The following is a 40,476-nucleotide window of genomic DNA, read 5'->3' as shown; positions in this document are numbered from 1 at the left end:
GGGCTTCGGGCCGGGCGTCGAGGGGGCGGCGGACGTCGGGGCCGCCGAGAGCGGGACGGCCGTCGGGGTGGAGGCCTCGTCGGGGGTGGAGAGGTCCGGGCGGCCGTCCTTGGCCGGCGTCGTGCCGTCGGAGCGGGAGAAGGTGAAACCGGCGATCAGCGCAGCCGCCGAGACCGCGCCCAGAGCGCCCGCCGCCGCCGCAACGCGCCGGGTGCGCGCACTGTCCGCCTTGCGCCGGGCGCGCCGGCGGTCCGCGCGGCCCCCGGTCGGGGCGGGCGGGGCGACACGGGGCAGCTCCGTCGTCGCGTCGTAGGCGCCGTCGGCCCAGCCGTGCGCCTCCGCCGGGTCGGCGTACTGCTCGTACGAGGGGCGGTCGGGCGCCGCGTGCGGCGGGTGCACGACCGGGCCCAGCGGGGGCGTACCGCTCTCTTTTGGCCAGGACATGACGGCGCATTGTAGGGACGGGAGGGGCCTGTGGGACAGTGACCGGCGATAACGGCCCAAATCACCCTCTCACGTGGTGAGAAACACGGCCCATGAGGCATTACCGGGTCGTAAGCTCCTCGGCATGCAGCTGATCCAGTCGACCAAGCTCGCCAACGTCTGTTACGAGATCCGGGGCCCGGTTCTCGAGGAGGCCATGCGGCTTGAGGCGGCGGGTCACCGCATCCTCAAGCTGAACACCGGCAACCCGGCCGCGTTCGGCTTCGAGTGTCCGCCGGAGATCCTGGAGGACGTCCTTCGCAACGTCTCCACGGCACACGGCTACGGCGACGCGAAGGGCCTGCTGGCCGCGCGGCGGGCGGTCGTCATGCACAACCAGACCATCGGCATCGAGACCGACGTCGAGCACGTCTTCATCGGCAACGGCGTGTCCGAGCTGATCGTGATGGCGATGCAGGGCCTGCTGGACGACGGCGACGAGGTGCTCGTACCGGCGCCGGACTATCCGCTGTGGACGGCGGCGGTGTCCCTGTCGGGCGGTACGGCCGTGCACTACCGCTGCGACGAGCAGTCCGACTGGATGCCCGATCTCGCGGACGTGGAGCGGAAGGTCACCGACCGCACCAAGGCGATCGTGATCATCAACCCGAACAACCCGACGGGCGCGGTGTACGACGAGGCCGTGCTGCGCGGGCTGACGGACATCGCCCGGCGACACAACCTGCTGGTCTGCTCGGACGAGATCTACGACAAGATCCTCTACGACGACGCCGTGCACATCCCGACCGCGAGCATCGCCCCCGATCTGCTCACGCTCACCTTCAACGGCATGTCGAAGGCGTACCGGGTGGCCGGTTACCGCGTCGGCTGGATGTCGATCTCCGGGCCGAGGGCGCACGCCGAGTCGTACATCGAGGGTCTGACGATCCTGGCGAACATGCGGCTGTGCGCCAACATGCCCGGTCAGCACGGTGTGGTCGCAGCGCTCAGCGGGCGGCAGTCGATCAACGACCTGGTGCTGCCGGGCGGCCGGCTGAAGGAGCAGATGGACACGGCGTACGAACTGCTGACGCAGATCCCCGGCGTGAGCTGCGTGAAGCCGAAGGGCGCGCTGTATCTGTTCCCTCGGCTGGACCCCGAGGTGTTCAAGGTCAAGGACGACCGGCGGCTCGTCCTGGATCTGCTGCGCCGCGAGAAGATCATGGTCGTGCAGGGGACGGGCTTCAACTGGCCCGAGCCCGATCACTTCCGGGTGGTGACCCTGCCGACGGTGGCGGATCTGCGGGACGCGGTGGGCCGTATCGCACGGTTCCTCGACGGTTACAGTCAGCCGTGAGGTCAACTTTAGACGGGTTCTAAGCTAAGATGGCTTCTGTCGCAGCACAGGAGGCCATCCATGTACGAACCGATACGCACCCGGTCGGTGCACAGCACGATGGCCGGCTCGTCCTCGGACTTCCCCCACCGATCCCGTGAGGAGGAGCTGGACATCCAGCTCGCGGGCCATCTCGCGGCGCTCCTCGCCGTCACCGACGAGCTGCGCGGCCTGGCCCCGTCGGCCGAGCTGGACGAGGGGGCCGAGCGACTGGCGCAGCAGGTGGCCCGGCTGCGGGGCGGTCTGCCCCCGGTCCGCTCCACCGCCTCCACCGCCTCCACCGGCACCGCCCGGCCCGCCGACCCCGCCGTGCTGCACCGGCGTGCGCACGCCCTCGCCGGCCGGGCCCTGGTGGTGGCCGCGTCCCGCGCCGACACCGCGGCGGCGATCCTCGCCGCGCAGCAGATGGACGTCCACACCGCGGCACTGGAGCCGCGCGAGCTGGCGTCCCGCTGAGCCCCGCACCGGGGCCCCCTGACGGCCCCGGTCCGCGTGCACCCGCAGCGACGCGCGGACCGGGCGCCACACATCCCGCCTGCGGGCCGGGGGCCGGACGGCACTCCAGGCGCCGCACCGGCCCTGCCGCCCCCGCCTCCGCCTGGCGTCACGGCGTCACGGCGTCAGCACCACCCTGCCGAACACCTCCCCCGCGTCCATCGCGCGGTGGGCCTCGGCCGCCCGCTCCAGCGGCAGCACCGCGTGGACGACCGTGCGCAGCTCGCCGCGCGCCGCCTGCGCGAACTGTTCCTCCCGTACGGCCCTGCGGTCGGCCTCGGGCACGGTGTCGGAGCTGAACGTCGCGAACGACACCGACTTGCGGAAGCCGCGCATCAGCCGCGCCCCGAAGTCCGCGGGCGGCTCACCGCCGACCACGCCGACGGCCACGTACCGCCCGTTCGCGTTCAACGCGTCCAGGAAGTCCGGGAGCTGCGTTCCCCCCACCACGTCGATCACCACGTCGAAGCCCTCCGGGGCGTCCGGGCCGCCGTTGCCCGCCCGGTCCAGCACATGGGTCGCCCCCAGCTCCCGCAGCCGCGCGCCCCGCTCGGCGGACGAGGTGGTCACCACCACCGCGCCCGCGCCGCCGCGCGCCGCGAGCTGCACGGCCGTGATGCCGATGCTGCCCGCCGCGCCCCGCACGAGCACCGTCTCCCCCGGCGCGAACCGGGCCTTCTCCAGGGCGAAACGGGCCACCACCCCCGAGCCGCCCAAGGTCACCGCGTCGGCGCCGGACAGACCGTCGGGCAGCGCCACGACGTCCTCGACGCGGGCCACGGCCTGCTCGGCGTACCCGCCGGAGAGACCGGTGAACGCCCACACGCGCCGCCCGGTCCAGGAGGCGTCCACGCCCTCCCCCACCGCGGTCACCGTGCCCGCGACCTCGCTGCCGAGGAGGTGCCCCTCCCGGAAGCCGTACGCGGCGAGCGCGCCCCGGCGGATCACCGCGTCCACGCCGCCCACGCCGATCGCCTCCGTCGCGATCAGCACCTGGCCCGGCCCCGGGAGGGGCGCGGGCATCTCGACCGTCCTCAGGCCCTCGGGGCCCCCGAACGACCTGATCACCACGGCTTTCATCACTCTGCTCCTAAGGTCGGTGGTAGCACCGCCGTCGGAACGTAACGGACACCACCGTCCGCCTGAGCGAAGTGAGAGACGATGCCCAGCGAACTGTCTCGCCCCGCGACCGACGACACCACCCGCCCCGCGCGCTCCGACGCCCGCGACAACCGGGCGCGCATCCTGGACGCGGCCCGCGCGGTGTTCGGCGAGGAAGGGCTGGGTGCGCCCGTGCGGGAGGTCGCCCGGCGGGCGGGGGTGGGGCCGGCCACGCTGTACCGGCACTTCCCTGCCAAGCGGGAGCTGCTCACGGCGACCTTCGCCGAGCAGCGGCGCGCCTGCCGTACCGCCGTACGGGACGCGCTCGCCGATCCGGACCCGTGGCGCGGCTTCACGAGGCTGATCGAGCGGATCTGCGAACTGCACGCGCACAGCACGGGGTTCGCCGACGCCTTCATGACGGCGTACCCGCAGACCATGGACTTCACCGCCGACCGGGAGCGGACCCTGCGGGCGGTGGCCGAGCTGGCCCGCCGGGCGCGGGAGGCGGGGCGGCTGCGCCCCGACTTCGTCGTGGACGACCTGGTGCTGATGCTGACGGCCCACCGCGGCCTGCGGAACACGCCGCGGGCCGCGAGGGTCGCGGCGTCGCGCCGGTTCGCCGCGTATGTGATCGACGCGTTCCGCGCCACGCCGGACGCCCCGCCGCCGCTGCCCCCGGCGCCCCGGCTGCGGCCTCTGCCGAGGCCGGGCGCGCCCTGAGTCACGCCCGCCCGACCGACCGTTGCGGCCGGCGCTCAGCCCGCCTCCCGCTCCACCGGGAGCCACAGTTCCGCGTCCGCGTGCGTGCCGTCCGCCGACAGGCGCGTGCGGAGGATCTCCGGGCCGGGACGGCTGCGGTACGGCGTGGACGGGAACCACTGCGTGAACACGTCCCGCCACAGCTCCTGCACGGCCTGCGGGGACGGCCCCGAGGTGGTGAACACCGCCCAGGTCCCGGCCGCCACACGGAGCGTGTCCGTGCCGTCGGGTGCGGGGGCCGAGGTGACCACCGCGTGGTAGTAGTCGAGATCCGTGCCCTCCGCCCTGCCGGGGTCCAGGTCGTCGCAGACGGCGACGAGGCCCTGCGGCTCCTGGTCCGACAGTTCCGCCAGCCGCTCCACGGCCTGCCTGTCGAGGCCGCGTACGAAGCCGATGATCGCCTCGTTGGGCCCCGAGTGCACCAGGGGGACCCTGGCCCTGAAGCCGACGACGGTGAAGTCCGGCCTGTCGACGACGCGGTACCGCATGCTGCTGCTCCCTTCGACGGTGAGGCGGAAGGTGAGCCGCGGCTGGGAGACGAGCACGGCGCCGGTGCGCCGGGCCTCCCCCGGCCCGATCCCGTGCACGGCGCGGAACGCCCGCGCGAAAGCCTCGCCCGAGCCGTAGCCGTACCGCACCGCGATCTCCAGCAGCGTCGCCCGCCCGTCGAGCACCTCCGCGCCGGCGACGGTGAGCCGGCGGCGGCGGATGTACTCCGACAGCGGCATGCCCGCGAGCGCGGAGAACATCCGGCGCAGGTGGTACTCCGACGTGACGGCGATCCGGGCCAGGGCCGCCGCGTCGATGTCCTGGTCGAGCCGCTGCTCGACATGGTCCAGGACCTGATTGAGACGCTCCAGCACTCCCGGTTCCCTTCTCTTCCTCGTGATGTGCCGATCACGCTAGGCAGCGCGCGCGGTACCGGCCCGACATTCTGTGCCCGGTCCGGTCGGGGTTGTGCACCCGGCCGGGCAGTCCCTGGGAGGCGCCGCGCGCGCGGGACCGGGCGGTGATGGCGCCCTCGCATCTGGTGCGCCGTGGCCGGTTCCGGCAGATGGCCGCCGGTGAGCGGGCCCGCAGGGCGGAGAACGCGACCGGTGAGCGGGGTGGAGGCACCCTCGGCGACCATCTGTCGCGGGTGGTGCCGTCGGAGCCGGCGGTGCTGGGGGTGCCGGAGCTGCGGTGTTCGCGACCGGGTATGCAGCCGGGGAGCTGATGCCGTACGCCACGCGGGGCGAGCGGAGCACCGGGCGGGCGCGGTGATCGCGTGCGTGGGCACCTCGCACGCGATGTACGCGGAGGGTCCCGGCGGGGTGACCCGCGAGGCGTGGCCGAAGGCGTGCGCGCCGGCGCTGCCGGACCAGGCGCGGCAGGCGGGCCGGGACTTCGTCGGCGTGCGGTTCTCGGCGGCGGGCAAGATCCGGGTCTTCCGCTTCCCGGGGGACCTGCCTGCCCCCGTCGCCGAGGTGCCGGATTTCGCGGAGACGTTCGCTCGGTGGCGGCACCGACTTCCAGCGCCGCTGGGCACGGCGGCGCAGCTGCTGGAGGAGGAGTACGACGGAGCGGGCCGCGCCCGCGGCACACGGCGCCGGAGAGCCGAGCGCCCCGCCGGGCGGGCGGGCCGGCCGGCGGGGCGCTCGTCGGCACGTTCGTGAGAGCCCGCGGGCGGGCCGTGCCGAAGGGGGCGGGGGTGGGTCCGCGTGCCGTGTGGTCTCCGTCGGGGCGGACGGAGGTGCGGCGGCGGACCCGGTGACCCCGCACGCCGTTGTGCGGGGCCCCGCCGGTCGGTTCCGCGGCCGGCCTGTGACGATCGCTGGTCAGGGCATCGGGCCGGCCGCGGAGCTGGTGGGGGCTGGCGTTCAGCCCGGGAGGGTCAGCCCAGGCGCTCGACGAGCGCGCGGTACTGGTCCCACAGCTCCTTCGGGGTGTGGTCGCCGAAGGTGTTGAGGTGCTCGGGGACCAGGGCGGCCTCCTCGCGCCAGACGTCCTTGTCGACGGTGAGGAGGAAGTCCAGGTCGCTGTCGGAGAGGTCGAGGCCGTCCGTGTCGAGGGCGTCCTTCGTCGGCAAAATGCCGATCGGGGTCTCGACGCCGTCGGCCTTGCCCTCCAGGCGCTCCACGATCCACTTCAGTACGCGGGAGTTCTCGCCGAAGCCGGGCCAGACGAACTTGCCCTCGTCGTTCTTGCGGAACCAGTTGACGTAGTAGATCTTCGGCAGCTTCTCCGGGTCGGCGGACTGGCCGATCTTGATCCAGTGGGCCATGTAGTCGCCCATGTTGTAGCCGCAGAACGGCAGCATGGCGAACGGGTCGCGGCGCAGCTCACCGACCTTGCCCTCGGCGGCGGCGGTCTTCTCGGAGGCCACGTTGGCGCCGAGGAAGACGCCGTGGTTCCAGTCGAAGGACTCGGTGACGAGGGGTACGGCGCTGGCGCGGCGCCCGCCGAAGAGGATCGCGGAGATCGGCACGCCCTTGGGGTCCTCCCACTCGGGCGCGATGATCGGGCACTGCGAGGCGGGGGTGGTGAAGCGGGCGTTGGGGTGGGCGGCGGGCTCGGCGGAGTCCGGCGTCCAGTCGCGGCCCTTCCAGTCGGTGAGGTGGGCGGGGGTCTCCTTGGTCATGCCCTCCCACCACACGTCGCCGTCGTCGGTGAGGGCGACGTTGGTGAAGACGGAGTTGCCCCACAGGGTCTTCATGGCGTTGGCGTTGGTGTGCTCGCCGGTGCCGGGGGCGACGCCGAAGAAGCCGGCCTCGGGGTTGATGGCGTAGAGGCGGCCGTCCTCGCCGAAGCGCATCCAGGCGATGTCGTCGCCGATGGTCTCGACCGTCCAGCCGGAGATCGTGGGCTCCAGCATGGCGAGGTTGGTCTTGCCGCAGGCGCTCGGGAAGGCGGCGGCGACGTACTTGGACTCGCCCTGCGGCGGGGTCAGCTTCAGGATCAGCATGTGCTCGGCGAGCCAGCCCTCGTCGCGGGCCATGACGGAGGCGATGCGCAGGGCGTAGCACTTCTTGCCGAGCAGGGCGTTGCCGCCGTAGCCGGAGCCGTAGGACCAGATCTCGCGGGTCTCCGGGAAGTGGGAGATGTACTTGGTCTGGCTGCACGGCCAGGGCACGTCCTGCTCGCCGGGCTCCAGCGGAGCGCCGACGGAGTGGACGGCCTTGACGAAGAAGCCGTCGTCGCCCAGCTCGTCGAGGACGGCCTGGCCCATGCGGGTCATGGTGCGCATGGACACGGCGACGTAGGCGGAGTCGGTGATCTCGACGCCGATCGCGGACAGCTCGGAGCCGAGGGGGCCCATGCAGAAGGGCACGACGTACATGGTGCGGCCCCGCATGGAGCCGCGGAAGAGGCCCTTGTCGCCGGTGAAGATCTCCCGCATCTCGGCGGGGGCCTTCCAGTTGTTGGTCGGGCCGGCGTCCTCTTCCTTCTCGGAGCAGATGAAGGTCCGGTCCTCGACCCGGGCGACGTCGGTCGGGTCGGAGGCCGCGTAGTAGGAGTTGGGGCGCTTGATCGGGTCGAGCTTCTTGAAGGTGCCCTTGGCGACGAGCTCCTCGCAGAGTCGCTGGTACTCGGCCTCGGATCCGTCACACCAGACCACGTCGTCCGGCTGCGTCAGTTCGGCGATCTCGTTGACCCACGAGATCAGTTCCTGATGGCGGGTGGGGACGGGAGCCGCGTTGTCGCGCGCCACGATTGCTCCTAAATGAGGGGTTTTTTGTTGGAGGCCCCGTGGGGGCTGCGACCCGGATGCAGGCCTTCGAGGGTACCCAGGCGCTCATCCGGTGCCGACCGCACTCATTTGATCATCCGACGTGAGTGCGCAGATGTCCAGAGGGCGTCACAGGTGAGCATCGCCACGTTCGGCGTACCGCGGCATGGGCATGAGAGGATGACCACTCCCGGCCCCCGACCGGCCGGACTGATCCGTAACTTACGGGTCCGTAGGTACGATGCGGCGTATGACTGCGTCCGCTCACGACGCGCCCACGGAGACGACGGCCGCCGGCCACGGCTCCGCGGCGCCCTCCCTGCCCCAGCAGATCGCGCACACCCTCAGCCAGCCGATCAAGCCCAAGCTGCGCGGCTGGCTGCACCTCGGGATGTTCCCCGCAGCCCTCGTCGCGGGCCTCGTCCTGACGGCACTCGCGGACTCCACCCGCGGCCGTATCGCCTGCGCGATCTACGCGCTGACCGCCTGCCTGCTGTTCGGCGTGAGCGCGCTGTACCACCGGGGCTCGTGGAGCCCGCGCATGGACGGCGTCCTGCGCCGGCTCGACCACGCCAACATCTTCCTGATCATCGCCGGAACCTACACACCGCTCACCCTGCTCCTGCTGCCCGGCGCGAAGGGCCAGTGGCTGCTGTGGGGCATCTGGGCGGCAGCCGCCGCCGGGATCGTCTTCCGCGTCTTCTGGGTCGGAGCCCCGCGCTGGCTGTACACGCCCTGCTACATCGCGATGGGCTGGGCCGCCGTGTTCTACCTGCCCGACTTCATGCGCACCGGCGGCATCGCCGTCCTCGTCCTCGTCGTCGTCGGCGGTCTCCTCTACAGCGCGGGCGGCGTGATCTACGGCATCAAGCGGCCCAACCCCTCACCGCGCTGGTTCGGCTTCCACGAGGTGTTCCACTCCTTCACGCTCGCCGCGTTCGTCGTCCACTACGTGGGCATCTCCCTCGTCGCCTACCAGCACGCCTGACGCCGAAAATCCCTGCGGGGGGCGGGGTACGGCGTGACATCCTGGCCGGGTGAACGGCTCCGAGATCCACGTCGACTTCGCCCCCGAGCTGCATCTGTTCGTCCCGCAGCCCCACCGCGCGGGCGCCGCGCCCGCGCTCGTCGACGGCGTGTCCACCCTCGGCCATGTCGTGGAGTCCCTCGGCGTGCCGCTGACCGAGGTCGGCGCGCTTCTCGTGGACGGCCGCGAGGTGCCCGTGTCGTACGTGCCCGGGGCCGGGGACCGGGTGACGGTACGGCCCGTGGAACGCCCCCAGCGGGTGCCGGGCGCACCCCTGCGCTTCCTCCTCGACGTGCACCTGGGCACCCTCGCCCGCCGACTGCGGCTGCTCGGCGTGGACACCGCCTACGAGTCCACCGACATCGGCGACCCGGCGCTCGCCGCCCGCTCCGCCGCCGAGCGGCGCGTCCTGCTCAGCCGTGACCGGGGGCTGCTGCGCCGCCGCGAGCTGTGGGCCGGCGCGTACATCTACAGCACCCGCCCCGACGAGCAGCTCCGGGACGTCCTCGACCGGTTCCGGCCCGAGCCGGCCCCCTGGACGCGGTGCACAGCCTGCAACGGGCTGCTCCGCCCGGCCACCAAGGACGAGGTCGCCGACCAGCTGGAACACGGCACGCAGCGGTCGTACGACGTGTTCGCTCAGTGCCGGGAATGCGGGCGCGCCTACTGGAAGGGCGCGCACCACGAGCAGCTGGAGGCCGTCGTGGAGCGCGCCCTGGCGGAGCTGAGCCGAGGCTGAGGCTCGGGGAGGGGCCGGACGCCGGTCGCACCGGGCGGCCGGTGCCGGTCCGGGCCGGGCACCCGCACCCGGGCGGCCGGTGCCTGCCGGCTCCCCGGCGCCGCGGGCCCGCTCCCGTGCCGCTGCCGGTCGGTCCCGCGCGCCCGGTCCCGACCGGCGTTCGTGCGCTCCCGGCGCCCGGTCCCCCGCCCGTCAGCCCCGTCCGACGTCGCCCTTCCCGCACGCGATGCCGTCCCGGTCGCGGTCCAGCCGCAGCGGGTCGTCACGGCCGTTGACCTTGAGCGTGCCGTAGTCGTTCTGCTTCAGCCACGTGCAGCGGGCGTCGGTGGTGGCCTTCACCTGCGGCGGGAAGACCGTCGGCACGCACACGTTGGCGGAGCCGTAGTGCCGGTCGCAGCCGGAGATCGTCGGGGCGACCGGCTGGGAGGTGCGCCGCGCGGACGGGCCGGTGACCTTGCCGGACGGGGAGTCGGCGAAGGAGTGGATGTGCGCGGAGGCGTCCTTCGCGCCGAGCGCGGACGGGCCCTGGAGGTGCACCCACTTGGCGACGGAGGGCACCCCGTTGGCGTCGACGACGAACAGCATGTACCAGCCGGGCGGGGCCAGGTTCGGGTTGTCCGTCACGTTCAGGTCGACGTTGTCGCCGTCCACGCTCAGCGGCAGGTCCACGAACCGCTGGTTGGGGTCGGAGGAGTGGGTGACCGCGGCCGGGCGGATCAGCTCCGCCTTGGCGATGGGCCGGTCGACGGTGATGCGCTGCGTGTCGCCGTACGTCCACTCGCTGTCGATGAGCGAGGTGATCGTCGGGCGGGGGCCCTTCAGCAGATACGGCGGGGTGTAGATCGACACGTTGTGGTTCCAGGAGCCGTTGCCCGGGTTGTCGCCGGTGGCCATCACCCGGCCGTCGGGCAGCAGGAACGCCGACGAGTGGTAGCCGCGGGCCTCGGGGTCGGCGGCCACCGGGTCGAACGTGCCGGTCCGCGGGTCGTACAGCGACGACTCGTACACCGGGTCCGCCCGGTTGTGCAGCGCGCCACCCGTCTCCAGGACCTTGCCGTCGGGCAGCAGCACCGCGGACACGTACATCTTGCCCTGGCCGCCGGTCTCCGGCTGCGGGCCGTTGCCGAGGTCCACGGTGCCCTGCGGCAGCAGCGGGCCGGGCGTGTAGGCCGGGTCGGGCTGCTTCAGGTCGATGACGTCGGTGAGGCGGTTGGCGTCCGGGTTGCTGTCGATGTTGCCGCCGCCGATGGTGAGGACCTTCTGGTCCTGCGCCGGGGGCAGCAGCACGCTCGCGGACTGGTCCCGCTCGTCCTTGTTCTGCAGGCCGGGCACCTGGGTGATGGTGTTGGCGTCGTAGTCGTAGATCGCGGCGCCGGTGCCGGGGATGTTGTTGCCGAAGACATGGCTGCCGGAGTAGAAGAGCCGCCCGTCCTGCATGAGGATCATCGACGGGTACAGACCCCAGTACGACCAGGTCTGGTTGACCTTCCACAGCGGCTGCCACTGCTGCTCGGCGTCCGACCACAGCTCGGTGGTGACCGACCCGGTGGAGTCCTCCCGGAGCCCGCCGAAGGAGATCACGTCACCGTTGCCGAGGATGGTCGCCGACGGGTACCAGTGGCCGTCGTTCAGGTCGTTCGTCTTGGTGTACGTCTCGGTCCCGGGGTCGAAGATGTACGAGTCCTTGTACCCCTGGTAGCCGATGGTGCCGTCCGCCGACGGATAGCCCTTGTTGCCGCTCATCACCAGCACCCGGCCGTCCTGCAACTGGACGTGCCCGGCGCAGAACATGTCCTTCGGGGTGGGGATGACCTTGTAGCTGCCGTCGGCGGGGTCGTACACGGCGGAGGTGAAGGTGCCCGCCTCGAACATCTCCTCGCTGTTGCCGGAGCCCGCGATCAGCAGCACCTTGCCGTTGTTCAGGACGACGGAGTGCATCGAGCGGACGGGGTTCTGCGTGGGCAGCACGTCCCAGCGGCCGTCGGCGCACTCCTCGGCGGTGCCGGTGCAGGTGGGCGGCGGCAGGGTGACGGGGACCTGCTCCATCGTGTAGTCGTCGGTGGTCGCCGAGCCGGTGCCGTAGACGGAGACACCCCAGGTGATGCGGTCGGTGCCCGCGGGGACCTCGGGGGTGCGGACCGTGGCCTGCGTCCAGCCGGCGGCCATGTCCAGCGTCTTCAGGTCGGTCCAGTACTGCCACCCGGCGGTCGTGTCGTGCCGGAACAGGGTGATCGCGGCGTCCGGGGTGGTCGACTTGTACCAGAGCGACAGGTCGTACTGCCGGCCGGTGGAGACGGGCGGCGCGCACTCGGCGGACTCGGTGATCAGCGCCTTGCGGTCGCCGTCGACGCGGCGGGTCAGCTCGACCTTCATCGCCTTCGCGCCGGAGTGCGCGTCTGAGGTGGTGGTGAAGGTGAAGTCGTTGTCGCCCCAGCCGGACTTCTCCCAGCAGTACGGCATGTCGCCGTCGCCGGCGGTCTCGAAGCCGGGGTTCTTCACCAGGTTGGCGGCGGACGCCGGCTGCGGCGCGGACAGCAGGAGCCCGGCGGTCAGCGCCAGCGTGCCGGCCAGCGCGGTACGTCGTCTCAGGCGGTGCGCGCGGCCGGGGGCGGGCAGACGGATCGAAGTGGTCGTGCGGCTGGATGTGTTCACGTGTCTGGGTCCGTTCACGCGGCTCTCCTTGCGGCACGCCCCCGTCGGGGCAGATAGACCAGCGCTTCGGTGCCGACGAAGCGCAGGACGAACGTCGTCACCAGGGCGAGCGCCGTGGCGGGCAGGGCGCCCATGGCGAAGCGGTGCACGAACAGGGCGATCAGCGGGATGCGCAGCACCAGGTCGGCGTTGGCGAGCAGCGCGAACCGGCCCAGCCGGTCCCACCAGCGGCGGTGGGCGCGCCGGTCGCGGAACAGCAGCTGCTCGATGAGGAGGAAGTTCCAGGCGACGCCGAGCTGGTTGGCGAGGATCTCGGCGGGCAGATAGTGCACGCCGAGCGCGGTCAGCGCCCACAGGCCGAGCAGGTTGGGGGCGAAGCCGCTGGCGCCGATCAGCCCGAAGCCGATCATGCGGGCGAGGGGGGAGGCGGTGCGCAGGCCGGCCAGGTGGCGCAGGAAGCGCAGGCCTTCGCGGGCGGTGGACTTGGACTCGCCGGCGTAGCGCTCCTGGAAGACGAACGGCACTTCGGCGACGGCGCGGGGGCGGCTGCGTACGGCGAGTTCGAGGAGGATCTTGTAGCCGAGGGGTTTGAGGGTGTCGGCGGTGAGGTCGGCGCGGCGCACGGCGAAGAAGCCGCTCATGGGGTCGCTGATGCCGCGCAGCCGGCGCGGGAAGAGGGCTTTGGTGAGCCAGGTGGCGGCGCGGGAGACGGCGACGCGGTAGCCGCCGGCGAGTCCGGCGCGGCTGCCGCCGGGCAGATAGCGGGAGGCGACGACGAGTCCGGCGCCGGTGCGCTGCCCGGTGGCGACGAGTTCGGGGACGAGGGACGGGGGGTGCTGGCAGTCGCCGTCCATGACGACGATCCATTCCGACGCGGCGGCTTTCATGCCTTCGACGACGGCGCCGCCGAGCCCGCCGGTGGGTTCGTCGCGGTGCAGGACGGTGACGGGGAACGGGCAGTCCTGCGCTGCCTCGGCGATGACCTGCGGGGTGTCGTCGGTGGAGTCGTCGACGAAGACGACCTCGCAGGGCAGCCGGGCCGGCACGGACTCGGTGATCAGCCGCAGCAGCCGTCGTATGTTCGCGGATTCGTTGTACGTCGGTACGACGACGGTGACGGCGCCGGGTTCGGGGACCTCGGCGGCGTCCACCGCGGGGACGGGTGCGAGGTACTCGTGGGTCATCGGGTGCCTCCGGCCGTCGCCGGCTGGACCCGGCGGATCTCGATGCGGTCCTCTCCGGTGCCGAAGACGGCGACCGGCGTCGAATGCTGGATCGCCGCGCGCACGTTGGGCAGGTCGCGGGCGTCGCGGCGTACCGTCGGCGAGGCGACGACGTAGTCGAGGTCCCGCCAGCCGTGCGGCATGGTCTTGGTGACGGCCGGGTCGAGGTCGGCCTTGTAGAACCAGATGGCGCCGAGTCCGGGCTGGTACCCGGCGTGCACGAGGTCCAGCCACAGGGCGTCGTCGACGAGGACGCGGGTGTCCTCGGGGTGTTCGACGTTGCTGCCGAGCCAGGCGGAGGCGGCGCGGTAGGGGGCGTTGGCGTCGGCGGTGACGGCGGTGCGGTCGCCGTCGTACCAGCGGGGTACGACGTAGGCGCCGGCGGCGAGGGCGAGGACGGCGGCGAGGGCGTACCGGCCGGCGGCGACGGACCGCTTCTCGGTTGCGGAGCGCCGGCGGCGCAGTACGGCGTGGGCGACGCTGGCGGTGCCGCCGGCGAGGACGAGCGCGAGGAACGGCAGCGCCTGGATGATGTACATGGCGGGCAGGTAGCCGTCGGGGCGCAGGGCGAGCGCGGCGAGGACAGCGACGGCGAGTGCGGGTCCGGCGAGGGCGCGGGCGGTGACGGACCAGCGCCAGATGAGCAGGAGCAGCAGGGCGCCGGCGAGGCCGCCGAGGGGCAGGACGCGGTCGTAGTAGAGCCAGGACTCAAGGACGCCGTGGGAGCCGGAGCCGGGGTCGAGGATGAAGCCGGAGCCGGGGCGGGTCATCTGGTAGACGATGCCGTCCCAGAGGGAGACATGGCCGCTGCCGGGCAGGAGTTCGCCCTTCAGGAGGGCGAACAGGGGGTAGGAGAAGCCGACGAGGGCGCAGGCGGTGACGGCGCCGGTGAGGGCGAACTTGCGGGTGTCGCGGTGGCTGTGCCGCCACATGGTGAGGAACAGGGCGGGCAGGACGACGAGCATCGTCTCCTTGGTGAGGACGGCTGTCGCGGCGGCGAGCCCGGCGCCGAAGTGGTGCCAGAGGTGGCGGGAGGGGGAGGCGGCGAGGGCGAACGCGAGGAGCGTCCACATCACGGCGAGGTTGTCGAGGAAGATCTCCCGCTGGAGGACGACGGACAGCGGGGACAGCCCGAACAGGGCCATGGCGAGGGCGGCGGCCCAGCGGGGCAGGGCGAGGCGCCGGGCGAGGACGAGGACGAGGACCGCGCTGACGGCGCTGACCAGCAGCATCACGGCGCGCATGGTGCCGACGGTGAGGGAGCCGGGGTCGAGGGCGGAGGGGATCCAGGTGAGGAGGGCGAGCTGGATCCAGCCGAGCGGCGGGTGGTCGTACCAGTAGGTGTAGTGGGCGAGGCCTTCGCCCTGCTGGACGGCCCAGGCCTGGGCGAGGTAGGTGCCCTCGTCGTCGCTGAAGGTGGGGTAGGCGGCGATGTTCCAGCCCTGCACGACGAGGATCGCGGTGAGCATCAGCCCGCACAGCAGCAGGTCGGGGCGCGAGGAGCGCAGTCTGCGGGGGGCTTCGGGGCGGTCGGTGGGCGGTTCGGGGGCAGCGGTGTTCTGCGCGGGGACCTGGGAAGCGGTCACCGCGGGAAGGGTGGAGGTCACGCGTTGACGTCCTCTCGGATCCCGTCGGCCGTCGCCAGGTGGGCGCCGACGTGAGTGGTCAACTCCCAGTCGTTGCGGCCGCGTTGTTCGCGCCATACGGCGCGGACGGCGGCGCCCGCGAGCAGGACCTGGTAGAAGGGTCCGCCGGCGATGAGCTTCAGGTAGTGGGCGAAGCGCACGCGCAGGCCGTACTGCTTGCCGAAGTCGTGGAGTCCGACGACCTCGAAGACGAAGGTGACGAGGGCGGTGACGGCCGGCAGGAAGGTGATGAAGGCGATGCCGACGGGCACGTCGAGGAAGAGGGCGATCGCCACGTTGAGGGGGATGATGACGCCGGAGAAGGCTTGCAGGAACGGTGTCATGAGGGTGTAGCGGGCGAGGAGCCGCTGGCCGAAGCCGGGCAGTTGTTTCCAGTCCTTCTTGCGGTAGACCTGGAGGAAGCCCTGGTTCCAGCGGGTGCGCTGTTTCAGCAGGGAGACGAGGCTGCCGGGGGTCTCCTCGCGGGTGACCATGCGGGGGTCGTAGGCGACGACGACTTTCTTGCCGATGGAGGAGAGGCGTACGCCGAGGTCGCAGTCCTCGGCGAGGCAGTCGGGGTCCCAGCCGCCGGCTTCGCGCAGGACGGCGGTGCGGACGAAGACGGTGTTGCCGCCGAGCGGAATGAATCCTTTCTGCGCGTGCAGGTGGAGGCGGGAGCGGAACCAGAAGAAGTACTCCAGGCAGTTGCGCAGGCTGTACCAGCTGGAGTGGAAGTTGATGAGCTGCACTCCGCCCTGGACGACGTCGGCGCCGGTGGTGCGGAAGGCGTGGTCGACGTGGGCGAGGAGTTCGGGGTGGACCTGGTCCTCGGCGTCGAAGACCCCGACGACGTCGCCGCGGCAGTGCGGCAGCGCCGTGTTCATGGCCTTCGGTTTGTTCTTCTTCTCGTGGGTGTCGACGACGACGCGGACGCGCGGGTCGCGGGCGGCGGCCTCTTCGGCGACGGCGGTCGTCTCCGGGTCGTCGTGGCCGACGATGACGATGATCTCGAAGTCGGTGTGGGTGGACTCCAGCAGCCGTTGGATGGTGTGGTCCAGCACGGCCTGTTCGTGGCGTGCGGGCAGCAGCAGTGAGAACGACACGTGTTCGTCGCCGTCCGGTCTGCTGAACCGGGTGGAGGCGAGCACCTCGGGCGTGCGCCACGCGTGCATCTGCCACCACAGGGTGAAGGCCGCCATCCAGAACAGGGCCAGCGAGACGGCCGATATGAGGACAGACGTCAGCACAAAGATTCCCCCCGAATCCCCGAATCCCCCTGTCACGCGGGCGAGTTGGCGTCCGCGTGGCACGTTCCAGAGACTATGGGCGATCTGTGAAAGGCGCAGGCCCTTTCGGTGAAGAGCGTGTTTCCTCACATTGAGGTACAGGGTTGAACAATACGGTTGCGCCACACGTCGGTCGCGCCGGGCGGCGGAGCGTTCGCGCTGGTCAGCGGGGAGGCCGGACGGGCTGGAGGCACACCGTCCGGCGTACGGAACCGGTCAGAGAATGGCCGAGATCTTACGCAGAGGTGATCACGTGTCACTACGGCGCACCCGCCACGGTCAGTGACCGGTCAGCGCGTGACGCAACCGCTCCGGATCGGTCGTCGGGGCGTCGCAGGTGAAGTTCCGGCACACATACGCCGTCGCGGCACCCCCGCTCAGCGGCCGGCCTGCGAGCAGCGGGAACTCGTCGCTGTCCGGTGTGCCGCAGGCGACGACCGCGCCGGGCGCGGTGCCCAGCAGCGCCGTACGGTGCAGGGTGCGCGTCGCCTCGTCGGCCGGGTCAGGGCCCACGACGGCCACTTCGCGCGGCCCGTCGAGGCGGGCCTCGGCGACGGCGAGCCCCCAGCCGACGAAGCGGGGCACGCGCGGGCCGAGCGCCCTCACCACGCCGAGGGCCCGCTCGGCGGCGGTGCGGTGCGGCTCGGAGCCGGTGTGCGCGGCGTACGACAGCAGCGCACCGGCGGCGGCCGTCCAGCCGGACGGCACCGCGTTGTCGGTGGGGTCCTGCGGTCGGCGGATCAGCTGCTCGGCGTCCTCCGCCGTGTCGTACAGCGCCCCGCTGCCGGGGTCGGTGAACCGGGTCAGCACATGGTCGAGGAGCAGCCCGGCGAACTCCAGCCACACGCCCTCGCCGGTGACCGAGGCGAGCGTGAGGAAGCCCTCGGCGACATCGCCGTAGTCCTCCAGCACCCCGGCGTTGGTGCCGGCGCGCCCGTCCTTGCTGGTGCGGGTGAGCCGGGCGTGCTCGTCGAGGTGGACGCGGACCAGCAGGTCGGCGGCGGCGAGCGCGGCCTCGACGAGGTCGGGCCGGTCGAAGCAGGCGCCGGTCTCGGCGAGCGCGGCGATCGCGAGCCCGTTCCAGGCGGCGACGACCTTGTCGTCCCGGCCGGGCGCGGGCCGCTCGGCACGGGCGGCGATCAGCCGCTCCCGGACGCTCGCGAGCCTGTCCGCGTCGAACACGCCCTCGCTCTGCGGCAGTTGCAGTACGGACGCGCCGTGCTCGAAGGTGCCCTCGTCGGTGACGCCGAAGTACCGGGCGGCCAGTCCGGCGTCGTCGCCGAGGACGTCCCGCAGCTGCTGCGGTGTCCACACGTAGTAGGCACCCTCGACATGCCTGCCGGTGCCGTCGTCGCTGTCGGCGTCCAGCGCGGAAGCGAACCCGCCCTCCGGGGTGCGCAGTTCACGGACGAGGAAATCGGCGGTCTCCAGGGCGACGCGGCGGGCGAGATCGGAACCGGTGGAGCGCCACAAATGGGTGTAAACCCGACAGAGCAATGCATTGTCGTACAACATACGCTCGAAGTGCGGAACCACCCACTCCCGGTCCACGGAGTACCGCGCGAACCCGCCCCCGAGCTGGTCGTAGATGCCGCCCCGGGCCATCCGCTCGCAGGTGTCCTGCGCCATCTCCAGGGCGCCCTCGGAGCCGGTGCGGGCGTGGTGCCGCAGCAGGAACTCGATCACCATCGACGGCGGGAACTTCGGCGCCCCGCCGAACCCGCCGCGCTGCGCGTCGTACTCCCGCGTCAGCCCGAGCAGTGCCTGTGCCAGCTCCTCCTCGCCGGGCACGCCCTCACCGCCGTGGGCGATCTCCCGGCCGGCGAGGTCCCGCACGATCTTCCCCGCGACCTCGGCGACCTCGTCCCGCCGGTCCCGCCACGCCTGCGTCACGCCCTCCAGGACCTGCCGGAACGACGGCATGCCGTGCCGGGGGGCGGGCGGGAAGTACGTGCCGAAGTAGAACGGCTCGGCGTCCGGGGTGAGGAACACGGTCATGGGCCAGCCGCCCTGCCCGGTGGCCGCCTGCACGGCCTCCATGTAGACGGCGTCCACGTCGGGGCGTTCCTCGCGGTCGACCTTGACGCTGACGAAGTGGGCGTTGAGGTAGTCGGCGGTGTCCTCGTCCTCGAAGGACTCGTGAGCCATCACATGGCACCAGTGGCAGCTGCTGTACCCGACGCTCAGCAGCACGGGCACACCCCGCCTGCGCGCCTCCTCGAACGCCTCGGCGGACCAGGGCCACCAGTCGACGGGGTTGTCGGCGTGCTGGAGGAGGTAGGGGGACGTCTCGTGGGCCAGGCGATTCGGCATGGGGTCCATCCTGCCCCAGTACCCGCGCCGACGACCGGATCACGGGTGTGCGGCCAGGACAGGGCCGCCCACGGCGCCACCCGCCGTCCACCACACCGCCGCACTCCGGCCGCCTCGCCGCGACGCGCACGGAGAGTCTCACGGTCCGTGATCGGCTACGGCCGCGCCGGACCTGCCGCCCGGCCCCGGGTGCATGGCCCCGCACCGGCGAGGCGCCGGTGGGGCGCCTCGCCGGGTCAGCCCTGCTGGGGCTTCGGATCGGCCGTGCGGCCCGTCGGCTCGGCGTCGGGGTCCGGGGTCTCCTTGAAGTCGACCTTGCCCATGTGCCGGTTCATGGACTTCATCAGGCCCCACACGGCCAGGGCCATCACCGCGAACACGATGAAGCCGAGGACACCGGGGGTGACCTTGTTCTCGTCGACCTCCTTCGCGAGGGAGACGAGGTGGGTCGCTGCCAGGCTCACGCTTGCGCTCATATCAGGCATTGTCGCGGACGCCCGCGAAGAGGTCGTCCTCGGGGAGGGACGTATCGACGAGAGACTTCGCCAGCTCGTACTCCTCCGTGGGCCAGACCTCCTTCTGGATCTCCATCGGCACCCGGAACCAGCCGCCGTCCGGGTCGATCTGCGTGGCGTGCGCGATCAGGGCCTTGTCGCGGATCTCGAAGAAGTCCGCGCACGGGATGTGCGTGGTGAGGGTGCGCTCCTTGCGCTCGAACTGCTCCCAGCGCTTGAGCCACTCCCCGTACGGCGACTCGAGACCGCGCTCCAGCATCGCGTTGTGCAGCGCCTCGGTGCGGGGACGGTTGAAGCCCTGGTTGTAGTAGAGCTTCAGCGGCTGGAACGCCGGGCCGAACTCCTCCTCCGGGTACTTCTCGGTGTCCGCCGCGCCCTCGAACGCCACCATCGTGATCTTGTGGGTCATGATGTGGTCGGGGTGCGGGTAGCCGCCGTTCTCGTCGTAGGTGGTGATCACCTGCGGGCGGAAGGAGCGGATCTTCTTCACCAGCCGACCGGCCGCCGTGTCGACGTCCTCCAGTGCGAAGCAGCCCTCCGGCAGCGGGGGCAGCGGGTCGCCCTCGGGCAGGCCGGAGTCCACGAAGCCCAGCCATTCCTGCTTCACACCGAGGATCTCCCGTGCCTCGTCCATCTCCTTGCGGCGGACCTCGTGGATGTTCTCCTCGATGTATTTGTCGCCCTGGAGCTTCGGGTTGAGGATGGAGCCGCGCTCCCCGCCCGTGCAGGTCACCACCAGCACGTCCACCCCCTCGGACACGTACTTCGCCATGGTGGCCGCGCCCTTGCTCGACTCGTCGTCGGGGTGGGCGTGGACGGCCATCAGTCGCAGCTGGTCAGTCAAGACTCAATCCTCATCGATGTCGGCGCCCCGGTGTCAGCGGGTGCGATCGGCGGCTTCTATAGTGACCGAATCGGGCGGCGAATAATTCCGGGTTCACCGCCCGGGAGCCCGCTTCGGACTTTCGTCCGATCTGTCCGGAGGGCACGCCGAGAGGACGATCATGAGTACGGTGAGCACGCACGTGCCGGAGGGCCGCTACGGCCGTTCCTCCGACCAGCGTTCCGACCGCACCCTCAAGGTCGTCGGCGCCGTGCTGGGCGCCGCGCTGCTGGGGCTCGTCGGCTGGTTCGGCTGGCACTATGTCGCCGGCAGCGAGATCAGCGCCCAGGTGATCAGCTTCCAGGTCTCCGAGAAGGCGGTCCAGGTGCATCTGGAGGTGCACAAGGACGCCGGGGCCTCCGGCTACTGCACGGTCCGCTCGCAGTCCGGGGACGGCGCCGAGGTGGGGCGCGCGGACTTCCGTTTCTCGGGGCCGGAGACCCGGATCGACCAGGTCGTCACTCTGCGTACGACGGCGAAGGGGTCCACAGCCGAGCTGCTCGGCTGTCACGGCGACTAGGGCACGGCAAGACTTGTCCCGCCACGCGCGGCCCGGCCGGGTACGGCTCGAATCACATCGGCGCTGACCTGCGCTGACGTGATTCTCATGGCTTATGTCCTCCCCCTTGCGGCCTTGAATTGTTAGGCTCGTGGTTTCGCCCATCCATGAGGGAACATTCTTCTGGGTAGGGCGATGCTTTGTATTCCCAGTACCGACGAGGAGCACCCTGTGACCCAGACCAGCGAGAACGTCACCTGGCTGACCCAGGAGGCGTACAACAAGCTCAAGGACGAGCTTGAGTACCTTACTGGTCCTGCGCGCACGGAGATCGCCGCCAAGATCGCGGCCGCGCGCGAGGAGGGCGACCTGCGCGAGAACGGCGGGTACCACGCGGCCAAGGAGGAGCAGGGCAAGCAGGAGCTCCGCGTGCGCCAGCTGACCCAGCTCCTCGAGACGGCCAAGGTCGGGGAGCCTCCGGCGTCCGACGGTGCCGTGGCGCCGGGCATGGTCGTGACGATCGCGTTCGACGGTGACGAGGACGACACGCTGACCTTCCTGCTCGCCTCCCGTGAGTACGCCAGCGCCGACATCGAGACCTACTCGCCGCAGTCCCCGCTGGGCGGCGGCGTGATCGGGCACAAGGTCGGCGAGACCGCCGAGTACGAACTGCCGAACGGCAAGAAGGCCTCGGTGAAGATCCTCAAGGCGGAGCCGTACAACGGCTGACCCCGCTCAGGACCGGCCGCGAAGCCCCCGGCGCCCTCCCGGCGCGCGGGGGCTTCGCGCTGCTCAGGCGGCGGCCGAGCGGTACTTGCGGACCGCCAGGGTGCGGAACACCACGATGATCAGCACCGACCAGATCAGCGACGCCCACACGGGGTGGACCATCGGCCAGGCGTCCGACGGGGAGACGCCGGGGTTGCCGAACAGCTTGCGGCAGGCCTGGACGGTGGCGCTGAACGGGTTCCAGTCGGCGACGTGCTGCAGCCAGGGCGTCATCCGGCTGGAGTCCACGAACGCGTTCGAGATGAACGTGACCGGGAAGAGCCAGATCAGTCCGCCGGAGGTGGCGGCCTCGGGGGTGCGCACGGACAGGCCGATGAGCGCGCCGACCCAGGTGAAGGCGTACCCGAGCAGCAGGAGCAGGCCGAACGCGGCGAGGACCTCGCCGGCGCTGGTGTGGGTGCGCCAGCCGACGAGCAGGGCGACGATCGCCAGCACGAACAGGGTCAGCGCTGTCTGCACCAGGTCGGCGAGGGTGCGGCCGGTGAGGACCGCGCCGCGGGCCATGGGCAGCGAGCGGAAGCGGTCGATGAGCCCCTTGTGCATGTCGTCGGCGATGCCCGCGCCGGCGCCGGCGGTGGCGAAGGTGACGGTCTGGGCGAAGATGCCGGCCATGAGGAAGTTGCGGTAGACGCTGGAGTCCGTGGTGCCGCCGATGTTCATGGAGCCGCCGAAGACATAGCTGAACAGCACCACGAACATGATCGGCTGGATCAGCCCGAAAATCACCATCTCGGGGATTCTGCTCATGCGGATGAGGTTCCGCTTGGCGATCACCAGGGAGTCACGGACGGACTGCACCACCGGGTGGGCGGGCGCGGCGATCGGCGCGGCATCGGTGACGGCGCTCACTTGGCTGCCTCCTTCGCGGGCCGCTTCGCGGGCCCCTTCGTGTCGTCGTCCTCGTCCTTGCTCTCGGCGACGTGCCCGGTCAGGGAGAGGAACACGTCGTCGAGGGTGGGGCGGCGCAGGCCGATGTCGTCGATCTCGATGCCGCGGGTGTCGAGGTCGCGGATGATCTCGGCGAGCAGTTTGGCGCCTCCGGTGACGGGGACGGTGAGTTTGCGGGTGTGTTCCTCGACGGTGATGTCGCCCTTGCCGAAGCCGCGCAGGACGGTGGCGGCGGTCGGGATGTCGTCGCGTTCGTGGACGACGACCTCGACGCGTTCGCCGCCGGTGCGGGCCTTGAGTTCGTCGGAGGTGCCGCGGGCGATGACCCGGCCGTGGTCGACGACGGCGATGTCGTGGGCGAGGTGGTCGGCCTCCTCCAGATACTGCGTGGTCAGCAGCAGCGTCGTACCGCCGGAGACGAGGCGTTTGATGACGTCCCACAGAAGCTGGCGGTTGCGGGGGTCGAGGCCCGTCGTCGGTTCGTCCATGAACATCACGGGCGGGGAGACGACGAGCGCCGCGGCGAGGTCCAGACGGCGGCGCATACCGCCGGAGTAGGTCTTGGTGGGCCGGTCGGCGGCGTCGGCCAGGTCGAACTGTTCGAGCAGTTCGGCGGCGCGGGCCTTGGCGGCCTTGGGCCGCATCTGGTAGAGACGGCCCACCATCTGGAGGTTCTCGCGGCCGGTGAGGTACTCGTCGACGGCGGCGAACTGGCCGGACAGGCCGATCGAGCGCCGCACGTCGTTCGGATGCTTGAGCACGTCCACGCCTGCGACGACGGCCCGGCCGCGGTCGGGCCGCAGCAGGGTGGTCAGGCAGCGGACCGTGGTGGTCTTGCCCGCGCCGTTCGGTCCGAGCAGGCCCAGGACGGTGCCTTCGGGGACGTCGAGGTCGACGCCGTCGAGGGCTTTGACGTCGCCGAAGGTCTTCACCAGGCCTTCGGCGTAGATGGCGCCTGGCATAGGGGTCTCCACCTCTTCGGGGATTCTTCAGAAGCCTAGGTTCGCGCCGCGCCCGCCGCCCGACGGGCGGGACGCGACACCAGCAAACCGTAACGCGATGTATCGCGTCTCTCAATGGATTTACCCGAACGGGTGAAGCGTGCGGAGGGGTGTGCGGGAGCAAGGCGCCGATCACCACGCTCCAGCGGGAGCAAGAAGGTGTAAGGGGTGTATCGGGCGGGAGGGGGTCGGCTGTGGGGCCGAACCTCTCATCCCCCGCCCGGCGCCGGAGTCAGTCGATGACCGTGTAGCCCGCCTCGCGCAGGGCCTGGCCGACCTCCGCGCAGTGCTCCGGCCCCTTGGTCTCCAGGTGCAGCTCGACCTCCACCTCGGTCAGCCCGAGCCGCGGATCGGTCCGCACATGGCTGACGTCGAGAACGTTGGCGTCCACCACGGACAGCACTCCGAGCAGCGCCGCGAGCGCACCCGGCCGGTCCGTCAACCGCACCCGCACCGCCAGATAGCGGCCCTGCGCGGCCATGCCGTGCCGCAGGATCCGCTGAAGCAGCAGCGGATCGACGTTGCCGCCGGACAGCAGCGCCACCACCGGCCCCTCGAACGCGCCGGGGTCGCTGAGCAGGGCGGCGACGGGGCTCACCCCGGCCGGCTCGACGACCAGCTTCGCCCGCTCCAGACACAGCAGCAGCGCGTTCGACAGCTCGTCCTCGCTCACCGTGCGGACCTCGTCCACCAGCTCGGCGACCAGACCGAACGGCACATCGCCGGGCCGGCCCACCTTGATGCCGTCGGCCATGGTCGTCGGGTTCGCCAGCACCACCGGATGCCCGGCCGCCAGCGAAGGCGGGTACGCCGCCGCGCCCGCCGCCTGCACACCGACGATCCGCACGTCGGGCCGCAACGCCTTCACCGCCACCGCGATGCCCGCCACGAGCCCACCACCGCCGATGCCCACGACGATCGTGCGCACCTCGGGGCACTGCTCCAGGATCTCCAGGCCGACCGTGCCCTGACCGGCGATGATGTCGGGGTGGTCGAACGGGTGGATGAACACCGCGCCCGTGGACGCCGCGTACTCCTGCGCGGCGGCCAGCGTCTCGTCGACCACCTGGCCGTGCAGCCGCACCTCCGCGCCGTACTCCCGCGTGGCGCTGATCTTCGGCAGCGGGGCGCCCTTCGGCATGAACACCGTCGACCGCACGCCGAGCAGCGACGACGCGAGAGCGACGCCCTGCGCGTGATTGCCGGCGCTCGCCGCGACGACACCGGCCGCCCGCTGCTCCGGCAGGAGCCCCGCGATCCGCACGTACGCGCCGCGCAGCTTGAACGAACCCGTCCGTTGCAGGTTCTCGCACTTGAAATGCACCGGCGAACCGACCAGCTGGGACAGCCTGCGGCTGCCCTCCATCGGGGTCACCCGGGCCACGCCGCTGAGCATCTTCTGGGCGCCGCGCACGTCGTCCAGGGTGACGGGAGGCAGGGCGGCGGCCGTACGGTGGGTCATGTCCCAAGTCTCGCAGTTGACACCCGCGGACCGCTGTCGTGACCAACCGGCGAGACGGGATTGCGCACCGCAGGTACGACGTGCGCGGCCTCCGCGTACCCTGTCCCCCAACCAGCAGCCCTCCACGAAGTGAGCCCCCGGCCATGCCCACAACACCTGAAATGTCGATGGACATGACGACCGTCGGTGACACCGGTCTCCTCGACACCCTCCAGCACGAGGTGGCGGTGTTCGCCCGCCGCGCCGAACAGACCCGGCTCGGCGGCGTCGGACAGGTGCGCAACTCCATGGACCGTGCCGCGTACCTGCTGCTCAACCGCCTCGACAAGGAGGGCCCGATGGGCGTCAAGGCGCTCGCCGCGAGCATGGGCATCGACTCGTCGACGGTCACCCGGCAGGTCGCGCCGCTGGTGGACACCGGTCTGGTCAAGCGGACCTCCCACCCCGAGGACGGGCGGGCGGTCGTGCTCCAGCTGTCGCCGCGCGGGCAGGCACGCCTGGAGGAGGTCCGGGCCTCCCGGCGGCAGCTCATGGCCGAACTGACGCACGATTGGGAGCCCGCGGAGCGCGAGGCGTTCTGCACGCTGCTGACCCGCTTCAACCAGGCGCTGTCGGCCCGGCAGGCGGGCCATGCCGCGACGGCGGGCGCGGAGCAGGGCACCGCGTCCTGACACGCCGGGCGGGCCCCGTCGGCGCCGGCGTCGGCCCGACGGTCATCGCAGCCCCTCCCCGGACGCTCGCCGTGTCGCGGCCGTGGCCGGGTGCCGCATTGCCGGTGCGCGGCTCTTGACCGAAAGGGGCCCCCTGGCCTCAGATGAGACCGGGCCCCCGTCGCACGCGGTCACGCATGCCGTGGGCGGCCCGGTCCCGAATCTCTTGGTCGCCCTCAGGGGGAGGCGCGGTGCGAGAACGGCATGCGTCCCAGGGCGCCCGGCGGGCCCGGGACTTCGAGTCGTTCGTCGCGGGCGCGGGCGGGCGGCTGCTGCACACCGCCACCCTGCTCACCGGTGAGGCGCCCCACGACAATCCGCGCGCCCGCCGCCTGGTCACGCTGGCGCTGGCGCACACGTACGCCTCCTGGGACCGGCTGCGCGGCGAGGACCCGTACGACAGAGCGCGCGAGTATCTGGCCACCCGGTTCGCCCGCGGCGCCTGGCACCACCACGGCGGCCTGCTCTCCCGCACCCGCCCTCACCCCGACAGCGCGCTCGCGGACCTCGGTCCGCACGAGCGGCTGGTGCTCGTCCTGCGCCTGTTCGAGGGTATCGGCGAGGAGCAGGTCTCGGCGCTGCTCGGGATGCCGCAGGAGCGGGTGCACGCGCTGTGCGACCGGGCGACGGCGACCGTCCTGCATCCACCGCGCAGGGCGGCCCGGCCCGTCGCCGAGGCGGGGGTGGCGGCGTCGTGAACAGGCTCGAACGGGAGGCCGCCGCACGCCGGATCATGGAGCGGGTGCAGCCGGTGCCGCCGCCCGGCCTGTACGAGGCCGCCGTGCGCCGGGGCTCCCGGCTGCTGCGGCGTCGTACGGCCGTACGACGGGTGCTGTGGCTGCTGCTCGCGGTCGGGGTCGTCGTCTTCGCCGTGTGGGCGCTGACGGTGCAGCCGTGGGCGCAGGCGCCCTCGGAGACGACCCCGACGTTCACGGACTGGTGACCGGCCCACGGCGCCCTGGGACGGCCGGCCATGAGGCGGGCGCTCCGGGGCCCGCCCCCCGCGCCCGTCCTGGCCGAACGCCCTAGCCGAGCGCCTGCTTGAGGTCCTCCAGCAGGTCCTCGACGTTCTCGATGCCGACGGAGAGCCGCACCAGGTCGCCGGGGACCTCCAGGGCGGAGCCCGCCGCGGAGGCGTGCGTCATCCGGCCCGGGTGCTCGATCAGGGACTCCACACCGCCCAGCGACTCGCCGAGGGTGAACACCTTCGCCCGGTTGCAGACCTCGACGGCCGCCTCCTCGCCACCCTGCACCCGGAAGGAGACCATGCCGCCGAACGCCCGCATCTGCTTGACGGCGACGTCGTGGCCCGGGTGGTCCTCCAGACCCGGGTACAGCACCCGCGTCACCTTCGGGTGCCGGGTGAGCATGTCGGCGACCTTGCCCGCGTTCTCGCTGTGCCGGTCCATCCGCACCGACAGCGTCTTGGTGCCGCGCAGCACCAGCCACGAGTCGAACGGTCCGGCGACCGCGCCCATCGCGTTCTGGTGGTAGGCCAGCTCCTCGCCGAGCCCCTCGTCGGAGGTGATCAGCGCGCCGCCGACGACGTCGGAGTGCCCGCCCATGTACTTGGTGAGCGAGTGGACGACGACGTCCGCGCCCAGCGCCAGCGGCTGCTGAAGATAGGGCGTGGCGAAGGTGTTGTCGACGACGAGCTTCGCACCGGCGTCCCTGGCGACCTGGGCGACCGCGGCGATGTCGGTGATGCCGAGCAGCGGGTTGGACGGCGTCTCCACCCAGACCACCTTGGTCTTCGGGGTGATCGCGGCGCGTACGGCCGCCGGGTCGGAGGTGTCGGCGACCGACCACTCCACGCCCCAGCGCGAGACGACCTTGGCGAAGAGGCGGAAGGTGCCGCCGTAGGCGTCGTTCGGGATGACCACGTGGTCACCCGGGTTGAGCAGCGTACGCAACAGGCAGTCCTCGGCCGCCAGTCCGGACGCGAACGCGAGGCCCCGGCGCCCGCCCTCCAGGGCGGCGAGGTTCTCCTCGAGGGCGGTGCGGGTCGGGTTGGCGCTGCGGCTGTACTCGTAGCCGCCGCGCAGGCCGCCCACGCCGTCCTGCTTGTAGGTCGAGACCTGGTAGATCGGCGGGACGACCGCGCCGGTGAGGGGGTCGGCGGTGTTGCCCGCGTGGATCGCGAGGGTCTCGAAGTGCTGACTGATGTGCCTGTCGCTCATGTGCACCGAGCGTAGTGCGCCAAGTGGCCGAAGGCGCACCGTCGGCCGCGCGGGGCCGGTCGCGGAGGAGTTTTCCACAGGCTGCCGGGAGGGGGTTGGCCAATTGTCGGCGGTGTCTGGTTCGCTTGAGTCATGGAGATTCTCTGGGTCCTGATGGCGGTGGTCCTGATCGGCTTCGTGCTGCTGCCGTATCTGCGGCGCAGGCGGGGCGGGATCGAGCTGGTGCCGCCCGGCCATCCGGACGCGGCCGATCCCGCGAACTACGGCTTCGTCCGCGAGGAGGAGCTGGACGTACGGCTGCCCGGCCCCGACGAGGATCTGCTGGACGTGCTGGACCTGGTGCAGCGCACGGGCGACTACAGAGCCGCCCAGCAGCTGCTCGCGGGCACGGAGACCGAGGGCGAGCGGCGCTGGCAGCGGGTGCAGGCGTTCGCCGGGGCGGCGGCGCTGGAGCTCCAGCAGCGGCCCGGCGGCGTCGGGGAGATACCGGGCGGGCAGTGGCTGCGGGTGTGGCGCGCCGAGATGCCCAAGGACGCGGGCGGTGCGGCCGTGCACGCCGAGTTCCTGGCGCAGCAGGCGTGGCGGACGTCGACGCCCGGCGCGGACGACTTCCGGATCATCATGGAGGAGGCGAAGGCGGCCGTCGCCGACGCGGCGCTGCTCGCGCCCGGTGATCCGGTGCCGTACATCGTCGAGCTGTCGGTGGCGCGGGGCCTGCACTACTCGCGTGAGGAGTTCGAGCAGCTCTGGCTGAAGATCCTCGACCGTGCCCCGCACCACATGGGCGCGCGTCTGGCGGCGCTGCACTACTGGTGCGAGAAGTGGCACGGCTCGCGGGAACTGGCCTATCAGTTCGCGGAGGCCGCCGCCGCGCGGGCGCCGCGCGGGTCTCTGCTGGCCGCCATGCCGCTGTTCGCGGTGTTCGAGCATCTGCCCGAGGTCAACCTGGTGCAGGGGTTCTACCGGAGCGAGGTCGTCACGAAGGCGATCCACGGCGCGCTGCACGCCGTGCACACGGCCCGCCCCGACGATCCGATGCTCGCCCATGTGCGGCATCTGCTGGTGTTCTTCCTGGTGCGGGCCGAGCGCTGGGCGGAGGCCATGGACCAGCTGGTGCGTGTCGACGGCCATGTCGGTGCCCTGCCGTGGACGCTGTCCGCGGACCCGGCGGCGGAGTTCGCGGTGTACCGGGCGCTGGCGGTCGCGGGCTACGAGGCCAACGGCGGCAGCCCGGCGACGCTGCCGCACTGACCGACGGGCCCCGGCCGCCGGGACCCGCCCCCGGGTACGGCCCGGCGCCCGGTGCCGCCCTGGTGAGGGCGGGCACAGGGTGCCGGGGGACGCGCGGGCGTCAGATGGTGGCCGTGTCGATCACGAAGCGGTAGCGGACGTCACTGTTGACGACACGCTCGTAGGCCTCGTTGATCTGGTCGGCGCGGATCAGCTCGATCTCGGCGCCGAAGCCGTGTTCGGCACAGAAGTCGAGCATCTCCTGCGTCTCGGCGATACCGCCGATCATGGAACCGGCGAGGGTCTTGCCGCCACCGATCACCGAGAACAGGTTCAGCGCGACGGGCTCCTCCGGGGCGCCCACGTTGACGAGCGCGCCCCGCGTCTTCAGCAGGCCGAGACAGGCGTTGAAGTCGAGCGGCGCGGACACGGTGGAGACGATCAGGTCGAAGCTGCCCGCCAGTTCCTCGAAGGTCTCCGGGTCGCTGGTGGCGTAGTAGTGGTCGGCGCCCAGCTTCAGCCCGTCGTCCTTCTTGCGCAGGGACTGCGACAGCACGGTCACCTCGGCGCCCAGCGCGTGCGCGATCTTGACGCCCATGTGGCCGAGGCCGCCCATGCCGAGGATCGCGACCTTCTTGCCGGGCCCGGCACCCCAGTGCTTGAGCGGGGAGTACAGGGTGATGCCGGCGCACAGCAGCGGCGCGGCCTCGTCCAGGGACAGCCCGTCGGGGATGCGCACGACGTAGTTCTCGTCGACGACGATCTTCTGCGAGTAGCCGCCGTGGGTGGGCTCGCCGTCCTTCCCGACGGCGTTGTACGTGCCGACCATGCCGCTGCCGCCCGTGCAGTACTGCTCCAGGCCGGCCTTGCAGTTGTCGCATTCGCGGCAGGAGTCGACCATGCAGCCGACGCCGACGCGGTCGCCGACGCGGTACTTGGTGACGCCGGGGCCGACCTCCGCGACGACGCCGGCGATCTCATGGCCGGGGACCATCGGGAAGATCGCCTCGCCCCAGCCCTCCTGGGCCTGGTGGATGTCGGAGTGGCAGATGCCGGCGTACTTGATGTCGATCAGGACGTCGAACTCGCCGACGTCACGACGCTCGATCGTCGTGCGCTCCAGCGGGGCCTTGGGCGCGGGGGCGGCGTATGCGGCGACAGTGGTCATGTCGAGGGTTCTCCTGACAGATGGTCTTCCGTGCCCGGCCCGCTGTGGCCGGGCACGACGTCCACCCTGCCCGCCCTCGGAGCGTTCACCCAGGTCACGGCTTGTCGTACGTCTGCTGTGCGTACCACTGGCCGGGACAGGAACAGGCTCGTTCGGGCCGGGGCCACCAGGAATACTGGGCGGCATGGACGAACGCCGAGCACCGGAGGCCGGCGCCGGTCTGGACCGGCGTGCCGAGCTGAGCGAGTTCCTCCGCACCCGACGGGCCCGGCTGAAGCCGGAGGACGTCGGGCTGCCGGACTTCGGGCGGCACCGCCGTGTGCCGGGGCTGCGCCGGGAGGAGCTGGCGCAGCTTGCCGGGGTGTCGGTGGCGTACTACACGCGGCTGGAGCAGGGCAACGGGCGGAACGTGTCGGCGGAGGTGCTGGACGCGATCGCCCGCGCGCTGCGGCTGACGGACGCCGAGCACGCGCATCTGACGCATCTGGCGAAGCCGACACGTCTGAAGCGGAAGCCGGCGGCGCGGGCGCAGCAGGTGCGGGCGCCGCTGCGGACACTGCTGGACGCGATGGACGAGATCCCGGCGTATGTCACGGGGCGGCGTTCGGAGATCCTCGCGTGGAACCGGATGGCGGCGGCCCTGTTCGGCGACTGGGGGGAGCTGCCGCCGGAGGAGCGGAACTGGGCGCGGCTGGCGTTCTTGAACCCGGCGTACCGGGAGCTGTTCGTCGACTGGGAGCAGAAGGCGTGCGACATCGTGGCGTCGCTGCGGCTGGACGCGGGCTGCTATCCGGACGATCCTCGGCTGTCGGCGCTGGTGGGCGAGTTGTCGGTGAAGAGCGAGGACTTCCGGCGGCTGTGGGCGCAGCACGATGTGAAGGACAAGAACCACGGGGTCAAGCGGATGCGTCATCCGCTGGTCGGTGAACTGGCCTTGCAGTTCGAGTCGTTCAAGCTGACGGACGGGTCGGACCAGTCGCTGATCACGTATCACGCGGAGCCGGACTCGGCGTCGGCGGAGGCGCTGCGGCTCCTGGCGAGCTGGGGCGCGGACGCGACACGGGCGGGGCGTACGGCGCCGTAGCGGGCGGTACGGCGGTCGCGGCCCGCGGGCAAGGGGGCGGCCCCCGGACCGAAGCTCGGGTTCCAGGGGCGTCGCAACACCAGGCGGCGTCGAACTGCCGCAGCGGGCCGGAGCTGTGACCCTGCGGGGGCTCGGGGTTCGGGAGCTGTGGCCTTCCGGGGCTGGGGAGGCCGGCCGGTGTCGTCCCCGGTGCGGGGCGCGGTACGCCGTCGTGGTCCGGGTGTGCCGGGCGGTACGGCCGCCGTGCGGGAGATGCGTCTCGTACGGCGGCGTGGGCCCCGTTCCAGGACGTGCCGGTGCGAGCGAGCCGGGCGACCGGGCGGACGATCGGCCACCTGTTCGCCACACCGATGTCCCCTTTCCACCGGAACGTCCCTAGCCTGGATGGATGGGTGAGGACATGCGGCTGGCGGCGGTCGTGGCGCTGGCGCAGGGGATGGCCGCGGCGCACACTCCGCGGGAGTCATGGCGGGCGGCGGCGGCCGGGGCCTGCCGGGCGCTGGCGGGCAGCTTCGCCGCGCTGTCGGTGTGGGAGCGGGACCTGGGCCGGCTGCGGGTCCTGGTCAACGTGGGCGACCTGGCGGCGCACGAGGAGGAGTTCCCCGACGACGAGGCCTATCCCGTCCACCAGTTCCCGGAGATCACGGAGTTCCTGCACGAGCGGTGGGTGGGGGGCGGCGGGCCGGGCGCCTGGGTGGAGACCGCCGACGGTCCGGCGGCGGGCCGGGCCGGCTACTGCCATCAGCGGGTCGCCGCGCTGCGCCGCCGCGGGCGGGGCTGCTGTGTCGTGGCGCCGATCGTGCTGCACGGGAGGGCGTGGGGCGAGCTGTATGTGGCGCGGGCGCAGGGCGCGCCGGTGTTCGGGCCGAGCGACGCGGACTTCGCGACCGTGCTGGCGGCGGTGGTGGCGGCGGGGCTCGCGCAGACGGAGAGGTTGCAGGAGGCCCGCCGGCTGGCGTTCACGGACGCGCTGACCGGGCTGGCCAACCGCCGGGCGGTGGACGTGCGCCTGGAGGAGGCGGTGGAGCGGCACCGGCGCGACGGCAGCGTGGTCAGCCTGGTGGTGTGCGATCTGAACGGGCTCAAGCGGGTGAACGACACCCAGGGCCACGCCGTGGGCGACCGTCTGCTGGAACGGTTCGGCTCGGTGCTGTCGCTGTGCGGGGCGATGCTGCCGGGGGCGCTGGCGGCGCGGCTCGGCGGTGACGAGTTCTGTCTGCTGGCGGTGGGCCCGCCGGCGGACGACGTGGTGAAGGTGGCCGACGAGCTGTGCCGGCGGGCCGCCGAGCTGGAGCTGGGCGAGGGTGTGGCCTGCGGGGTCGCCTCGACCGAGGACCCGGTGGGGCCGGTGGAGGACGCGCGGCGGCTCTTCCGGCTGGCGGACGCGGCACAGTACCGGGCCAAGGCCGGCCGGGCGACGCGGCCGGTGGTGGCGGGCCGGGAGGGGCCGGACGATCCCGTCGTACGGCTGGCGGACGCGCCGTCCGAGCCGCGCGCACCGGAGCGGCGGCGGTTCCGGGGGCGGCGGCCGTGAGGGCGGTACGGAACCGTCGGCCGTGGGTGCCGTGCGGCGGGCCCCCGGCCGCACCGCTCCCCGGGGCCTGCCTCGGTACCGGCCTCTGTGACCTACCTGTAAGGGTCAGTCCCCGGCACCACTGGTGACATCTTCGTCTTCACTGCGTACGCTCCTGAATATGGATATGCACACTGTGGTGGTGGGGACGTCCGGGGTGACCGCGTCCGACGTTCTCGCGGTGGCGCGTGACGGCGCCCGCGTCGAGCTGGCCGAGGAGGCGGTCGCGGCCCTGACCGCCGCGCGCGATATCGTGGACGCGCTGGCGGCCAAGCCCGACCCCGTCTACGGCGTCTCCACCGGCTTCGGCGCCCTGGCCACCCGCCACATCGGCCAGGAGCTGCGCACCCAGCTCCAGCGCAACATCGTCCGCTCGCACGCCGCCGGCATGGGCCCGCGCGTCGAGCGGGAGGTCGTCCGCGCGCTGATGTTCCTGCGTCTGAAGACCGTCTGCTCCGGCCACACCGGTGTCCGCCCCGAGGTCGCGCAGACCATGGCCGACCTGCTCAACGCCGGGATCACCCCCGTCGTCCACGAGTACGGCTCCCTCGGCTGCTCCGGCGACCTGGCCCCGCTCTCCCACTGCGCGCTGACGCTGATGGGCGAGGGCGAGGCCGAGGGCCCCGACGGGACCGTGCGGCCCGCCGGCGAACTCCTCGCCGAGCACGGCATCACCCCGGTCGAGCTGCGCGAGAAGGAGGGCCTCGCCCTCCTCAACGGCACCGACGGCATGCTCGGCATGCTGGTGATGGCCCTCGCCGACCTCGACACCCTCTACAAGTCGGCCGACATCACCGCCGCCCTCTCCCTGGAGGCGCTGCTCGGCACGGACAAGGTGCTCGCCCCCGAACTGCACGCCATCCGCCCGCACCCGGGCCAGGGCGCCGCCGCCGCCAACATGCTGGCCGTGCTGAAAGGTTCCGGCCTGACCGGGCACCACCAGGACGACGCCCCCCGCGTCCAGGACGCCTACTCGGTGCGCTGCGCCCCGCAGGTGGCCGGCGCCGGACGCGACACCGTCGCCCACGCGCGCGTGGTGGCCGAGCGGGAGCTGGCCTCGGCCGTGGACAACCCGGTGGTGCTGCCCGACGGGCGCGTGGAGTCCAACGGCAACTTCCACGGCGCCCCGGTCGCCTACGTGCTGGACTTCCTCGCCATCGCCGCCGCCGACCTGGCGTCCATCGCCGAGCGGCGCACCGACCGGCTGCTGGACAAGAACCGCAGCCACGGCCTGCCGCCGTTCCTCGCGGACGACGCCGGTGTGGACTCCGGGCTGATGATCGCCCAGTACACGCAGGCCGCGCTGGTCAGCGAGATGAAGCGGCTGGCCGTACCGGCGTCGGCGGACTCCATCCCGTCGTCGGCGATGCAGGAGGACCACGTCTCCATGGGCTGGTCGGCGGCGCGCAAGCTGCGCACGGCCGTCGACAACCTCACCCGGGTCATCGCGATCGAGCTGTACGCCGCGACGCGGGCGATCGAGCTGCGCGAGGGCCTCACGCCCGCGCCCGCCTCACAGGCCGTCATCGACGCCGTACGGGCCGCCGGGGTGCAGGGGCCCGGCCCGGACCGGTTCCTGGCGCCCGACCTCGCCGCCGCGGACGCGTTCGTGCGCGAGGGCCGGCTGGTCGCGGCCGTGGAGGCGGTCACCGGCCCGCTGCGGTAGCGGTGTGCGCGGGGCCCCGCCGGTCGTCCGGCGGGGCCCCTGTGTTTCTGTCAGGTGTTTCCGGCCTGTGCCTACTTGAGCTTGGCGAGCTGTGCCTGCACCACGGCGGCCGGGATCTCGACGGCCGCGGACTTGCCGCCGGCGAGGGCGCCGACGTTGGCCGTGTAGAACGTGGCGATGGTGTTGCCCTTGCGGACGACCAGGGTGTGGAAGTCGGCGGTGCCCTCGTCCATGCCGATGGACTGGGTGTACCCGATCGCCTCGTCGCCCTGGGCGGGCACCTTGTCGTCGACGACCTTGGAGACCTTGGAGGCGTCGCCGTCCTGGGCGACGCCGTAGCCGCCGGCGCAGGCCTTCACACCGTCGGCGACGGCCTTCATGGCCTTCTCGGCGCCGTCGCCGTCGTACGACGACAGACCGACGATCGTCACGTCGAAGTCGAAGGCGGCCTCGATGTCGCCCTTGTCGACACCCTCGGGCACCTGGCTGACGCTGTTGCGCGCGTCGGAGTCCGTGTCACCGGGGGCGAGGGCGCTGGTGGCCCAGGCGACCGGCTCGCAGTCGGGCTTGTCGACCTTGATCTTCGACTTGGACAGGGAGACGATCTCCTTGTCGGCAGCGACCTTGTAGCCCTTGATGTCGCCCTGCGCGAGCAACAGCTTCTGCAGCTCGTCCTTGGTCAGTTTCTTGGCTGCCGGCGCGGCGGGGGCCGAGGCCGAGCCCGAGGCCTTCGTGTCGTCGGTCTTCTTGTCGCTCCCGCTGGAGCAACCGGTGACAAGGGCGAGGGAGAGCGCGCCCGCGGCAGCAACGGCGCACACCCGCACGCCCGATGATCTCTTCATGATCGGACTATGAGGTTTCTGTCAAAGAAACGTCAAGTCGATTCAAAATTCCAGGCGTTCCCGGCGAACGGAATAAACGACGAAACCCGCGCCCACCGCCAGGAAAAGGGTGCCTCCGACCACGTACGGGGTGCTGTCGAAGCTGCCGGTGTCGGCGAGACGGACATCCTCGGTCCCGTCCGCGGAGGCGTGGAGCGCGGCACCGACAGCACTGTCCGCCTCGGTGGCGGCGGTGTCGGCGGCGGCCAGCGGCACCGCCCTGGCCTGGGCGGTCGTTGTCATCGGGGTCTGCTCTCTCGCCCCGTTCTCCTGCGTCGCGTTGGCGGACGGGACGAACCACAGGGCGCCCAGCAGGGTCGCCGCGGCGGTGGCGGTCAGCAACGGACGGCGAGCGGATGACACGGAATATCGATCCCCTTGTGGCGCTGGCGAATTGGCCGTGTGGAGGGATGCTAATGAAAGGCGCGGGTCGCGGGAAAGTTACGGACGCGACCCGGCCTACGCTCACGCCATGAATACTCCTGAAGCATCACGATTTGTCCGTCTCCGCGTGGAGTTGGTGCTGGAGGTGGGCGACGGGGACGCGGTGACCAGGGCCGCTCTGCGCCGTATCGCGTCGGAGTCCGGGATGCCGGACGCGGAGCGCGCACACGCCGAGAGCGCTGTGACGGATGACACTGCCGAGGCGCTCGCCTATCTCGTGGACCCGTTCGACCTGGTCAGCGATGTGCCGGGGATCGAGTTGCAGCAGGCGTCGTGGACATGCGAGCAGATCGACTACGACCCCGATTCGCCGGAGTGGGACATCGACGAGGATGATGACGGGGAGACAGGCGAAGAAGCAGACGACGAAGACGAAGAAGCAGGCACAGCGGAATGCGGAGAGGGCGGCAGGCCGGCGGGCGGGGGTCCGCGCGGCGCGGGCGGCAGCGGCTGAAACTCTTGGGGAATTCGTGACCCCGGACGGAAACCGCCGTCCGGGGTCACGTCGTCTCAAGGGGCGCTCGGCCGGTGATCGCGGCCGGTGGACGTGGTGAGCCCCACACGCCCGGCCAGTGGGGAACCGGACGTGGCGATCGTAGCGTTGAAGATCTCGCCAGGGGTCTCTCGGGTTTCGTGGATTCGGCAACGATGGAGAAGCGTGTGATGACGGACAGCAAGCGGCGCAGGGGCCTGGTGGCCGCGTCCGCACTGCTCGGCGGTGTGCTGGTGCTGGCGGGGTGTTCCGGCGGCGACGACGCCGGTGACAAGGGCGCCGACACCTCGCAGGCCAAGGTCGACGAGGCGGCGGCCCAGAAGACCTCCGAGGCCCAGATCAAGATCACGCCCGCGGACGGCTCGACCAACGCTTCCATCAACAACTCCGCCGCCGTCACGGTCACGAAGGGCACCCTGTCCTCGGTGACGATGACGACCGCCGACGGCAAGACGGTCGCCGGTGAGCTGTCGGCGGACAAGCTGAGCTGGAAGCCCACCGTCCAGTTGCAGCGCTCGACCACCTACAAGGTGTCCGCGGAGGCCAAGGACGCCGACGGCCGGGTGGCGCACGAGAACGCGTCCTTCACCACGGTCTCCCCGGCGAACAGCTTCATAGGCAACTTCACCCCGGAGAACGGCTCCACGGTCGGCGTGGGCATGCCGGTGTCGATCACCTTCGACAAGGCCATCACCAACAAGGCCGACGTCCAGAAGGGCATCACCGTCACCTCCAGCAGCGGCCAGGAGGTCGCCTGCCACTGGTTCAACTCCAACCGCATGGACTGCCGCCCGCAGGACTACTGGAAGGAGAACTCCACCGTCACGCTGAAGCTGGAGCTCGACGGCGTCGAGGGCGCCAAGGGCGTCTTCGGCGTCCAGCAGAAGACGGTCACCTTCCACATCGGCCGCAACCAGGTCTCCTACGTCGACGCGAAGACCAAGCAGATGAAGGTCACGCAGGACGGTCAGGTGATCAAGACCATCCCGATCTCCGCCGGCTCGCCCGAGAACAAGACGTACGAGGGCCAGATGGTGATCTCCGAGAAGTTCAAGGAGACCCGGATGAACGGCGCGACGGTCGGCTTCACCGACGACGACGGCAAGGGCGAGTACGACATCAAGGACGTGCCGCACGCCATGCGCCTGACCACGTCCGGCACCTTCATCCACGGCAACTACTGGGGCGCCCCGTCGGTCTTCGGCAGCGTCAACACCAGCCACGGCTGCGTGGGCCTTCAGGACAAGCAGGGCGCGGACGACCCGAACACCCCGGCGGCCTGGTTCTACAACCACTCCATCATCGGTGACGTGGTCGTCGTGGCGAACACCGGCGACAAGACAGTGGCGCCGGACAACGGCTTCAACGGCTGGAACATGGACTGGGCCCAGTGGAAGGCGGGTTCCGCGATCTGAGCCCACCACCGGATCCACACGGAGGCGGTCACCCCTGGGGGGTGGCCGCCTCCGGCGTGTGTCGGGCCCCGGGCGCGGGGGCGGGAGATGCATCAGGTGCGGCCCCGGAGGCCTCCGGGGGTATGTCGGGAACCACATTCCACCCGCCTTGCATGATCATGCAAGGTGATGCATACTCTTGCTATGTCCAAGGTCCTCACCTCCCTCCCCACCGGCGAGCGGGTCGGCATCGCCTTCTCCGGCGGCCTCGACACCTCGGTCGCCGTCGCGTGGATGCGCGACAAGGGCGCCGTCCCTTGCACGTACACCGCTGACATCGGCCAGTACGACGAGCCCGACATCGCGTCCGTGCCCGGCCGTGCCACCGCGTACGGCGCCGAGATCGCCCGCCTCGTCGACTGCAAGGCGGCGCTGGTCGAGGAAGGCCTGGCGGCGCTGGCCTGCGGCGCGTTCCACATCAAGTCCGGCGGGCGGGCGTACTTCAACACCACGCCGCTCGGCCGGGCCGTCACCGGCACGCTGCTGGTGCGCGCCATGCTGGAGGACGGGGTCCAGATCTGGGGCGACGGCTCCACCTTCAAGGGCAACGACATCGAGCGGTTCTACCGCTACGGCCTGCTCGCCAACCCGCACCTGCGGATCTACAAGCCGTGGCTGGACGCGGACTTCGTGAGCGAGCTGGGCGGCCGCAAGGAGATGTCCGAGTGGCTGCTCGCGCACGGGCTGCCCTACCGGGACCCCACCGAGAAGGCGTACTCGACCGACGCCAACATCTGGGGCGCCACGCACGAGGCCAAGACCCTGGAGCACCTGGACACGGGCATCGAGACGGTCGACCCCATCATGGGCGTCAGGTTCTGGGACCCGTCGGTGGAGATCGCCGCCGAGGACGTGACGATCGGATTCGACCAGGGCCGCCCGGTCACGATCAACGGCAAGGAGTTCGCCACCGCCGTCGACCTCGTCCTGGAGGCCAACGCGATCGGCGGCCGGCACGGCCTCGGCATGTCCGACCAGATCGAGAACCGGATCATCGAGGCGAAGAGCCGCGGCATCTACGAGGCACCGGGCATGGCGCTGCTGCACATCGCCTACGAGCGGCTCGTCAACGCCATCCACAACGAGGACACCGTCGCCGCCTACCACACCGAGGGCCGCCGCCTGGGCCGGCTGCTCTACGAGGGCCGTTGGCTGGACCCGCAGGCGCTGATGATCCGCGAGTCCCTGCAACGCTGGGTGGGCGCCGCGATCACCGGCGAGGTCACGCTGCGGCTGCGGCGCGGCGAGGACTACTCGATCCTCGACACGACCGGCCCGGCGCTCAGCTACCACCCCGACAAGCTGTCCATGGAGCGCACCGAGGACTCCGCGTTCGGCCCGGTCGACCGGATCGGCCAGCTGACCATGCGGAACCTGGACATCGCCGACTCGCGCGCCCGCCTGGAGCAGTACGTCGGCCTCGGCCTCGTCGGCACCGCCCACCCCACCCCGATCGGTGCCGCCCAGGCGGCGTCGACCGGCCTCATCGGCACCATGCCGGAGGGCGGCGCGGAGGCCATCGCCTCCCGCGGCGAGGGCGCCGACGAGGAGGAGACGGCCCTGGACCGCGCCGCGATGGAGTCGGGCACGGACTGACCGTCGTCACCCGGACGCACCAGTGGGCCCCGAGGAACTTCCTCGGGGCCCATCGGCATACGCGGAAGGTACGGGTCCTACTCCCCCGGCCACTGGGGCTTGCGCTTCTCGTTGAACGCGGCCACGCCCTCCGCGCGGTCGCCGGAGAAAGCCACCGTCCGCCAGGCCGCATCCTCCACCTCCAGGCCGGCCCGCAGATCGAGCCCCTGGCCGAGACGCAGGGCACGCTTGGCGGCACGCAGGCCCACCGGGGAGTTGCCCGCGATACGGGCGGCCAGGGCCAGAGCCTCCTCGCGGTCACGGCCCGCGTCGACCAGATGATCGACCAGACCCAACTCCCGCGCCTCCGGCGCCTCGAGCCGGCGAGCCGTGAAGATCAGCTCGGCCGCGCGCGCCGCGCCCACCCGCCTGGGCAGCAGCTGCGTACCGCCGCCGCCCGGGATGACACCGACGGACACCTCGGGCAGGCCCACGACCGCCGTGGCGTCGGCGACGATCAGATCGCAGGAGAGCGCCAGCTCGAAACCGCCGCCCAGCGCGAAGCCGTGCACCGCCGCGACCGTCGGCATCGGCAGTTCCAGCACGTCCGTGTACGCGCCCCGCGTCACCGGGCGCTGCCTGCGCAGATCGGCGTCGGTGAAGGAGTTCCGCTCCTTCAGGTCGGCGCCCACGCAGAACGCCCGCTCGTGCGTCGACGTCAGGACCACCACCCGCACCTCACGGTCCGCCGCGAGCGCGGCGCAGGCGGCGCTGACCGAGCGGGCCATCTCCGTCGACACGGCGTTCATGGCCTTCGGCCGGTCCAGGGCGAGTTCCGCGACATGCCCCTCCTCGTGCCTCCTCACCAGCACGAACTCCCCGAACCGCTCCTCGCTCATGACACCCTCCCGGTTAACGCGGGTTAACAATCGGCATTCGCCCCGATCATCGCAGCCGCCCCCGGCGGAGGGAAGGGGTGACCTGCCGGTACGGCACCCCGTTCCGGCCCCCGCTTACCCGTTCGAGTGACTTTCCGGCCGTCTCCCCCTCACCCACACGCGTGAGCGCATAGCGTGCGCGCCACGGCGCACGGGGGGCGCGAGCGCATCGGGGAGGCATGACCATGGCGGAGCGACAGCACCAGCGGCAGGAGACCGACGGCACCGGGGACACGGGCAGCACCGGTGGCGGTGGCGGTCAGCGGGCCGAGGTCTCGGGGGGCGTCGAGGG

35 protein-coding genes and 2 pseudogenes are annotated in these 40,476 nt (G+C 71.7%); 18 read left to right on the top strand and 19 right to left on the bottom strand.

Annotated features, from left to right (window positions below; translation table 11 throughout):
• Window positions 1-444 (bottom strand): annotated as a pseudogene (locus MTQ10_RS03860) (hypothetical protein); the annotation flags it as partial.
• 124 nt (window positions 445-568) lie between these two features.
• On the opposite strand from MTQ10_RS03860, the gene MTQ10_RS03855 reads away from it, so the two are divergent.
• Together MTQ10_RS03855 and MTQ10_RS03850 are read left to right on the top strand one after the other, a co-directional pair.
• On the top strand, window positions 569-1,780 hold the full coding sequence (locus tag MTQ10_RS03855; RefSeq protein WP_247462206.1) for a pyridoxal phosphate-dependent aminotransferase: 1,212 nt from the start codon (window positions 569-571) through the stop codon (window positions 1,778-1,780).
• Window positions 1,781-1,840: 60 nt separating this feature from the next.
• Window positions 1,841-2,275, top strand: a complete 435-nt coding sequence (locus MTQ10_RS03850; RefSeq protein WP_247462204.1) for an SCO4983 family protein — start codon at window positions 1,841-1,843, stop codon at window positions 2,273-2,275.
• Between the two features lie 156 nt (window positions 2,276-2,431).
• Here the strand turns inward: MTQ10_RS03850 and MTQ10_RS03845 are convergent, their stop codons facing one another.
• Window positions 2,432-3,394: a zinc-dependent alcohol dehydrogenase family protein gene (locus MTQ10_RS03845; RefSeq protein ID WP_247462201.1), complete on the bottom strand. Its 963-nt coding sequence runs from the start codon at window positions 3,392-3,394 to the stop codon at window positions 2,432-2,434.
• An 81-nt stretch (window positions 3,395-3,475) separates the two neighbouring features.
• On the opposite strand from MTQ10_RS03845, the gene MTQ10_RS03840 reads away from it, so the two are divergent.
• Window positions 3,476-4,138, top strand: coding sequence for a TetR/AcrR family transcriptional regulator (locus MTQ10_RS03840; protein ID WP_247462199.1), 663 nt, complete (start codon window positions 3,476-3,478; stop codon window positions 4,136-4,138).
• 35 nt (window positions 4,139-4,173) lie between these two features.
• Here MTQ10_RS03840 and MTQ10_RS03835 read toward each other — a convergent pair whose 3' ends face one another.
• Complete coding sequence (locus tag MTQ10_RS03835) at window positions 4,174-5,040, bottom strand: AraC family transcriptional regulator (RefSeq protein WP_247462196.1); 867 nt, start codon at window positions 5,038-5,040, stop codon at window positions 4,174-4,176.
• 176 nt (window positions 5,041-5,216) lie between these two features.
• Here MTQ10_RS03835 and MTQ10_RS03830 point away from each other — a divergent pair.
• A pseudogene (locus tag MTQ10_RS03830) lies at window positions 5,217-5,757 on the top strand (hypothetical protein); the annotation flags it as partial.
• A 293-nt stretch (window positions 5,758-6,050) separates the two neighbouring features.
• Here the strand turns inward: MTQ10_RS03830 and MTQ10_RS03825 are convergent.
• Window positions 6,051-7,868 carry a phosphoenolpyruvate carboxykinase (GTP) gene (locus MTQ10_RS03825; RefSeq protein ID WP_247462194.1) on the bottom strand — a complete coding sequence of 606 codons (1,818 nt, stop codon included), beginning with the start codon at window positions 7,866-7,868 and terminating at the stop codon, window positions 6,051-6,053.
• A 268-nt stretch (window positions 7,869-8,136) separates the two neighbouring features.
• Between MTQ10_RS03825 and trhA the strand changes: the two genes are divergently transcribed.
• Together trhA and MTQ10_RS03815 are read left to right on the top strand one after the other, a co-directional pair.
• A complete protein-coding gene (gene trhA, locus MTQ10_RS03820) occupies window positions 8,137-8,874 on the top strand; it encodes a PAQR family membrane homeostasis protein TrhA (protein WP_247462192.1) in 738 nt (245 codons plus the stop codon).
• Window positions 8,875-8,923: 49 nt separating this feature from the next.
• Entirely contained in the window at window positions 8,924-9,652 is a 729-nt protein-coding gene (locus tag MTQ10_RS03815) for a Mut7-C ubiquitin/RNAse domain-containing protein (RefSeq protein ID WP_247462190.1), read from the top strand.
• A gap of 192 nt (window positions 9,653-9,844) precedes the next feature.
• Here MTQ10_RS03815 and MTQ10_RS03810 read toward each other — a convergent pair whose 3' ends face one another.
• The 7 genes from MTQ10_RS03810 to mca form a co-directional block, all read right to left on the bottom strand.
• Window positions 9,845-12,268, bottom strand: coding sequence for a galactose oxidase-like domain-containing protein (locus MTQ10_RS03810; RefSeq protein ID WP_374117558.1), 2,424 nt, complete (start codon window positions 12,266-12,268; stop codon window positions 9,845-9,847).
• A 50-nt stretch (window positions 12,269-12,318) separates the two neighbouring features.
• The gene (locus MTQ10_RS03805) at window positions 12,319-13,488 is read right to left on the bottom strand and encodes a glycosyltransferase (protein WP_247462189.1); all 1,170 of its coding nucleotides are present in this window, start codon (window positions 13,486-13,488) and stop codon (window positions 12,319-12,321) included.
• Window positions 13,485-15,134, bottom strand: a complete 1,650-nt coding sequence (locus MTQ10_RS03800) for an ArnT family glycosyltransferase (protein ID WP_247462187.1) — start codon at window positions 15,132-15,134, stop codon at window positions 13,485-13,487. Before MTQ10_RS03800 ends, MTQ10_RS03805 begins: the two co-directional genes overlap by 4 nt.
• Complete coding sequence (locus MTQ10_RS03795) at window positions 15,131-16,399, bottom strand: glycosyltransferase (protein WP_247462185.1); 1,269 nt, start codon at window positions 16,397-16,399, stop codon at window positions 15,131-15,133. The genes MTQ10_RS03800 and MTQ10_RS03795 overlap by 4 nt, the downstream gene beginning before the upstream one ends.
• A gap of 318 nt (window positions 16,400-16,717) precedes the next feature.
• The gene (locus MTQ10_RS03790) at window positions 16,718-18,751 is read right to left on the bottom strand and encodes a thioredoxin domain-containing protein (RefSeq protein ID WP_247462183.1); all 2,034 of its coding nucleotides are present in this window, start codon (window positions 18,749-18,751) and stop codon (window positions 16,718-16,720) included.
• Window positions 18,752-18,987: 236 nt separating this feature from the next.
• A complete protein-coding gene (locus tag MTQ10_RS03785) occupies window positions 18,988-19,236 on the bottom strand; it encodes a hypothetical protein (protein WP_247462180.1) in 249 nt (82 codons plus the stop codon).
• Entirely contained in the window at window positions 19,229-20,110 is an 882-nt protein-coding gene (gene mca, locus MTQ10_RS03780; protein WP_247462178.1) for a mycothiol conjugate amidase Mca, read from the bottom strand. The genes MTQ10_RS03785 and mca overlap by 8 nt, the downstream gene beginning before the upstream one ends.
• A gap of 160 nt (window positions 20,111-20,270) precedes the next feature.
• Between mca and MTQ10_RS03775 the strand changes: the two genes are divergently transcribed.
• Both MTQ10_RS03775 and greA read left to right on the top strand, forming a co-directional pair.
• A complete protein-coding gene (locus MTQ10_RS03775; protein WP_247462176.1) occupies window positions 20,271-20,669 on the top strand; it encodes a DUF4307 domain-containing protein in 399 nt (132 codons plus the stop codon).
• 210 nt (window positions 20,670-20,879) lie between these two features.
• Window positions 20,880-21,377 carry a transcription elongation factor GreA gene (greA, locus tag MTQ10_RS03770; RefSeq protein ID WP_247462174.1) on the top strand — a complete coding sequence of 166 codons (498 nt, stop codon included), beginning with the start codon at window positions 20,880-20,882 and terminating at the stop codon, window positions 21,375-21,377.
• Between the two features lie 63 nt (window positions 21,378-21,440).
• Here the strand turns inward: greA and MTQ10_RS03765 are convergent, their stop codons facing one another.
• The 3 genes from MTQ10_RS03765 to ilvA form a co-directional block, all read right to left on the bottom strand.
• Complete coding sequence (locus MTQ10_RS03765; protein ID WP_247462173.1) at window positions 21,441-22,286, bottom strand: ABC transporter permease; 846 nt, start codon at window positions 22,284-22,286, stop codon at window positions 21,441-21,443.
• Window positions 22,283-23,287 carry an ATP-binding cassette domain-containing protein gene (locus tag MTQ10_RS03760; protein WP_247462171.1) on the bottom strand — a complete coding sequence of 335 codons (1,005 nt, stop codon included), beginning with the start codon at window positions 23,285-23,287 and terminating at the stop codon, window positions 22,283-22,285. Before MTQ10_RS03760 ends, MTQ10_RS03765 begins: the two co-directional genes overlap by 4 nt.
• Before the next feature lie 271 nt (window positions 23,288-23,558).
• Window positions 23,559-24,788: a threonine ammonia-lyase gene (gene ilvA / locus MTQ10_RS03755; protein WP_247462169.1), complete on the bottom strand. Its 1,230-nt coding sequence runs from the start codon at window positions 24,786-24,788 to the stop codon at window positions 23,559-23,561.
• Between the two features lie 161 nt (window positions 24,789-24,949).
• Here ilvA and MTQ10_RS03750 point away from each other — a divergent pair, with 161 nt between their 5' ends.
• The 3 genes from MTQ10_RS03750 (at window position 24,950) to MTQ10_RS03740 (ending at window position 26,441) form a co-directional block, all read left to right on the top strand.
• Window positions 24,950-25,459 carry a MarR family winged helix-turn-helix transcriptional regulator gene (locus MTQ10_RS03750; protein WP_247462167.1) on the top strand — a complete coding sequence of 170 codons (510 nt, stop codon included), beginning with the start codon at window positions 24,950-24,952 and terminating at the stop codon, window positions 25,457-25,459.
• A 230-nt stretch (window positions 25,460-25,689) separates the two neighbouring features.
• Window positions 25,690-26,196 carry a sigma factor-like helix-turn-helix DNA-binding protein gene (locus MTQ10_RS03745; protein WP_247462165.1) on the top strand — a complete coding sequence of 169 codons (507 nt, stop codon included), beginning with the start codon at window positions 25,690-25,692 and terminating at the stop codon, window positions 26,194-26,196.
• Window positions 26,193-26,441 carry a hypothetical protein gene (locus MTQ10_RS03740; protein WP_247462163.1) on the top strand — a complete coding sequence of 83 codons (249 nt, stop codon included), beginning with the start codon at window positions 26,193-26,195 and terminating at the stop codon, window positions 26,439-26,441. Before MTQ10_RS03745 ends, MTQ10_RS03740 begins: the two co-directional genes overlap by 4 nt.
• Window positions 26,442-26,523: 82 nt before the next feature.
• Here MTQ10_RS03740 and MTQ10_RS03735 read toward each other — a convergent pair whose 3' ends face one another.
• A complete protein-coding gene (locus tag MTQ10_RS03735; RefSeq protein ID WP_247462161.1) occupies window positions 26,524-27,678 on the bottom strand; it encodes a cystathionine gamma-synthase in 1,155 nt (384 codons plus the stop codon).
• A gap of 132 nt (window positions 27,679-27,810) precedes the next feature.
• Between MTQ10_RS03735 and MTQ10_RS03730 the strand changes: the two genes are divergently transcribed.
• Window positions 27,811-28,929 carry a hypothetical protein gene (locus MTQ10_RS03730; RefSeq protein ID WP_247462159.1) on the top strand — a complete coding sequence of 373 codons (1,119 nt, stop codon included), beginning with the start codon at window positions 27,811-27,813 and terminating at the stop codon, window positions 28,927-28,929.
• A gap of 100 nt (window positions 28,930-29,029) precedes the next feature.
• On the opposite strand, the gene MTQ10_RS03725 is transcribed toward MTQ10_RS03730, so the two are convergent.
• The gene (locus tag MTQ10_RS03725) at window positions 29,030-30,076 is read right to left on the bottom strand and encodes an NAD(P)-dependent alcohol dehydrogenase (RefSeq protein WP_247462156.1); all 1,047 of its coding nucleotides are present in this window, start codon (window positions 30,074-30,076) and stop codon (window positions 29,030-29,032) included.
• Window positions 30,077-30,260: 184 nt separating this feature from the next.
• On the opposite strand from MTQ10_RS03725, the gene MTQ10_RS03720 reads away from it, so the two are divergent.
• The 3 genes from MTQ10_RS03720 to hutH all read left to right on the top strand — a co-directional run bounded on the left by MTQ10_RS03720 (window position 30,261) and on the right by hutH (window position 34,399).
• Entirely contained in the window at window positions 30,261-31,160 is a 900-nt protein-coding gene (locus tag MTQ10_RS03720) for a helix-turn-helix domain-containing protein (RefSeq protein WP_247462154.1), read from the top strand.
• Window positions 31,161-31,548: 388 nt separating this feature from the next.
• On the top strand, window positions 31,549-32,694 hold the full coding sequence (locus MTQ10_RS03715; protein WP_247462152.1) for a GGDEF domain-containing protein: 1,146 nt from the start codon (window positions 31,549-31,551) through the stop codon (window positions 32,692-32,694).
• A 166-nt stretch (window positions 32,695-32,860) separates the two neighbouring features.
• Window positions 32,861-34,399, top strand: coding sequence for a histidine ammonia-lyase (hutH, locus tag MTQ10_RS03710; protein WP_247462208.1), 1,539 nt, complete (start codon window positions 32,861-32,863; stop codon window positions 34,397-34,399).
• A gap of 71 nt (window positions 34,400-34,470) precedes the next feature.
• On the opposite strand, the gene MTQ10_RS03705 is transcribed toward hutH, so the two are convergent.
• A complete protein-coding gene (locus tag MTQ10_RS03705) occupies window positions 34,471-35,241 on the bottom strand; it encodes a hypothetical protein (RefSeq protein WP_247462150.1) in 771 nt (256 codons plus the stop codon).
• A gap of 42 nt (window positions 35,242-35,283) precedes the next feature.
• A complete protein-coding gene (locus tag MTQ10_RS03700) occupies window positions 35,284-35,643 on the bottom strand; it encodes a hypothetical protein (protein WP_247462148.1) in 360 nt (119 codons plus the stop codon).
• 148 nt (window positions 35,644-35,791) lie between these two features.
• On the opposite strand from MTQ10_RS03700, the gene MTQ10_RS03695 reads away from it, so the two are divergent.
• From MTQ10_RS03695 to argG, 3 genes are all read left to right on the top strand, one after another.
• The gene (locus MTQ10_RS03695) at window positions 35,792-36,178 is read left to right on the top strand and encodes a hypothetical protein (RefSeq protein ID WP_247462146.1); all 387 of its coding nucleotides are present in this window, start codon (window positions 35,792-35,794) and stop codon (window positions 36,176-36,178) included.
• Window positions 36,179-36,387: 209 nt separating this feature from the next.
• On the top strand, window positions 36,388-37,632 hold the full coding sequence (locus tag MTQ10_RS03690) for a L,D-transpeptidase (RefSeq protein ID WP_247462144.1): 1,245 nt from the start codon (window positions 36,388-36,390) through the stop codon (window positions 37,630-37,632).
• A 183-nt stretch (window positions 37,633-37,815) separates the two neighbouring features.
• The gene (gene argG / locus MTQ10_RS03685) at window positions 37,816-39,267 is read left to right on the top strand and encodes an argininosuccinate synthase (protein WP_247462140.1); all 1,452 of its coding nucleotides are present in this window, start codon (window positions 37,816-37,818) and stop codon (window positions 39,265-39,267) included.
• A 77-nt stretch (window positions 39,268-39,344) separates the two neighbouring features.
• Here the strand turns inward: argG and MTQ10_RS03680 are convergent, their stop codons facing one another.
• On the bottom strand, window positions 39,345-40,145 hold the full coding sequence (locus MTQ10_RS03680; protein WP_247462138.1) for an enoyl-CoA hydratase/isomerase family protein: 801 nt from the start codon (window positions 40,143-40,145) through the stop codon (window positions 39,345-39,347).
• Between the last annotated feature and the right edge of the window lie 331 nt (window positions 40,146-40,476).

The organism is Streptomyces sp. XM83C (genome assembly GCF_023072675.1).
GTDB lineage: Bacteria > Actinomycetota > Actinomycetes > Streptomycetales > Streptomycetaceae > Streptomyces > Streptomyces thermocoprophilus.
Note: the sequence above shows the minus strand (reverse complement) of the source record. Positions and strands in the feature narration are given on the sequence as shown.

What these genes read in the sequence shown, in the direction of transcription:
- MTQ10_RS03855 (WP_247462206.1), top strand. Translation starts at nt 569, where the DNA reads ATGCAGCTGATCCAGTCGACCAAGCTCGCCAACGTCTGTTACGAGATC.
- MTQ10_RS03850 (WP_247462204.1), top strand. Translation starts at nt 1,841, where the DNA reads ATGTACGAACCGATACGCACCCGGTCGGTGCACAGCACGATGGCCGGC.
- MTQ10_RS03845 (WP_247462201.1), bottom strand. Translation starts at nt 3,394, where the DNA reads ATGAAAGCCGTGGTGATCAGGTCGTTCGGGGGCCCCGAGGGCCTGAGG.
- MTQ10_RS03840 (WP_247462199.1), top strand. Translation starts at nt 3,476, where the DNA reads ATGCCCAGCGAACTGTCTCGCCCCGCGACCGACGACACCACCCGCCCC.
- trhA (WP_247462192.1), top strand. Translation starts at nt 8,137, where the DNA reads ATGACTGCGTCCGCTCACGACGCGCCCACGGAGACGACGGCCGCCGGC.
- MTQ10_RS03805 (WP_247462189.1), bottom strand. Translation starts at nt 13,488, where the DNA reads ATGACCCACGAGTACCTCGCACCCGTCCCCGCGGTGGACGCCGCCGAG.
- MTQ10_RS03790 (WP_247462183.1), bottom strand. Translation starts at nt 18,751, where the DNA reads ATGCCGAATCGCCTGGCCCACGAGACGTCCCCCTACCTCCTCCAGCAC.
- MTQ10_RS03785 (WP_247462180.1), bottom strand. Translation starts at nt 19,236, where the DNA reads ATGCCTGATATGAGCGCAAGCGTGAGCCTGGCAGCGACCCACCTCGTC.
- MTQ10_RS03775 (WP_247462176.1), top strand. Translation starts at nt 20,271, where the DNA reads ATGAGTACGGTGAGCACGCACGTGCCGGAGGGCCGCTACGGCCGTTCC.
- MTQ10_RS03760 (WP_247462171.1), bottom strand. Translation starts at nt 23,287, where the DNA reads ATGCCAGGCGCCATCTACGCCGAAGGCCTGGTGAAGACCTTCGGCGAC.
- ilvA (WP_247462169.1), bottom strand. Translation starts at nt 24,788, where the DNA reads ATGACCCACCGTACGGCCGCCGCCCTGCCTCCCGTCACCCTGGACGAC.
- MTQ10_RS03750 (WP_247462167.1), top strand. Translation starts at nt 24,950, where the DNA reads ATGTCGATGGACATGACGACCGTCGGTGACACCGGTCTCCTCGACACC.
- MTQ10_RS03735 (WP_247462161.1), bottom strand. Translation starts at nt 27,678, where the DNA reads ATGAGCGACAGGCACATCAGTCAGCACTTCGAGACCCTCGCGATCCAC.
- MTQ10_RS03730 (WP_247462159.1), top strand. Translation starts at nt 27,811, where the DNA reads ATGGAGATTCTCTGGGTCCTGATGGCGGTGGTCCTGATCGGCTTCGTG.
- MTQ10_RS03725 (WP_247462156.1), bottom strand. Translation starts at nt 30,076, where the DNA reads ATGACCACTGTCGCCGCATACGCCGCCCCCGCGCCCAAGGCCCCGCTG.
- MTQ10_RS03720 (WP_247462154.1), top strand. Translation starts at nt 30,261, where the DNA reads ATGGACGAACGCCGAGCACCGGAGGCCGGCGCCGGTCTGGACCGGCGT.
- MTQ10_RS03715 (WP_247462152.1), top strand. Translation starts at nt 31,549, where the DNA reads ATGGGTGAGGACATGCGGCTGGCGGCGGTCGTGGCGCTGGCGCAGGGG.
- hutH (WP_247462208.1), top strand. Translation starts at nt 32,861, where the DNA reads ATGCACACTGTGGTGGTGGGGACGTCCGGGGTGACCGCGTCCGACGTT.
- MTQ10_RS03705 (WP_247462150.1), bottom strand. Translation starts at nt 35,241, where the DNA reads ATGAAGAGATCATCGGGCGTGCGGGTGTGCGCCGTTGCTGCCGCGGGC.
- MTQ10_RS03690 (WP_247462144.1), top strand. Translation starts at nt 36,388, where the DNA reads ATGACGGACAGCAAGCGGCGCAGGGGCCTGGTGGCCGCGTCCGCACTG.
- argG (WP_247462140.1), top strand. Translation starts at nt 37,816, where the DNA reads ATGTCCAAGGTCCTCACCTCCCTCCCCACCGGCGAGCGGGTCGGCATC.
- MTQ10_RS03680 (WP_247462138.1), bottom strand. Translation starts at nt 40,145, where the DNA reads ATGAGCGAGGAGCGGTTCGGGGAGTTCGTGCTGGTGAGGAGGCACGAG.